The sequence below is a fragment of the Streptomyces sp. NPDC006879 genome, from assembly GCF_042869595.1.
Classification (GTDB): Bacteria; Actinomycetota; Actinomycetes; order Streptomycetales; family Streptomycetaceae; genus Streptomyces.
Window position 1 is genome coordinate 1 of record NZ_JBIAGC010000006.1, and the last position, 57124, is coordinate 57124.

A 57124-nucleotide genomic window follows, 5' to 3' on the forward strand; every position below is an offset into this window, starting at 1 on the left:
CCCGGTCCTGACCTCGATGCCCGGCGTCGGCGTCAGGACCGCAGCCGTCCTGCTGGTCACCGTCGGCGACGGCACCAGCTTCCCCACCGCCGCCCACCTCGCCTCCTACGCCGGCCTCGCCCCCACCACGAAGCAGTCCGGGACCTCGATCCATGGCGAACACACACCCCGAGGCGGCAACCGGCAGCTCAAACGCGCGATGTTCCTGTCCGCCTTCGCCTGCATGAACGCCGACCCGGCCTCCCGCACCTACTACGACAAACAACGAGCCCGCGGCAAGACCCACACCCAAGCCCTCCTCCGCCTCGCCCGCCAACGCATCAGCGTCCTGTTCGCCATGCTCCGCGACGGCACCTTCTACGAACCCCGGACACCGAAAGACGTCGAACTCGCCGCATAACCCCAGCAACCCCGAACCACCCCAAACCCCACACAGGCGCCTTGACGAAAGACATAGAGGCACCCCCCGGGCGGGTGGAAGTCGACGAGGAAACGGGGCCGCTCGCCGCGGCGTACCCGTTCAGCGGCGGAGCGCCGGCCCTCGCCCGGGAAGCCCGTCAGGCTTCCGGGCACCCGCCGAAGCGCTCCCGGTAGGACTCCAGGTCCTCCTCCGTGATCTTCGCGAAGAGCACCGGCGGCACGGTGAACGCGGTGCCAGCCGGGACGGTGTCCAGAGCCTTGGCCTGGTCGGCGGTCACCCAGGTCGCGGTGTCGTTCTCCAGGGTTGGCCACGGATGACCGCCTCAGCCAACGCGATCGAGCCCGAGCCCGTCTCTGGGTGGGCACGGCGCTCAGCAAGCACGTCAACAACGAGTACGCCACAAAGGTCATGCGCTCCGCGATCAGGGGCTTCGAGGAGCTGGGCGAGCCCAAGGACTGGTCCGTCGCCCACCAGAAGCTCGCCCTCGCGCATCGCGGTGCCGGGGAGCTCGGCCAGGCGCTCCACTACATCGACATCGCCCGCTCAACCGGATCCGTCGACTCCCCCATGCAGCGCGTCCGGTTGGACACCGCGTACGCGCACATCCTTCTGTCCGACCCGGCCACCCGCGATGATGGATTGACCGTCCCCGGCGACGCGGCGCGCATGGCCTCCCACCACAGCCTGAGCCACCAGCTCCGCAGCATCGAGGGAATCCGGCGGTCGTACGACGACCTGCGGACCCTCGTGTCGAGGTGAAGGCAGCGATGATCGAGGGAGTCCCCGTGACGGACCGCGCAGAGCGCACCATCACCGACGAGCGGTGGAACGACGCCGTGCTGATCTGGCGCTATCACCAGATGGGCCACGAGGTGCGCCGCTGTTCGGCGGCCAGCGGCCTTGGCAGTCACGATCTCGGTGCCGCTACTACCTCCGCCGACCTCTACAGCGCCGGTCTCTTCCCCTTCATCGTCTTCAGCGGCGGGAACAGCCCGACCACCGCTGCCCGCTTCCCTCGCGGCGAAGCGGTCCACTACCGCGAGCACGCTCTCGACCTGGGCGTCCCCGACGAGGCGATCCTGCTGGAGACCAAGGCCGGGAACACCGGCCAGAACATCACGCTGTCCCGAGACGTACTGCGCGGGGCCGGCGTGGATGTCGAGTCGCTGCTCCTGATCTCCAAGCCGTACATGGAGCGCCGCTCGTACGCCACATGCCGCAAGCTCTAGCCCGAGGTCGAGGTCGTCTGCGCCTCCGAGCCGGTGGAGTTCGACGACTACATCAAGTCCTTCGGCGACGAGAAGCTCGTCGCCGACATGCTCGTGGGGGACCTGCAACGGGTGATCGAGTACCCGGCGCTCGGCTTCGCCGTCGAGCAGCACGTACCGGGGGATGTCCATGACGCGTACGAGCGCCTCCTGGGCACTGGCTTCGACAGCAAGCTCATCAGTTCCTGACGCCAGCGCCGTCCCTTCGGGGGCGGTGTGCGCGATCCACCAGCCGAACTTCTTCCCTCGGCTGTCCACGCTGGCGAAGCTGTTCGCCGTGGACGTGTGGGTGGTCCTGGACGAAGTGCAGTTCGCCCGCCGGGACTACCAGCACCGGGCCAGGCTGGCAGACCTTGGCGACAGGCGGTGGCTGTCTCTGGCCACTCATCTGCCGCAGGGCCGCAGGGCCGCAGGGCCGCAGCACGCTGATCCGCGATGCGCGCCTCGCGGATTCCGCACGTTGCCTTCGTCGGACCCAGGGCCTGACACGTCAGTTGTACGGGCAAAGCCCCTACTGGCCTGCGGTGAAGCAGGCCGTGCAGCGAGTGCTGGAGACGATCAGCACGACCAAGTCGACGGCCGTGGTTGCTGAGGCATCTACCGCACGCCGAGTTCCGTGGCGGGGAACATCACCGTGTGGAACGGCACGTTGTCCTTCGCCATGAGCTGGGTGTAGCGAACGGTGTCGTCGGCCTCGTACCACCACGACTTCCAGTCGCGAACCTCGCCGTCACCGGCGCCGCCCGCCCACTCCTTCGTCGCACCGATGTACTCGATCGGGGCATCGAACCAGACGTAGAAGGCGGCCGTCACCGGCGGGTGGGCGGGCGGATCCGGGACGGGCGAGGCTATCGCCGGGTCGAAGCCGGCACCATCGGGCACTTCACCCACCACCCTTCAGCGACCCGTGATCCCCACTCCGGCCAGCACGCGGCGTTGCAGCGGTGTCGGGCGGGCGGGCCAGAAGATGTAGCAGACACCCCCCGTACCGCCTCTGACCTTGCCGTTTGCGTCATAACGCTTGGTGCGGAGCCAGATGTTCTCCCACTCTCGGCGCCGGTAGACCCTGCGCACATCGGAGTTCGTGTGGGCTGCCGGGTCGTTGGCGATCACGTCTCCGCTGGGAGTGAACCCGACCACGGTCATGAGGTGGCCGGCCGTGCCGTAGCCCGCGCCGGTGAGCTCCTCGGCCATGAAGGACTGCGAGGTGATCGCCGGAATCCCGGCGTGGACGAGCCTCTCCAGCTCGGTCAGCGAGACGAGACGGGTGACGACCGCGGCAAGCCCCCGGTAGGTGGCCGCGTAGGCGGTGTTGAACGGCCAGTTGCCGCAGCCTTCGTACTGGTAGTCGTAGGTGTGGCGAGCGGCGTGGCAGACCTGGGGGTCCTCGAAGGCCGGATCGACCCAGGCCAGGTCGGCCGCCTTGGGACGACGCCCCCAGTACTCGACCACCATCTGGCTGGAGGTGGGGCTGCACCAGGCTTCACCGCCGTTGTCGTACTCGGGGTACTGCCCGATATGTGTGTGCTGGGAGTAGCGCGGGACGTGCAGCTCCCGGGTCGGCCCGATGGGGCTCGCCGGCACCTCGAAGCGGTCGGGCAGGTCGGAGGTGACGGCGCCCACCAGCCAGACGGTGGGCGTTCGGGAGCTGCCGGGAGTGCGGTAGAGGGTCAGACGCAGCCGGTAGGAGACGAGCCTGAGCCCGGTCGTGGCCTCGTCAATGGCGAGCGTGTCGGTCCAGACGCTGGTCTTGCCGTCGCGCTGGCCGTCCACGGAGGTACGTCGGATGTCGGTGTCGCCGGACGCCCAGCGCCCCATCACGTACCAGGGGCTGCGAGTGCCGTCGGAGTAGGTCGCGCGGAGTTCGACCTGGATCCAGCTGCCGGTCGGGGTGCGCGCGTTCCAGGAGACGATCGCCTCGGTAGCCGGTACGGCCGGTCGGTGCTCGGGCGAAGTCCAGGTGGCGTACTCCCAGGTCGTGGTGCGTCCGGTGCGCGGATCGGTGTAGTGGGTGCGCCCAAGCGGGCGGGAGATGCGTACCGCGGGCCGCGCGCTGATGGGGGTCTCGGTGCCCCGGTGGGTTCCGGTGCGCCAGTGCTCACGGGAGGTCCACAGACGGTGCTCCACCGGCCTACGGCCGGGCCGGCGGGCAGCCCGCGCCGGGCCCTGGGATGCCGAGGCCGGCCCCGCGATTGTGGTGCTTGCTGCGGCCACGGCAAGCGCCGCGGCCAGCACGGTCCTACGGGGTGTGGGTGCGGTCATGGGCGGGATCCCCCCGGTCGGTCCGGTCTGGAGGGCCGGCAGGGTGGTCCCTGGCCGGCCGTGCGCCAACTATCCCCGCTCCTGTTCCGCTTCGACCAGCCCGCGCTCCGTGTCGGCGCGGGTCGTAGGCTGGGCGGGTGGAACATCCGCATGTGGGGACGCCCGCGCCGACGCCCGACGGCAGAGGGCTGGGGGGGGTGGCCGCCGAACTGGGTGGGCTGGCGCCTTCCTGCGGGCCGGTACGGCTGATCGGGGTGGACGGGCATGCCGGGTCCGGCAAGTCCACCTTCGCCGGGTCGGTGGCCGCGGCGCTGGGTGGGGCTCCGGTCGTCCACCTGGACGATGTGGCCTGTCACGGGGAGCTGTTCGAGTGGACGGAGCGCTTGCGGGTCGAGGTGCTGGAACCGCTGGCCGCCGGGCGGGCCGCCCACTACGCGGCGTACGACTGGGTGGCCCGGCGGTTCGGGCCGGCGCGGGTCCTCAAACCGGCTCCGGTGGTACTCGTCGAGGGGGTGGGCGCCGGTAGGCGCGCGTTGCGCTCCTACCTGGCCCGCCTGTTCTGGATGGATGTGCCGCAGCAGGAGTCCTGGGAGCGGGGGCGTCGCCGGGACGGCCGGGAACTGGCCGACTTCTGGGACGGGTGGGAGCGCGCGGAGCGCGCGCACTTCGCGGATGACCCTTCGCGCCCCTTTGCGGACATCCTGGTACGTCAGTGCGCTTCGGGGTATCGGTGGACTTCTGGGGCTGATGAGGCGCACCAAACCCATCCTTCGGTAACCGAGAGTCACGAGCGGAAGAGCGGCGGCGGCAACCTCGTCGAGGGGCCCACCTAGGGCCCCGAAGGCGCCTTGACCGGCACCCGCAGAGGTCTTACGTTCTCAATGCGCGGTTTTTCTTGACCGCCGCGGATGCGGAGCCCCCGATTGTTCCCCCGTGATCGGGGGCTCCGTCACGCTCCCGCCACCTCGCCGGCCCCTCACAGCGGGCGGGCATCAGGTTCTCAGCTACTCTCAGTGACCTTGGCTGGAAGCGTTCGGGAGCCCGGGCTGACGCCGCGCCCTTCGGCGGGCCCGTTCCCGCAGGTACGATGCGAGCTGGGTCTTCGGCGCAACTCCCGCCAACTCTGGGGTGGTTGGGTCATCCGGCGGTAGGGCAGGACGCTCTGGCCGCACACCACGGGGGCAGGCTTGTGGGGGACGTGATGGACTTCGGTTCGCAGGGCGGGCATGCCCCGGCCGAACTGGCCTGGCTACGCGGCATGGATGCCTACACCATGGGCGCATATCCGCAAGCCGAGGAGGAGTTCAAGGCCGCCGTACAGCTCGACACGGGGATGGCCGACGCCTGGCTCGGCCTCCATGCGCTGCGCATCGACACCACCAACGCGCTGCTGCACATGCACCAGAACCGGCACCGCTTCGGCGAGCAGCGCGCCCGTCATCGGCGCGGCCTCAATTCCTGGTACTGGCTGGGATGGTGGGTTCAACCCGTTCTGGAGAACCCGCGCGATCTTCTACTCGCATACGCCTCGCACCTCCTCGACGGCCGTCACGTGCCGGAGCTCGACCGGGCGTTGGCCGGGCTCCCGCCGGTGGACACCGATCCTCAGGTCCGCTTCCTGCACGCCTGCCGGGCGTACCTGGCGAAGGACTGGGAGGCGCTGGTCCAGCACACCGAGGCCCTGGTGGACGATCCGCTGCTGGGCATAGAGTCGGGTCTGTTCGCCGGGATGGCACGGGTGCGCCTGGAGATGTACGGGCAGGCCGAGCCGATCCTCGCCACCGCTCTGATGCGCTGTCGCAGCGAACAGCCGCAGCGCAAGGAGCTGCGCTACTGGCTGGCCCGGGCGCGCGAAGGTACCGGTCGCAGCGCCTCGGCGCTCCCGTTGTACCGCGCGGTGCACCGGGTGGACCCGGCCTTCATGGACACCGCGGCCCGGCTCGCCGCGATCGCGGAGGGCGACGGTTTCGAGGACTCGGGCGACTACGCCTCTGTGACCTTGGGTGGGCTCGGTCTCGACACCGTCGACGGGCAGGTCGAAGTGGACCAGGTGCCGGCCGAGCCGCTGACCGGTCCGGACCTACTGGAGGGGCGGGAGGTGTGGATGGGAACCGGCGCACCCAGCGACCCGGGCATCCCCCTAGCCGACCCGCCCGACCTCTCCACGGAGTCCCACGCACGGCGCAAGAAGCCTTCGGCAGGGCGGAGTTCACCGCTGCCGTCCGGGCCCGCCGATGCCGCGCTCCTGGCCGAAGCGCTGGAAGAGCTGGAGCGGATGGTCGGTCTGGAGCCGGTCAAACGACAGGTGAAGGCTCTGTCCGCGCAGCTGCACATGGCACGACTGCGAGCGGAACTGGGATTGCCCGTACAACCGCCCAAGCGACACTTCGTCTTCTCCGGGCCGTCCGGAACCGGAAAGACAACCGTCGCCCGGATCCTGGGACGTGTCTTCTACGCCCTGGGCCTGCTCGGTGGCGACCACCTCGTTGAGGCGCAACGCTCGGATCTCGTGGGCGAGTTCCTCGGACAGACCGCGGTCAAGGCGAATGAGCTCATCGACTCCGCGATCGGCGGGGTGCTCTTCGTCGACGAGGCGTACAGCCTGTCCAACTCCGGCTACAGCAAGGGAGACGCGTACGGGGACGAAGCCCTCCAGGTCCTCCTCAAACGTGCCGAGGACAACCGGGACCGGCTGGTGGTGATCCTGGCCGGCTACCCGGAGGGCATGGACCGGCTGCTTGCCACCAACCCGGGGCTGTCCTCCCGCTTCACCACCCGGGTGGATTTCCCCAGCTACCGACCGCTGGAACTGACCGCCATCGGCCGGGTGCTGGCCGGGGCGAACGGCGACGGCTGGGACGAGGAGGCGCTGGAGGAGTTGCGCAGCATCAGTGGGCACGTGGTCGACCAGGGCTGGATCGACGAGCTCGGCAACGGCCGCTTCCTGCGGACCCTGTACGAGAAGAGCTGCGCCTACCGCGACCTGCGCCTGGCCGGCTATCCCGGGACCCCGACCCGGGAGGACCTCGCCACCTTGCGGCTGCCCGACCTGATGCAGGCCTACGGCGAGGTGCTCTCCGGACGGGGCCCCCACGACCAGCGACGCACGGACCCGGGTCCGTGACCACCCGGCGGTGGGTCTCGCCGACCCCGTCTTCGGGGCGGAGCCGGACGGACCCGTACTCCTCAGTGCGCCAGCGCACCGTCAGCGGGCTCCGGGCGCGGCTCGGTGAGCCGCACACCCGTGGCACCTGGCGTCACGCGCCGATGGGCGGGATCACGCACCTCGCCCACCAGCACCTCCAACACGTCCTCCAAGGCGACCAGCCCGAGCACCCGACCGGAGGCGTCCGCGACCTGAGCCAGATGGGTCGCGGCCCGGCGCATCACGGTCAGCGCGTCATCCAGCGGCAGGTCGGCGGAGAGGACCGTCATCCGACGCCACACGTGCTGGGGCACGGCACGGTCCCGTTCCTCCAGGTCCAGCACGTCCTTGACGTGCAGGTAACCCATGAACGCGCCGCTGTCGGCCCGCACCGGGAAGCGTGAGTACCCGGTGCGCACCGTGAGTTCCTCGATCCGGCGGGGGGTGACCGACGTTCCCACGGTGACCAGCGAAGCCCGGTCCAACAGCACGTCGGTGATCGGACGGCTACCGAGCTCCAGGGCGTCCTCCAGCCGTTGCTGCTCGACCGGCTCCAGCAGCCCCGCCTGACGGGAATCCTGGACCAGACGGCCCAGTTGGGCGCTGGTGTACACGGCCTCGACCTCGTCCTTGGGCTCGACCTTGAACAGGCGCAGCACCAGTCCGGCGCAGGCACCGAGTGCCGAAGTGATCGGACCGCACAACCGCGCGAAGCCGACCAACGCCGGGCTGAGCCACAGTGCGGTGCGCTCGGGAGCCGCCATGGCGAGGTTCTTCGGCAGCATCTCCCCGATCACCAGGTGCAGGAAGACCACCGCGGCCAGGGCCAGGACGTACCCGAGGGGGTGGACCAGGCCCTCCGGCAGGTGCACGGCGTGGAAGATCGGCTCCAGCAGCCTGGCCACGGTCGGCTCGGCCACCGCTCCGAGGGTCAGGGAGCAGACCGTGATCCCGAACTGGGCCGCCGCCATCATCCGGGGCAGGTTCTCCAAGCCGTGCAGGACCTGACGGGCCCGGGCCGATTTGCCGGCCAACGGCTCGATCTGGCTGCGCCGAACCGACACCAGAGCGAACTCGGCGCCGACGAAGAAGCCGTTCGCCAGGACCAGTAGCAGGGCGAAGAGGAGTTGCAGGGCGTTCATCGCACGGCCTCCAGCGCCTCGACGTGCAGGCGCTCAGCAGGCGCGGAGCCGAGCTGGACCGGATGGGCCACCGTGCGCACCAACCGGACGCGAGCGGCCCGGTAGCGGTCCACACTGCGGACGGTCAGACCCCACCCCGGCAGCTCCGCCCGGTCGCCGGGAACGGGGATGCGGCCGAGCAGGTCGGCGACCAGACCAGCGACCGTCTCGTAGGGGCCCTCGGGTACCTCAAGGCCTATCCGGCGCAGGCTGAGCACTCGACAGCTCCCGTCAGCCTCCCAGGAGGGACGACCGTCCTCGGCGCTGACGGCGTGCAGTTCGGGCGCCGCGTCCTCGACGGTGTCGTGCTCGTCGCGCACCTCACCGACGAGTTCCTCGATGATGTCCTCCAGGGTGACCACGCCCGCGGTACCGCCGTACTCGTCGACGACCACCGCCATCGGCTGTTCCTTACGCAACTGTTCGAGCAGCGGCTGGACCGGCAGGGTCCCCGGGACCAGGAGGGGGGTGACGCAGATGCGAGCGGCTGTGGTGTACAGCCGCTCGTGTTCGGGGACGGCGAGCGCGTCCTTCAGGTGGACGACGCCGATGACCTCGTCGATGCGCTCGCGGTAGACCGGGAAGCGGGAGAGGCCGGTGGCGCGGGTCAGGTTCAAGACGTCGGCGGCCGTCGCGGAGGAGTGCAGGGCACTCAGCTTCACCCGCGGGGTCATGACGTGCTGGGCGGTCAGGCCGCCCAGGGACAGGGTCCGCACGAAGAGGTCGGCGGTGTCCTGCTCCAGGGCTCCGGCCTGGGCCGAATAGCGCACCAGGGAGACCAGTTCGCCGGGCGTGCGGGCGGATGCCAGCTCCTCCGCGGGCTCCACTCCAAAGGCGCGCACCAACCGGTTGGCGACCGTGTTGAGGCCGGAGATCACCGGGCGCAGCAGTCGGGAGAAGGCGTACTGCGGTCCGGCGACGAAACGAGCCACTTGGAGGGGGCGGGAGACCGCCCAGTTCTTGGGCACGAGCTCTCCCACGACCATCTGCACGGCCGAAGCGAGCAGCATGCCGAGGGCGACGGCCACGCCGGGGACCATGCCGGCGGGGATGCCGGCGGCGGTCAGCGGGGCGGCCAGCAGCGTGGCGAGGGCCGGCTCGGCCAGCATCCCGACCACCAGCGAGGTGATGGTGATGCCGAGCTGAGTGCCGGACAGTTGGAAGGACAGCTCGCGCAAGGCCGTGACGACCGTGCGAGCCCTCTTGTCTCCTTCGGCCGCGGCGCGCTCGGCGTCCGGCCGGTCGACGGTGACGAGGCCGAACTCAGCGGCCACGAAGAACCCGTTGGCGAGGATGAGCGCGAAGGCCGCGCCGAGCAGGAGTAGCGGGATGGTCATGCCGCCGCCTCACGGGAGGCGACGGCGCAGGTACTGCCGGGGGTACTGCCGGATGATCCGTCCATTGCTGGAAGGAGTCACTCCTCAAGTCGTCGGTGCCCGCAGGCCACAGGGTCCCGGGGCCGGGGGCGGGACGCGCCTGCGCCCCGCCACCAGGTTAGTCATTGAGATGCACGCCGCAATGGGACTCAGGCCCCCGGTGCGCTCGTTCCCCTGGATTCCGTCAGCGCGCGCAGGGCCCGGGCGTCGGCGACGGCCTGCTCCCGGGCCAGGCCCGGCTGGATTCCAAGGACCGGGAGGCTGGTGCCGTCACTGAGGTCGAGGAAGACCCAGGGGTCACCCGGGCGGAGGTTGACCCGCAGGATCTGGGCCCAGGCGAGCCGTCGGGTGGTGGTGAGGTTGGTGACCGTGATGCCGTCCTCGTCGGCGACCACGCGGGGCCGGCTGAGCAGGACCGGGACGCCGGCCATCAAGGCCGCGGTGAAGACGAACGCGATCCGCTCTCCGAGGCTCAGTTGGTCCAGCACCAACGCGAGGGCGGTGACCGTCACGAACAACGCCGAGGCCAGGGTCAGCAGGATGGCCCTGGTCCGGGTGGGCCGGAAAGTGACGGGTAGGGCGGGCGGATGCACGAGGTGCGGGGCCCTATCGTCCGTGCTCATCACAGCCGGCAGGCGTGGATGGAGGTCGTCAGGATGGCGCGGGCGCCGAGCTCGTACAGATCGTCCATGATCCTCTGGGCCTCCTTGGCCGGCACCATGGCACGGACCGCGACCCAACCCTCGTTGTGGAGCGGCGAGACCGTCGGGGACTCCAGACCGGGGGTCAGGGCCACGGCGCGCTCCAGGTGCTCGGCGCGGCAGTCGTAGTCCATCATCACGTAGGTACGGGCCACCAGGACGCCCTGGAGGCGGCGCAGGAACTGCTGTACCTGCGGCGCCTCGGGGTCAGCTCCGTGCCGGCGGATGACCACGGCCTCCGACTTCAAGATCGGCTCGCCGATGACCTCCAGGCCTGCGTTGCGCAGGCTGGTGCCCGTTTCGACGACATCGGCGATGATCTCGGCCACGCCGAGTTGGATGGCCGTTTCCACCGCTCCGTCGAGGTGCACCACGGAGGCGTCGATGCCCTGGTCGGCAAGGTGCTTGGCGACGATGCCCTCGTAGGAGGTGGCGATCGTCATGCCGGTGAAGTCCTCCGGTCCGCTCGCGGTGCCGGGCTTGGTGGCGTACCGGAAGGTCGAGCGGGCGAAGCCCAGCGGCAGGATCTCCTCGGCGTTGGCGCCGGAATCCAGCAGCAGGTCCCGTCCGGTGATGCCGATGTCCAACCGCCCGGAGCTCACGTAGATCGCGATGTCCCGGGGGCGGAGGTAGAAGAACTCGACCTCGTTCTCCGGGTCGACCAGGACGAGCTCCTTGGACTCCTTGCGCTGCTGGTAGCCGGCCTCATGGAGCATCGCCGACGCAGGTCCGGACAGTGAACCCTTGTTGGGGACGGCGATGCGCAGCATGGGGTCGATTCCTTTGTTCGTGTGCGAGAGGTGCTGTGCGGAGCGGGAACGGGGCCGGTTCAGAGGTGGGCGTAGACATCGTCCAGGGAAATGCCCCGGGCCACCATCATCACCTGAACGTGGTACAGCAGCTGGGAGATCTCCTCGGCCGCTGCCTCCTTGCCCTCGTGCTCGGCGGCCATCCAGACCTCGGCGGCCTCCTCGACGACCTTCTTGCCGATGGCATGGACACCCTTGCCGACCAGCTCGGCGGTACGCGAGGTGCTGGGGTCGCCGGTGGCGGCCTTGTGCTGGAGCTCGGTGAAGAGCTCTTCGAAGGTTTTGTTCGCCATGATGGTCCTTAGAGTACGGGGTCCCCCACCGCCGCTAGCGCCAGGGTTCGCTGACCGTCCGCAGGGTCATGGCGGTGGCGACGGCGGCGGTGACCGCTTCGTGCCCCTTGTCCTCGCTCGACCCCTCGATGCCGGCGCGGTCCAGCGCCTGCTCATCGTTGTCGCAGGTCAAGACACCGAAGCCGACGGGAACTCCGGTGTCGACGGATACCTGCACCAGGCCTTGGGTGACGCCCTGGCACACGTAGTCGAAATGAGGGGTGCCACCACGGATGACCACGCCGAGGGCGACGATGGCATCGTATCCACGCCCGGCGAGTACCTTCGCCACCACGGGGAGCTCGAAGCTGCCGGGCACCCGGAGCAGGGTCGGCTCGTCGATGCCCAGCTCGTGCAGGGCGCGCAGGGCGCCGTCGACGAGTCCGTCCATGACCTTTTCGTGCCACTGGGCGGCGATGACCGCGACCCGCAGGTCGCCGCAGTTCTTCACGCTCAGTTCGGGTGCGCCCTTGCCGCTCACAACTCTCCTCGATGGTGCGTGCCGGCCCATGCCGGTACTTGTCGGTTGACGGTGGCCGGTCGCCGGAGGCGGTCGGCCAGGTGGTCGGGACTTGCTACCGGCTCACTGGTTTCCACAGGCGGAGGCCGCGGGAACTTCCAGCCAGGGCAGGTCGTGCCCCATCCGATCGCGTTTGGTCCGTAGGTAGCGCAGGTTGTGCTCGCCGGCGGCGACCGGCATCGCTTCCCGGCCGGTGACCTCGATGCCGTGGCGGACGAGGGCGGCGGACTTGTCGGGGTTGTTGGTGAGGAGCCGGACGCTGGCCACGCCGAGGTCGGCGAGGATCTGGGCACCGGCCCCGTAGTCCCTGGCATCGGCCGGGAGGCCGAGCTCCAGGTTGGCGTCCAGGGTGTCCCGGCCACGCTCTTGCAGCTCGTACGCGCGCAGCTTGGAGACGAGGCCGATACCACGACCCTCGTGGCCGCGCAGGTAGACGACGACTCCCCGGCCGGCTTCCTTGATCCGCTCCATGGAGGCTTGCAGCTGGGGACCGCAGTCGCAACGCAGGGACTGGAAGATGTCACCGGTCAGGCACTCGGAGTGCATCCGGACCAGGACGTCGGCACCCGCGCCGATCTCGCCGTGGACGAGGGCCACGTGCTCGACCCCGTCGACGGTGGAGCGGTAACCGTAGGCGGTGAAGTCACCGACGGCGGTGGGCAGGGCGACCTCGGCTTCCCGCCGCACGGTGGGCTCGGCCGAGCGACGGTAGGCGACCAGGTCCTCGATGGAGATGATCGTCAGGCCGTGCTTGCGGGCGAAGGGGATCAGCTCGGGCAGGCGCAGCATCACTCCGTCCTCGCCGGCGATCTCCACGATCGCGCCCGCCGGGCGCAGGCCGGCGAGGCGGGCCAGGTCCACGGCGGCCTCGGTGTGCCCGTTGCGGACCAGGACGCCACCGGGGCGGGCGCGCAGCGGGAAGACGTGGCCCGGGCGAACGAAGTCCCCGGCGGTGGAGCGACCGTCGGCCAGCAGCCGCAAGGTGGTGGCCCGGTCGGCGGCCGAGATGCCGGTGCTGACGCCGTGCTCGGCCGTTGCGTCCACCGAGACGGTGAAGGCCGTGCGCATGGACTCGGTGTTGTGCTCGACCATCTGCGGCAGTTCGAGCCGGTCGAGTTCCGGTCCCTCCATCGGTGCGCAGATCAGCCCCCGGCATTCGCTCATCATGAAGGCGACGATCTCGGGCGTTGCCTTCTGCGCGGCGATGACGAGGTCTCCCTCGTTCTCCCGGTTCTCGTCGTCGACGACCACGACGGGCCGGCCGGCGGCGATCTCCCGGATCGCCTGCTCGACGGGGTCGAGAACGTAGCTCTCGCCCCCGTCGGTCACGTCCGGTACGGACTTCAGCTCGGGCTTGGGGTTCATGCCTTCGCTCCTTCCAGGACCTCGGGGTGTGCCTGCGGGCGGATGTGGTTGGTGCGGGAGCGCTGCCACCAGTCGTAGGCGCCCCAGACGACCAGGCCGAAGTACACGATGTACACCAGGGCCGAGAACGCCAGTCCGCCGTTGAACGCCAGTGGCACTCCGACGAGGTCGACCAGCAACCAGGCGAACCAGAACTCAACCAGTCCGCGAGCCTGGGCGATCATCGCGACGAGCGTCCCGACGAAGATGTATGCGTCTGCCCAGGGGCTCCAGGACAGCGAGGGGTAGAGGGTGAAGAGGCCACCGACGGCGAGGGTCCCGAGGACCGCGCCACCGAAGAGGAGGCCGCGCTCGGTCCAGGAGGCGGTGCGCACCGCGAGGGTGCCGTCCTGGGCCCGCTGCCGGCCGCGCTGCCACTGGCGCCAACCCCAGCACGCCACCGCGATCACCAGCAGTTGTTTGCCGACCCCGCCGCTGAGGTGGGCCGAGGCATAGGCCGCGACCAGGATCAGGCCGGACAGCAACTGTGCGGGCCAGGTCCATATGGAACGGCGCCAACCAAGGGCCAGGGCCACCAGCCCCAGGGTGTTGCCGATCAGATCGGACCAGATGACCGTCTGGTGGAAGACCTCGAAGGCCGGCGAACCGAGCCAGTCCAGTGCGCTCATCGGGCGTCCCCGCTCTGAGCGGTGGGAACGACGCCGGCGCCCAGGAGGCGTTCCACGTACTTGGCGAGGACGTCCACTTCCAAGTTGACCGGGTCGCCGATCTCTTTGAGACCGAGGGTGGTCAGCGCCAGGGTCGTGGGGATGAGGCTCACGGTGAGGTGTGTCTCGGCGGCCTCGACCACGGTGAGGCTCACTCCGTCGATGGTGATCGACCCCTTCTCGACCACGTAGCGGGAGAGGTCGGCGGGCAAGGCCACCTCGACGAGCTCCCAGTGCTCGGAGGGGGTGCGAGAGAGGATCTCTCCGGTGCCGTCCACGTGCCCCTGCACCAGGTGGCCACCGAGCCGGCCGCCGAGGGCCATGGGGCGCTCCAGGTTGACGCGGGAACCGACACGGAGGGCGCCGAGGCTGGAGCGCCGCAGCGTTTCGGCCATGACGTCGGCGGTGAACTCGCCGTCCGCGCTCTCCACGACGGTCAGGCACACGCCGTTGACGGCGATGGAGTCACCGTGCTTGGCCCCTTCGGTCACGAGGGGGCCTCGCAGGCGGAAGCGGGAGGCGTCCGCAAGCTGCTCGACTGCGGTGACCTCGCCCAGTTCTTCGACGATTCCGGTGAACACTCAGTGCTCCTTGGGGGCTTCGGTGGGAACGGCGGCCGGGACCGCGGTGATGCGCAGGTCGGTGCCGAAGGGGACGACCTCGGTGACGTCCAGGCGCAATGCCTGCGCGAGCGTGGTGATTTCGGCGTCTGCGAGAGCGGCCGGGCCCGCGCCGAGCAGGACCGGGGCGAGGTAGCCGACGATACGGTCCACCACCCCATCGGCGAGGAAGGCTCCGGCCAGCGTGGGGCCGCCTTCCAGAAGGACGGAACGCACCCCGCGCGCGTACAGCCGCTCCAGCAGCTCGCGGACGTCGATGCGCCCCGCGTGCAGCGGCAGGCGCAGCAGTTCCACGCCGGGCAGGTGGCGGGTGTCGGCTGCGTCGCCGACCACGAGTACGGTGGGCGCCGCGCCGTCCAGGACCCGGGCGGTGGCAAGGACCTCGGCGCGGGCGTCGACGGCCACCCGCAGCGGTTGGACGACGTCCTCGATGCCGCGCACCGCGAGGTGCGGGTCGTCGGTGCGCAGGGTCCCGGAGCCCACCACGACCGCATCGGACTCGGCCCGCAGCCGGTGCACGTCGGCGCGGGAGGCGGCGGAGCTGATCCAGCGGCTGGTGCCGTCGGCGGCAGCGCTGCGCCCGTCGAGGCTGGCGGCGTACTTCCAGGTCACGAAGGGGCGCCCGCGCCGTACGGCGGTGAGCCAGGCGGTGTTGCCCGCCTCGGCCTCGGCGGCGAGGAACCCGCCCTCGACCTCGACGCCGGCCGCGCGCAGGGTGGCACCACCACCGGTGGCCCGGGGGTCGGGGTCGGCCACGGCGTAGACGACACGGCTGATTCCGGCGTCGACCAGGGCTCGGGCGCAGGGCCCGGTGCGTCCGGTGTGGTTGCAGGGTTCGAGGGTGACGTAGGCCGTGGCGCCGCGGGCCCGTTCGCCGGCCGCGCGCAGCGCGTGGACCTCGGCGTGGGGGCCTCCGGCGCGTTGGTGGTAGCCCTCGCCGAGGACGGTCCCGTCAGGGGCGGCGATGACACAGCCAACCACCGGGTTGGGGCTGGTCGCACCCAGACCGCGGGCCGCGAGCGCGATGGCGCGTCGCATGGAGCGTGCGTCGACTGTGGTGTCGGCCACCGGATCCTCCTGCCACATGGGGGCACGGACTCCGGGGCCTGTCGGTGACGACAGAGGAGCGGAACCAGCTGTACAGGTGGTCGCCGAAGCCCGGTGGTTCGGTGGATCCGTCACGCGAGGTGGCGTACGGACGACGAACCGCCGAAGGCGGCGTACCTATCACTGGCCCGCCGCGCACTGCCTCCCATCCGGACTTTCACCGTCGGTCCAGGAATTTCACCTGGTCAACCGACCGCTGGCTGCGGACGGGTCGCGGACTATAACCGCCGGTTCGGAATTACACCGACCCCGGAGTGCGCTGCTTCTGGTACAGAGCCAGTGTGCCACGACTGATCGCCGCTCATGCGAGCGGGCGACTGTGGCCTGACTCACAGGCGGACCCCCTTCCCTTCTGCCCCCTTCCCGACGGTAACCGGCCCCCCATCACGGAGGGGTTCAATGGTCCAGACCTATTGACGCTCTGGTCTAGTCCTCTTAATGTCTGCGTCACCCCATGGAGCCGAAAGCCCGCCAGATGTGCGCACATCTCGGGCCATCACGCGTCATCCCTCTGTCAGTTGTGCTACCGCCAACCTCCCAGGAGGCACGATCGTGCTGTCCCCCACGCGCACGAGGGCGATGCTCACGGCTGCCGGCGCCGCCATCGCCGGAATGCTGATCGCATCGCTCTCGGGCGGCGTCTCGCACGCCGCAGACAACGAGTCCTGTCGCCCAGACGGCTTGTACAAGACCCCCGGTGTCGACGTTCCCTACTGCTCCGTCTACGACGCCGACGGCCGCGAGGACATGGGCGGCGACCACCAGCGCCGCGTCATCGGATACTTCACAGGCTGGCGCACCGGCAAGGACGGCACGCCTGCCTACCTCGCCAGCGACATCCCGTGGAAGAAGGTCACGCACCTCAACTACGCCTTCGCACACGTCGGCTCCGACAACAAGATCTCGGTCGGCAGCGACGGCCCGAACAACGCGGCGACCGGCATGACCTGGCCCGGGGTGGCCGGCGCCGAAATGGACCCGACGCTGCCCTACCAAGGCCACTTCAACCTGCTGACCAAGTACAAGAAGCAGTACCCGCAGGTGAAGACGCTGGTGTCGGTCGGCGGCTGGGCCGAGACCGGCGGCTACTTCGCCGACAACGGGGACCGAGTGGACTCGGGCGGCTTCTACTCGATGGCCACCAACGCCGACGGCTCGGTGAACCAGGCGGGCATCAACACCTTTGCGGACTCCGCGGTCTCCTTCATCAAGAAGTACGGGTTCAACGGAGTCGACATCGACTACGAGTACCCGACCACCATGAAGGACGCCGGCAACCCGCTGGACTGGAGCCTCGCCAACGCCCGGCGCGCCGGCCTGGTCAAGGGCTACGCGGCCCTGATGAAGACGCTCCGCGAGAAGCTCGACCGTGCCGGCGCCGCCGACGGCAAGCACTACCTGCTGACCGTCGCCGCGCCCTCCTCCGGCTACCTGCTGCGCGGCATGGAGACGTTCCAGATGCAGAAGTACCTGGACTACGTCAACATCATGTCCTACGACCTGCACGGTGCCTGGAACGAGCACGTCGGCCCGAACGCCTCGCTCTTCGATGACGGCAAGGACAGCGAACTGGCCGCCGCGGGCGTGTACTCCACCTCCCAGTACGGCGGCATCGGCTACCTGAACACCGACTGGGCCTACCACTACTTCCGCGGCTCGATGCCGGCCGGCCGCATCAACATCGGCCTGCCCTACTACACCCGCGGCTTCAAGAACGTCACCGGAGGCACGGACGGCCTGTGGGGCAAGGCCTCGGCGACCTCCTGCCCGGCCGGAGCCGGCCTGACCAAGTGCGGGGACGGGGCCGTCGGCATCGACAACCTCTGGCACGACAAGGACACCAACGGCAAGGAGTCCCCGGCCGGCTCCAACCCGATGTGGCACGCCAAGAACCTGGAGAAGGGCGTGGTCGGCGACTACGTCACCCAGTACGGCTTCCCGGCGAACACGACGCTGACCGGCACCTACGCCCGCAAGTACGATGCGACGTTGGTCGCCCCGTGGCTGTGGAACGCGCAGAAGAAGGTCTTCCTTTCCACCGAGGACGAGCAGTCCGTCAAGGCCAAGGCCGACTATGTGGTGGACAAGGGCATCGGCGGCACCATGGTGTGGGAGCTGGCCGGCGACTACGGCTGGAACGCGGCCAAGGGCCAGTACGAGATGGGTGACACGCTCACCACGGCGATGTACGAGAAGTTCAAGAACGCAACGCCCTACGGGGCCGAGCGGGCCACCATCGAGATGCCGACCGAGGCCATCAACGTGGACGTGGACTTCGGCCAGTTCCCGCTCGGTGACTCCAACTACCCGATCAGCCCCAAACTAAAGATCACCAACAACACCGGTACCGCGCTGCCCGGCGGCACCGAGTTCCAGTTCGACTACTCTTCCTCCGCACCGAGCAACGCCAAGGACCAGTCCGGCTGGAACACCACGGTCCTGCGCAGCGACCACACAGGCACCAACGTGGGCGGCCTCAAGGGCGACTACAACCGCGTCTCCCTGAAGTTGCCGGCCTGGCAGAGCCTGGCCCCGGGTGCCTCGGTGGAGCTGGACTTCGTCTACTACCTGCCGACCTCCACCCCGTCCAACTGGACCGTCACCTTCGGCGGCAAGACGTACGGAATCGCCGGCGACCTGGCGCGCGGTGTGACGGTCGTCGAACCCGGAACGTCGACGACTCCGCCCACCACTCCCCCGACCACCCCGCCCACCACTCCGCCCACGACTCCGCCCACCACTCCGCCCACGACTCCGCCCACGACTCCCCCGACCACCCCGCCCGGCGGCACCTGCACCAACGCGGCGTACGTGGCGGGCGACATCTACCAGGGCGGCTCCGTCATCTCCCACAACGGCCACAACTGGAAGGCCAAGTGGTGGACCCAGAACGAGGCCCCCGGCAGCACCGGCGAGTGGGGCGTCTGGCAGGACCTCGGCGCCTGCTGACCGCCCGGTCGTGACGACCCGCAGTTGAACCAGGGCCCGGCGGCCACCAACCGCCGGGCCCTCTGGCACGCTCGGACAGTGACCGGTTCAGCGATCGATGAGTTCGAGGCCCACCGCCCCCGCATGTTCGGCATCGCCTACCGCATGCTCGGCTCCGCCCAGGAGGCGCAGGACACCGTGCAGGACGCCTACCTGCGATGGCACGCCACCGACCGGGAGTCCGTGGAACATCCCTCGGCCTGGCTGGCGAAAGCCACCACCCATCTGTGCCTGAACCGCCTCACCTCCGCCCGTGCCCAGCGCGAGGAGTACCTCGGCCCATGGCTCCCCGAACCGGTGCTCACCGCTGACGGAGCACTCGGCCCCCTGGAGAGCGCAGAACAGCGCGAACAGGTCTCCCTGGCGCTGCTCCTCCTCCTGGAACGACTGAGCCCGGTGGAACGCGCGGTCTACGTGCTGCGGGAGGCCTTCTCCTACAGCCATCGGGAAATCGCCGGCCTGCTCGACCTCACCGAGGCGAACTGCCGCCAGCGCTACCGGCGGGCTGCCCAGCGGATCACGGCCGCGGGCCCCCGGTTCCAAGCGGACCCGGACCAGCTGCGCGACCTGGTGGATCGCTTCACGAAGGCGGCGCAGGGGGGCGACCTGGCCGGACTGGAGCAACTGCTGGCGGACGAGGTGGTCTACACCGCGGACGGCGGACGGGGCGTCAACGCCGCCAGGCGCCCGGTCCACGGCCGCGACAAGGTCGCCCGGCTGCTGGCGGGACTCGCACAGCGCTACACCGCCGGGCTGGACTTCTGCCCCGCCGAAGTGAACGGGGCGCCGGCCCTGCTCATCGGACGCCCGGCAGCCGCCGTACTGGTATTCGAAAGCAGCGGCGGGCAGGTCAGCAGCCTGCGCGTGGTGGTCAACCCGGAGAAGCTACGGTTCCTGTCGTCCCAGGCGGCCTGAGTGTCACATTCCCGACCGCTGCCCAATCCCAGCGGGTGAAGGCCGGTCGCACGACCGGACAGCAGCGAGAGTCAGGAGCATCCTCATGGGCACCATCCTGGTCACCGGAGGCACCGGAACGCTGGGCAGCCTGGTCTGCGCGCGGTTGCGCTCCGCCGGGCACGAAGTGCGGGTACTGAGCCGCCACGCCCAGCCGTACGCGGTGGACCTCCGCGACGGCAGCGGACTGGACACGGCGGTGGCCTCGGTGGACACGATCGTCCACTGTGCCAGCAGTCCCTCAGGAGGCGACGAGAAGGCCGCCGCACACCTCATCGACGCCGCCAGAGCCCACGGCGTCAGGCACCTGGTGTACATCTCCATCGTGGGCGTGGACCGCATCCCGTTGGGCTACTACCGCACGAAGCACCACGTCGAGCAGCTGGTCGAAGGCTCCGGTCTGGGCTGGACGGTACTGCGCACCACCCAGTTCCACGAACTGGTGCACCAACTGGTCTCAACGGCAGCGAAGTTGCCGGTGATGATGCTGCCGGCGGGCCTACGGATCCAGCCAGTGGAAGTGGCGGAGGTCGCCGACCGGCTCGCGGGGCTCGCCGCCGCCGCTCCCGCCGGCAGGGTGCCCGACATGGGCGGACCGCAGGTGCGGACGCTGCCCGAGCTGGCCCGCGCCTACCTGAGGGCCACCGGCCGCCGCCGCCCGGTGCTCCAGGTCCCGATCCCCGGCAAGACCATGGCCGCGTTCCGAAACGGCGACAATCTCACCCCCACCCACGCCGAGGGCAGCGGCACCTGGGAGGACTTCCTGCACCGCAGGTACCCGAGCGGCCAACGGCGGCGGTCCGGCGCCGGCAGCTGAGTCGCGTACCGCCACGCCCCGGCCCACCGGCGCGCGCCCTCAACTCGGTTCAAAAGCCGCCACCACTGCCCGGGCGGGCGTTCCGTCCGGCCAGGTCCACCCGGCCACGAGGTGTGCGGGCGCCGCCGGTACGGCCACCGCCGGCTGTAGGACCCGGTTGACCCGCACGTGAAGCCCGTCCGACGGTCCGGCGCCGGACACGGTGACGGTCGGGTCGGCGGTGTGGCTCTCGCTCTGGTGCTGGGCTGTCGTGCTGCCCAGCAAGAGCGCACCCAACTGCTCCATCACCACAGGGTCTTGCACCCCGTCGTAGATCCAGCGGGTACCGAGCACCCCGTGCTCGGCCGTACCGATCAACGCCTCGGCCGGGGCGTTCGGCAACGCCGCGCCGCGGTAGGCCAGCGGCACCAGGTAGGCCACCGGCTCCGGCCACGCGGTGTCCGCCACGACCATCAGCTCGATGCCCACCTCTCCCAACGGATCGTCTAGGCGGAAACCACCGGCCCTGGCCAGCTCCGGCTCCGCAGGTCCGCTCTGGTACCAGTTCTGCTTCGGTATCCACTCGGCGAGCAGTTCCAGCTTGGTGGGCGTCAGGGTGGTGCGGTGGATCACGGCCACGAATGCTCCCTCAGATGTGGTTCACCGGTCACCGCCCGTCCTTCGACGGGCGGTGTCAGAAATCTACCCGCGGCACCGCAAGCGTGCTTCTGCGCGCCCTACTTGGCGGTTGAGAGACAAAGCGCTGGGACCCCCGGCGCATGGTGGGGCGGGAGGTGCTCCCGGCCGCTCGGAATCGCCTCGCCCGCACGGAGGACCACCTGGGGCCAGGTGCGCGCCGGCGTGACGCACTGCCGATAGTTGTGTCGGACGCCGCTGAACCCCAACGGCGAACCGGCCCCCCGCTCCGCAGGAGCCCCGTTTTCCCCCGGGCCAATGGGCCGGGGTATCCATGAAGGAGTCACCATGACCGTTGGCGAGAGCCGCACCGCCGCGCACGGTCTCCGACGCGCGCACAGGGCCGTGGCCGCCGTGTTCGGTGTGCACGGGGCGGTTACCGGCAGCTTCGCCGCCCGCATCCCCTGGCTCCAGGAGCACAGCTCGCTCAGCCCCGGCCAACTGGGCCTCGCCCTCGCCTTCCCGGCCGTCGGGGCCGCCATGGCGATGCCCCTGGCCGGTCGGGTCAACCACCGCTTGGGCGCCCGTAGGGCCCTGCGGCTGTTGCTGGCCCTGTGGACCGCCTCACTGGTCCTGCCGGGACTGGCATCGGGTCTCGTGGGCCTGTGCACCGCCCTGTTCGTGTACGGGGCGGTGTCCGGGCTGTCCGACGTGGCTATGAACGCCCTGGGAGTGGAGACCGAGAACCGGCTGGGCCGCTCGATCATGTCCGGCCTGCACGGCCGGTGGAGCGTGGGTGCCCTCGCCGGCTCCGCAGCCGGTGCGCTGGCAGCACACGTCGAGATGGACGCCCCGATCCATCATGCGCTCGCGGCGACGCTGCTCACCGCCGCGGGGCTGATCGCCTGCCGCGGGCTGCTCGATCTGCGCAGTGCGCCGGACGCCGAGCCCCCGCCGCGTTTCGCCGCGCCACCACGGGCGGCACTGCTGATCGGCCTGGTCGGCTTCTGCGCCGTGTTCGCGGAGGGGGCGGGACTGGACTGGTCGGCGGTCTACCTGGGGAGCGTGCTGCACGCCTCCCCCGGCCTCGCCGCCGCCTCCACCACGGCGTTCGCGCTGACCATGGCGGTGGCCAGGCTCCTCGGCGACCGGGTGGTGGACCGGTTCGGGCCGGTCCCGACGGTGCGGGCGGGCGGGGTACTGGCCGCCCTCGGCGGAGTCCTGGTCGTGTGGGGCGGGCAGCCCGCTACGGCCCTGACCGGGTTCGCGCTGATCGGCCTGGGCGTGGCCGTGGTGGTCCCCCTGGTCTTCGCCGCCGCGGCCCGCAGCGGACCCGCGCCGGCCCAGGCCCTCGCCGGCGTCGCCACCATCACGTACGCCTCGGGGCTGATCGCGCCCTCCGCGATCGGGGCCGTCGCCGACGCCAGCTCCTTGGTGGTCTCCTTCACGCTGGTGACCGGCCTGACCCTCGGACTGGTCGCCGGTGCTGCGATGCTTCGTCGGCCGGAGCCGAAGTCGGGCCCCAGCGAAGCTGGCGTGCTGCGCCCTTAGCAGGTTCGGCCTGCGGGCGGCTGCGGACGAGGGCGTCGCCGGTTTCGGCGGGGGCGCGCGCGTCTGACGCGCTTCGCCCGAACCGGCGAAGCCCCGGCGTAAAACCACCTCGGGCACCCGCCCGGCTGGAAACCTGCACCCGTGACCGAAGCGCCGCAACCGCGGGCTTGTCGCCCGGGGGCCGAGGTCCGGCCCGATCGACCCCTACCGGGCGGCAAAAGACCACTGCAGGCCAGGGAAGCGATTCCCCCCTCGGCTCGGGCCGAGGGTCCTCTCGCTAGGAATCTGATGGCGTACACAACAACGGTGCTGGACGGCCCTCCCGACCGGGCGTTGGACGAGGTGGTCGCACGGATGCGATCGCTTGAACGGCGGCTGCCTCCACGAGACGGGGTCGCGGTGTTCAACCGGGTCTACCTCAGCGTCACCCGGGAGTTACGGCAGCGGATGCGGGACGGTCTGTTCCCGTCCACGCATTCGGCCGCGGAGCTGAGCGTCCGCTTCGCCGGACGCTACCTCGACGCGGTGGACGCGGCCACGGAGGGGCGCCGGGTCCCCGCCTGTTGGCGCCCGCTGTTCCAGTACCGCCGCCATCCGGGGGTGCGCCCCCTTCAACACGCGCTCGCCGGGATCAATGCGCACATCGGAGTCGACCTGGCACTCGCGGTGGTGTCCGCCTGCTCTGCTCTGGAGTGCGAACCAGCAGCCCTGGAAAGGGACTACGACCGGGTGGGCGAGGCCCTCGTCGTGCTGGAGGAGCGGATCCGGGAGGAGGTGATGCCGGGCCCGGACCTGTTGGAGATCGCCGACCCGCTGACCCATCTGATCGGGTCCTGGAGCCTGGAACGCGCCCGCGACGGTGCCTGGGCGGCGGCGCGCCTGTTGTGGAACCTGCGTGAGGCACCCGAGCTGGCAGAGGAGTTCACCGAAACCCTCGATGCGGGGGTCGGCCTGGTCGGGCGCTGTCTGCTGACACCGACGGGCTGAGCACCGGCACCCCGCAGGACATGGAAACGAGCCGCCCCCGCACCGGGTACCGTCCCCCTCGCGTCCGGTTGTGCCGTTCGCGAGGGGGACCTGACCGCGCGGGTGCGGCCCGTGGTTGGTGGGGCCAGCGCGGGATCAGTCCTCGGGCAGCTCTACCGGGGCGATCTCCTCGTACAGGTCGCCGGGGCCGGGGTTGGTGGTGTCGGACTTGCCACCGAAGTGGTGCATGACCCCCCACACCGCGTTGAGGGCGGTCTGCACCGCGCCCTCCGCCCAGCCGGCGGTCCAGGAGATGTCATCGCCGGCCAGGAAGATGCCCCGCTTGTCCTCGGGGAGGCGGTCCTGCATGAAGTGGGTGAACAGCCTCCGCTGGTAGCGGTAGTGGCCCGGCAGGTTCGCCTTGAAGGCGCCCATGAAGTAGGGCTCGTTCTCCCAGGAGACGGTGACCGGATTACCGATGACGTGGCTGCGGATGTCCACCTTGGGGTAGATCTCGCCGAGGGACTTCAGCATGACCTCCATCCGCTCGTTCGCGGACAGTGGCAGCCACTTGAGGCTGTCGTCGCACCAGGTGTAGGAGAGACAGATCACGGCCGGCTTGTCCGGGCCGTTGTCCAGCAGGTAGGTGCCGCGGGTCATCCGGTCGGTGAGCGTCATCGACATCACGTCACGGCCGGTCTCCTCGTCCTTGTCCAGCCAGAACGGCCGGTCGACCGGGACGAAGAGCTTGGAGGACTCCATGTAGTGGGTGCGCTCGATCGCCGTCCAGTGGTCGATCGGGAAGAGCGAGTCATCGCAGGCGATCTTGGACAGCAGCATCCAGGACTGGGCGGTGAAGATCGCCGCACGGTAGGTGCGGATGTCACCGGAGGAGTCGGTCACCGTGATGCGGTTTCCCGCGGTGCGGTGCAACCGGGTCACGGCCGGGCGCGGGGCACCGTCCTCGTGGAGGGTCGCGAGAGAGGTGCCCTGGGCCCAGTGGACGATCTTCTCGGGCTCGCGCTCCCACAGGCGCAGCGGCAGCTGCTGGGATCCGCCGACGATGCCGCGGTGGTGGTCGTCGGCCTCGGTGTAGACGACGCGCAGGATCTCCAGGATGGAGTTGGGGAAGTCGGTGTCCCAACCGCCGGTACCGAAACCGACCTGCCCGAAGATCTCACGGTGGCGGAAGGACTTGAAGGACTGCGACTCGCAGAGGAAGCCGTAGAAGGTCTGGTTGTCCAGCTTCTCGACGAGCTTGGCCCAGATCTCCCGGATCCGCGGAACGTCGCGCTCCCGCATGGCCGTGTTCATGTCCGAGAAGTCGGCGCCCTCTTCCAGGCAGGCGTTCCACGCGGCGGCCACGTCGCGGTAGACCTGCGGCAGGTCGGCGATGGTCTCGGCGTAGTGGGTCTCACCCTTGAGGTCGACCACGGTGGAGGGGGTGGCTTCGGCCAGCGGGTTCGGGAAGGGCTCCGTGACCAGGCCCACCAGGTCGATGTAGTGCTGGAGCGCCGTGGAGGACGGCGGGAAACGCATGGCGCCCATTTCGGCGGTCAGGTCGCCCTCGGTGCCCTCGAAGCCGACGGTGCGCAGTCGCCCGCCGATCTGGTCCGCCTCGTAGACGACCGGCTTCAGCCCCATCTTCATCAGCTCGTACGCGGAGATGATGCCGGACAGACCGCCGCCGATGACCGCGACCTCGGCTCCGTGCTCGGTGGCCGGGATCTGACCCAGGCCGGCCGGGTGAGCGAGGAAGTCGTCATACGCATAGGGGAAGTCCGGCCCGAACATGGTGATCGGCGGCTGGCCGTCGGCGTGCGGGACGGCGGTGGGGACCGTGGACGTCATGGGTCGGACTCCTTGCGCGGTAAGGCTCAAAACAGGGGGCGGGAGGCGGGGCTCCCGGCGGACGGGCCGGGCGGGTCGGATCAGATGAGCGAGGCGTACAAGCCCGGCCTCCGGTCCCGCAGGTACGGGTTGTGCTCACGGGAAGCAGCGAGCAGCACCGGGTCGACCTCGCCGTAGACCAACTCCTCGCCGCGACCGGCGCGGGCGCGGGTGGCACCGTCCGGACTGGCCAGGCAGCTCAGCCCGACGAACTCGAACTCCGCTTCGGGACCGGTGCGGTTGACATACGCGATGTACATCTGGTTCTCGAAGGCGCGGACCGGCACCATCTGTTCGGCGACGAACTGGAAGGGGTGCATCTGCGCGGTGGGCACCAGCAGCAGGTCCGTTCCGGCGAGCGCGTGCGAGCGCACGTTCTCCGGGAACTCCACGTCGTAGCAGATCAGGATGCCGATGCGGAGGCCGTCGAGTTCGGCCTGGACGACCGTGGCCTCGCCGGGGGTGAACTGTTCCTGCTCGTAGCAGCCGAAGAGATGGGTCTTGCGGTAGTTCGCCAGCGCCCGCCCCTCGCGGTCCACCAACTGCGCGGAGTTGTGGACGGCTCCGGTCACCGGGTCCCGCTCCGGGTAGCCGTACAGGACGGCGAGTCCGTGGCGACGGGCGAGGTCCGCGACGGTTTGTGCGGAAGGTCCGTCGGCAGGCTCGGCGAGCGTCGCCACCTGCTCACCGAGGGCGTAGCCGGTGAGGAACAGCTCGGAGGTCACCAGCAGCCCAGCACCCGCTTGCGCGGCGCGCGCGGCGGCCTCGTCCAGCGCCTTCAGGTTGTCGGCGACCTGGCCGAGCCGTCCGGAGCTCTGGAGGAGGGCGGTGCGCAGCGGCATGGCGGGACCTCGGCAGTCGCGTGGTGGGGTGAGAGGTGACCTTTAGACGGTACGTTTCGTGGTTCTCCACGGACAAGGCGCCACCGTTGCGCGGCGACGCTCGATTCGTTGCGTGTTGGTCGAGCCCCGCGGCGATTCATTGCGTGGCATTGGTGATCTTCCCTCGCATTCCGTCGCCCACCTGCACGAACGGCCCCCGCAGGGGCCGTTCGCAGGGACGTGCTGGGGCGGGCTTGGGGCGCCCTGGCCTCCATCGCGTACCCGCCGGGAAACCGGACCGGTCCGCGCCGAAGACGCGGCGAGGTGCCGTGGCCGTCGTCGTGCGCCCGCCGGGGACCTAAGGGCTCGGCCTTAGGTGGGCGCGCCGGAGGAGAAACGGCGCAGCAGCGGGGAGAGCACCAGGACGGACTTGGTCCGCTCGACGAAGGGTTCCCCGGCGATCCGCTCCAGGACCCGCTCGAAGTGGCGCATGTCGGAGGCGAAGACCTGCACGACGGCGTCCGCGTCACCCGTGACGGTGGACGCGGACACCACCTCGGGGTACCGCTCCAGCCCCCGCCGGATGTCGTCCGGCGAGGTGTTGTGGCGGCAGTAGATCTCGACGAACCCCTCGGTCTCCCAGCCCATGGCCGCCGGATCCACCCGGACGGTGAAGCCTGTGATGGCGCCTTCGGACCGCAGCCGGTCCACCCGCCGTTTCACGGCGGGTGCGGACAGGCCCACCTCGGAGCCGATGTCCGCGTAGGAGCGGCGGGCGTCCTCGGCGAGGGCGTGCACGATGCGTTCGTCGAGATCGTTCAGTCGCACTGCGGGTGGATCACTTCTCTGCTGAGGCCACCTCTGCCGTGGCCAGACGGGAGCGGCGGATGCCGTAAAGGAAGTAGAACACGAGGCCCGCGATCATCCAGCCGCCGAAGACCATCCAGGTGGCGAGCGGCAGGCCCCACATGTTGTAGAGGCAGGCGACGAACCCGAGGATCGGCGTGACGGGGAAGAGCATCACCTTGAAGGTGCGGTTCATCTCCGGGCGCCGATAGCGCAGGATGACCACGGCGACGTTCACCAGAGCGAAGGCAAAGAGAGTGCCGATGCTGGTGGCGTTGGCCAGTTCACCCAGCGGGATGAACGCGGCCAGCGTGCCGCAGAACAATGAGACGATGATCACGTTGGCGCGGGGGGCGCCGGTGCGAGGATTCACCTTGGCGAACACCTTGGGCACCAGTCCGTCCCGGGACATCGCGAAGAGGATGCGGGTCTGGCCGTAGAGGACGGCGAAGACCACGGAGGCGATGGCCACCACGGCTCCGGCGGCCAGGACCACACCCCAGAAGCTGTGGCCGGTGACGTCCTTCATGATCTGTGCGAGCGCCGCCTCGGTCCCCTCGAAGTCCTGCCAGGGCATGGCGCCGACGGCGACCAGGGCCACCAGGCAGTAGAGGACGGTGACGATGCCCAGGGAGAGCATGATCGCCCGCGGTAGGTCCCGCTTGGGGTTCTTGGCTTCCTCACCAGCGGTGGAGGCGGCGTCGAAGCCGATGTAGGAGAAGAACAGCGTGGCCGCGGCGGCGTTGATGCCGGTCATGCCCAGGGGGGCCAGGGGGGCGTAGTTGCCCGCCTTGATGCCCATGACGCCGATGCCGATGAAGAGCAGCAGGGTCACGATCTTCACAACGACCATGATCGTGTTGACCCGGGCGCTCTCCTTGGCCCCGCGTACCAGGAAGAGCATCGCCAGCAGGACGACGACCAGCGCCGGCAGGTTCACGAACCCGCCCTCGCCCAGGGGGGCGGAGATCCCTTCGGGGATGGTCAGGCCGATCGTGCCGTCCAGCAGTTCGTTGAGGTACTCGCCCCAGCCGACCGCCACCGCGGCCACGGAGACACCGTACTCAAGGACCAGACACCAGCCGCAGACCCAGGCGATGAGCTCACCCATGGTGGCGTAGGCATAGGAGTAGGAGGACCCGGACACCGGGATGGAACCGGCCAGCTCCGCGTACGAGAGGGCGGAGAACAGTGCGGTCAGACCTGCGATGACGAAGGAGATCGCCACCGCCGGGCCGGCCAGCGGGGTGGCCTCGCCCAACACGACGAAGATTCCGGTGCCCAGGGTGGCGCCGATGCTGATCATCGTCAGCTGCCACATCGTGAGCGAGCGCCGCAGTGTGCCGCCCTCGCCCTGGCCTCCCTCCGCGACCAACTGCTCCACCGGCTTGCGGCGCAGCAACGGACTGCCCGATCGGCGGGCTCCGCCGTCCGGCTGGGGGGCGACGGGCGGCGCTTGGCCTTGGTCCAACACCGGGGACTCCTTCTCACTGCGGGGATTCGACAGGCAGCGACCGGGCGGTCCGTGAGCAGGCGAGGGCCAGGCATGGCCGAGGCAGGGGGGACCGCCGAGCAGGCGGTCGCGCCACTCCACGTACGAGGAGTGAGCCTATGAGCTGTCTCCCGCGCCCGTAATGCACCAACCTTGCGCATACGCGCGTGATCATTGCGCGCAACCGGAACAGATGGGTGTTTGTTGCGCATCAATGATCGATCGGTGCACAGCGGCCCCACCGGGCCTTGGCCACGGCCACCCAGGGACCAGCGGCACCACACCGGTGAACGGCGCGGTGTGGACCCGTACGTCACCGGGCAGCAGCCTGGAGCCGGGCCTGGACGGGGCGGCGGGGCGGACTGCGGAGGCGAGCGGTGAGCGCACGGGGCGAGGAACACGACCGGAACGAGAGCGACCACCACGGGCAGGGATGGCAGGACCCGGCGCCCTACCTGCGCGGGGTGGCCTGGCTGGACCAGGGCCGACCGGTGCGCGCCGATCCCGCCGACCTTGCCCGACTGCCCTGGGACACCGGGGAACGGGCCGCCCTGCCCATCGGAGTGCGCCTGGAGTTCGCCACCGAGACCGCCCACGCGGTGGAGATCCGCTATCGGGCAGCCCCGCCCGGGCCCACCGACGGGCTACGCGGCCTCGCCCACGTCTTCACCCTGTGGAACAGCGCCGGAGTGCTCAACGAGGTGTGCGTCGACCCCGCGGGCCAGGCCAGTGTCCGAATCGACCTGCCACCGGGCCGGGGACCCTACATCGTGCACCCACCGCAGGCCCGGTCGCCGCAGCTGCTGGGCGTGCGCGCGGTGGGTGGCGCGCTGGCCCCGGCACCCCGCGGACCTCGCTGGGTGGTCCACGGGGACTCCATCACGGAGGGCTGGTGGTCCACCCGCCCCGCCCACGGGTGGACCGCCGTGGCCGGGCGGGCGCTCGGCTGGGACACCGTCAACCTCGGCTACGCGGGCGGCGCCCGCGGCGAACTCGCCCTCGCGGAACAGCTGGCGAGACTCCCCGCCGACGTCCTCACTCTCGCCTGGGGAACCAACTGCTGGTCCCAGAGCCCCAGTTCCGCCGGCCTGATGTACGAGACGACCCGGGCCTTCCTCGAAATAGTGCGACAGGGCCACCCCGACACCCCCCTCCTGGTGCTCTCCCCGCTGCTGCGTCCGGAAGCCGAAGACACTCCCAACCGCCTGGGGGCCGGCCTTGGGGCCCTGCGCGATGCGATGGAACGCGCCGTCAACGACCGGGCTGCCACCGGCGACCGCGCACTCGCCCTGCTCCCCGGCCGTGACCTGCTGGAACCCGATCACCTCGCTGACGGCCTACACCCCAACGACGCCGGCCACGCCGTGCTCGGCAAGTCGGTCACCGATGCGCTGCGCACGCTCACCGCGCCCTCGCCGCGCCCCGGGCCCACCGGGCGCCCTCGTGCCGCCTGATGAGCAGGACCCGAAAGCGGTACGCGGCACACGCCCCCGCTTCAGCAACCGTCGGAGCGTACGCCCGCCCGGTACTTGGGCAGCCGCACCGTGACCTTCATCCCGGCTCCGACCGCCGTCTCCACGACCAGTCCGAAATCGTCCCCGTACACCTGACGCAGCCGCTCATCGACATTGGGCAGCCCGACGCCCGAGGTCGCGGTCGGCGCCTGACCGGCCAGGATGCGGCGCAACAACGCGGGGTCCATCCCGACCCCGTTGTCGTCGATGGTGACGACCGCCTCCGCGCCCGCGTCCCGGGCCGCGATGGTGATCCGGCAACCGTGGCGGGAGTCCTCCAGCCCGTGCTTGACGGCGTTCTCCACCAGGGGCTGAAGGCACAGGAACGGCAGTGCCACCGGCAGCACCTCGGGGGCCACCTGCAAGGTCACCGTGAGTCGGTCGCCGAAGCGCGCCCCGGCCAGCGCCAGGTACTGCTCGATGGAGCGCAGTTCCTCGGCCAAGGTGGTGAAGTCCCCGTGCTTGCGGAACGAGTAGCGGGTGAAGTCAGCGAATTCCAGCAGCAGTTCACGGGCCCGCTCGGGGTCGGTACGCACGAAGGACGCGATCGCCGCCAGCGAGTTGAAGATGAAGTGAGGCGAGATCTGAGCCCGCAGCGCCCGGATCTCCGCCTCCATCAGCCGGGTCCTGGAACGGTCCAGCTCGGAGAGCTCCAACTGCACCGACACCCACCGTGCCACTTCCGTGGCCGCCCTCGCCAGCACCGCCGATTCCCGCGATCCATAGGCGACGAGCGCGCCCAGTACCCCTTCCTCCCCCGTCAGTGGGGCGATGACCACCCAGCGCAGGGTGCAGCTCGGGTCCAGGCAGCGAGCCGCCAGGTTCTCGCTGCGCCCGGTCTCCAACAGGGCCGCCACCTTCGCCATCACCTCCCCCGCGTGGTGGGCCGCACCGGGGCCGTCCCAGGCGAGCACCGTTTCCCGGTCGGTCAGACACAGCGCCTCGGTGCCCAGGAGGGACCGCAGCCGTCCGGCCGCCTTGCCGGCTGCCTCCCCGGTGAGTCCACCCCGCAGCGAAGGCGCGGCGAGCGAAGCCGTGTGCAGCGTGTGGAAAGTGGCCCTCTCCACCGGGGTTCCCAGGTCGGCACCGGCCCCCTCGTCTGGGCAGTGATGGCGGCGGCCCAGCACGAATCCGAGCCCCAGGAGGAGGGCGCCGACAGTGAGTGCCGCGACCAGCGCCCCCGTCACCGCTCCGCCCCTCGGTCCGAGGCGAAGCCCTCCGGCAGGTGCAGCCTGGCCAGCGTGGCAGCCGTGCCCGCCGGTATGCGGGAACGGGTGGCGAGGGAGACCAGCACCATGGTGCTGAAGCCGAGGGGCACCGACCACACCGCGGGCCAGGCCAGCAGCGTGTGTGTCCACCCCGTCGGAGCGAGACCCGCCCGGGTGGCCATCACGGCTCCCAGCGCTGCGCCGCCCCCGCCCAGCAGTCCGGCGACGGCGCCGGGCGCGGTGAGTCCGCGCCACCAGATGCCAAGCACCAGCAGGGGGCAGAAGGAGGAGGCGGAGACGGCGAAGGCGAGCCCCACCGCGTCCGCGACGGGCACTTCGGTGGCCACCACGCTTCCAGCCAACGGCACGAGCATGGCGAACGCCACGGCCGCCCGGAAGGCGCCCACCCCCAACGCGCCCGCGCCGAGGGGCAGCCTGCGCCCGCCCGGCGCGCGTAGGACGTCCTGGTGCAGCACCCCCGCCACCGCCATCGTCACCCCGGAGGCGGTGGACAGGAAGGCCGCGAAGGCCCCACCGGCCAGCAGTGCGCCGAGGAGGTCACCGAGGGCCCCGCCGAGTATCCGATCGGGTAACACCAGCACCGCGGCGTCGGCCTCCTTGGTGAGGGAGAGTTCCGGGACGTAGATCCGGCCGAGCGCACCGTACACGGGCGGAAGCAGGTAGAAGCCACCGACCAGGGCGAGGACCACCAAGGTGGTACGGCGCGCGGCCCGGCCGTTCGGGCTGGTGTAGAAGCGCACCGCCACATGGGGCAGGCCCATGGTGCCGAGGAACGTGGCCAGGATCAGCCCGTAGGTTTCGTAGAGACGGTGGCCCTCACGGGTGGCCGGCAACTGCTCGGACAGGCTGGAGCCGCTCTCGGTGGGGCCGGGCCCGGTGGCGGGCACCGCTGCTCCGGCGGGGAAGCTGAGGGTGGTCCCGCTCCGGACCAGGTGGGACCCGGGTGCGAGCCGGACCGGCTCTCCCTGGTGTTCCGTCGCGTCCACGCGTCCGAGAACGCCCACCGTCAGGGGTTGTTCGAGCGTGATGCTGACGGAGTCGGCCATGCGTACGGTGGTGTGCTGGCGGAAGGCGGCGGGTGCGTCGAACCCGGCTCTGGGGGCGCCGTCGGCACACCAGGCCGCGATCAGGAAGAAGGCGGGCACCAGGAGGGCAGTGAGTTTGAGCCAGTACTGGAACGCCTGGACGAAAGTGATGCTGCGCATGCCGCCGGCGGCCACCGTCGCGGTCACCACCAGTGCCACCACCAGCCCACCCACCCAGCGTGGCGCCCCTGTCAGGACCTCCAAGGTGAGTCCTGCGCCCTGGAGTTGGGGCAGCAGGTAGAGCCATCCCACGCCGACGACGAAGATCCCGGCGAGACGGCGCACCAGAGATGATTCCAGCCGGTCTTCGGCGAAGTCTGGAAGGGTGTAGGCACCCGAGCGCCGCAACGGGGCGGCCACCAGTACCAGCAGGACCAGGTACCCCGCGGTGTAGCCGACCGGGTACCAGAGCATTTCGGGTCCCTGGACGAGCACCAGGCCCGCGATGCCGAGGAAGGAGGCCGCGGAGAGGTACTCGCCGCTGATGGCAGCCGCGTTCAACCGTGGCCTGACGGTGCGTGAGGCCACGTAGAAGTCGGAGGTGGTGCGGGATATCCGCAGCCCGAGCGCGCCCACCAGGACGGTGGCCACGACGACCGCGGTGACCGCGGTCAGCGCGTACGTCTGGTTCACCGGCGCGTCCTCGGGCGTGAACTGAAGGGTGACGGGAGTCTACGCACTGGCGGGCCGCCGTTGCGGAGACGGGGGGCGGAGCTCCGGCCGCCCCGCGGTGCGGCCACGACCAGGACCTCAGCCGGTGGCCCGCCTCATCAGCAGGTCCCGGAGTTCACGGGCGTGGCGCCGGCTGACGGTGAGATCGGCCCCGCCGACCCGGACGGTAGTGGCTCCGGAATCCATTCGCAGCTCTTCGATCCGGTTCAGTGCGACCAGGTGGCGGCGGTGGATGCGCAGGAAGCCCCGTGCGGACCAGCGCTCCTCCAGTGTGGACAGCGCGATGCGGACCAAGTGGCTGCCTTCCTCGGTGTGCAGGCGCGCGTAGTCACCCTGGGCCTCGGCATGGAGGATGTCGCCGATCGGGAGGAAGCGGGTCACCCCACCGAGTTCGACGGCGATCTGCTCCGCCCCTGCGTCCTGACCCGGGCCCCCCGGGGGTCCCGACGTCGAGGTCGACCGGGTCGACACGGCAGCCGCCGGCTGGGCGGAGCTGCGGGCGAGTTCCACCAGGTGGCCGGCCCGCCGTACGGCTTCCGCCAGCCGCTGGGGGCGGACCGGCTTGAGGACGTAGTCGACGGCCTTGAGGTCGAAGGCCTGGACCGCGAAGCCTTCGTGGGCGGTGACAAAGACGATCAGCGGCGGTCGGGCGAAACCGGCAAGCAGCCTGGCGATGTCGAGACCGGTCAGACCGGCCATGTGGATGTCGAGGAAGACCACGTCGATGGCCTCCTCCTCGTCCGGCCCGGCATCCAGGGCCCGGGTGATGCGACGGAGCGCGTCGGTGGCGTCCGTGGCACCCTGCGCACTGCGCACCCGCGGATCGGCGCGCAACAGGTAGAGGAGTTCCTCCAGTAGGGGCCTCTCGTCGTCAACCGCCAGTACGCGCAACATGGTTCGGAGTGTAGGGGCCGCTCTAGGACGGCAGACGGGCTTGCCGTGATCCGCGGCCGTTCCGGCCGGGCTGCGGACGAGTTGACCACCAGCCCGGCCGGATTCGTCGAGCCGGCGAGGGCGCCGACCCCGCGGTGACCGGGCCGACGCACCCCCACCTCGGCACCGGTCAGTCGGTGCAACCGGGAACCGGCTCGATACTGCCCGAACAGTTGGTGGGCTGGTTTCCCTTGATGACGGTCTTGCCCGTGACAACGACGGGCACCAGGCTCATCACGCCGCCGGGCTTCAGGTCCGAGAAGTTCTCCGTGATGCGGGTGTCGGCGAGGGTGATCGAGCCGTCCTCGACCTGCAACCCACCGGCGGTGGCGCCGGAGCCGACAGCTCGGTTCCTGGTGATCGTGGTTCGCCGGATGACCACTTCGCCGGCCTCGTTGACGTAGATTCCGCCACCGCGGGCGTTGGTGGCCACGTTCGCCTCGATGTACGTGTCCTCGATCAGCGCGTTCCCTTCCACGTAGAGGCCTCCGCCGTAACTGTCGGCGTTGTTGTCGCGGATCTTGGCGTCCTTCATCGTGAGCGTTCCCGAACCCTTGTTGATGAGGGCACCACCGTCGTCTGCGGCAAGGTTTCGCAGGAAAGCGGTGCGCAGGACGCGAAGGTCGGTGTCGAGGTTGTAGATGGCTCCGCCGGACTCGCCCTCGGAACGGTTGTCGCTGAAGAGGCTGTCCTTGATGACGGCCTGCGCCCCTTGGTGCAGGGCGCCACCGGTGTTGGTGGCGGTGTTGTGCGTCAGCTTCGACTTCGTGACGGCCAGTTCCGCACCCGGCGCGTTGAAGACGGCACCACCGTCGTAGGCGACGTTCTGGGAGAGGGTGCTGTTCTCGATGACGGCGACGCCGTGGTTGTAGAGGGCGCCACCACTTTGCGTCGTCGTGTCCGCGACCGTGTTGCCGGTCAGGTTGACCCGGTCGAGCCCCACTCGTCCGCCCTGCTGCACGAAGATGCCACCACCGCCGTCCAGCCCGGGTTCATCCGCGCACTCGCCTCCCGACACGGTGAGCTGGCGGAGCTCCAGTTTTCCACCGTCGGCGACCGTGAAGATGCCGAACGCCTCGGCGGTGTCCCTTCGCAGAAGCGTGGCGTGAGCGCCGTGAATGGTGATCGGCGCGGTGACGGTGGGCAGCCCACTGCCTCCCTGCGCAGCCTCGTCCAGCACGTAGGTGCACTTCTTGGACAGAGCGAGGTGGCCGCCCCCGGTTTCGTTGAGCTCGGTGATCGCGTCGATGAGGGCGTCGGTCTCGCACGGGATCCGGGTGGCGCTCTGTTCGTTGCCGCCGGACGCGCCCAGGCGATGCGCATGCGATCCGGCCGACGACGACAGGGCCGTCGCCTCCACGCTCGGGGCGGCGGTGAGGACCGCGGCGAGAAGGAGGGACCAACGGGCTCTCGGCGAACGAGTAGGTGACCGCAGGAGCGAAGCCGTGCGAGGCGTGGGCTCCGTATCAGTGGGCAGAGGAGGCACGATCAAGTTCCTTTCCCAGTATGTTCCGGTTTGGGAAGTTATCGCGAGCTCGTCGCCGTCACACTCAGGCGAGCGCCTTCGGCCGGGGCGTGTCGACTCCGGACCGGGGCTCGACTTCCGGGTCTCTGGTGTGCGGTGACACCCCCTCACCCGCTTGCGCCGCCATACGAGCTGGCCGCCACCTTGGGCATACGCAGGCCCGCGCGGTCCTGGGGGGACCGCGCGGGCCTGCGTGCCGAGCTGCGAGCGGGCCGCTAACCGGCGACGCCGACGAGCTTGCCGGCCGGAGAGACGGCGTACCAGGTGCCGCCCAGCCCTTGGCCGTTGGTGTCGCCAGGCTTCTTGTCGCCGGAGAAGGTGTACACGGGCCAGCAGTTGATGGACTGCTGCTTGAGTCCGTCCGGACGGTCCAGAACCTGGTAGTTCTTCTCCGTGATGCCGCGGGTGTCGTTCTGCGGGACCGGGGGCACCACCGGCCACTTCTTGACGCAGTCGCCCGCACACTTGGAGACCATCGGCCACTGCGTGTCCGGCTTGAAGCGGTACACGGTCATGCCCGCGCCATCGATCACGATCTCACCGAGCTCAGGATCCTTGCGCACGGAGAGACCGGGCAGATCAGCGGGGACCGCTGCGGACTCCACCGGCTGCTGCTCCGCCTCGGCCGCCCCCCGGTCGGCCGCCTTCTTGCCGTCCGGAGCCGCGGCGAACCACACGCCACCCACCCCCTGCCCCTTCTGGTCGCCCGGCTGGGTGTCTTTGGCGTAGCGGTACATCGGCCAGCCGGCCACCGTGAGCTGCTTACTGCCGTCCGCGCGCTGCACCTCGCCCAACAGGGCGGAATCGACGCCCTCCGGAGCCTGCGCGCCACCCGCCGGCACCGGCGGCCACGTCGTCGCACAGTCGCCCTCGCAGGAGGACTTCGGCGGCTCGGCGCTGCCCTTGTCGAAGCGGTAGAGGGTGAGGCCAGCGACGTCGGTGAGGACGCGGCCGAGCTCACCATCGGTCCGGATCCCCAGCCGGCCCTCGGCGCCCGCGGCCGGTTGGGCGTCGGCTGCGGCTCCCACCGTGTCACTTGCGGCCGCGTCTCCCTTGACCTCTCCGCAGCCGGTGGCCGCCAGTGCGATGACCGCGACGGCCGCCGCGACGGAGGCTCCCCGAAACGTGCCCATGATCTCTCCCCGGTGTTCGTTTCCCCGTGTTTCCTGCCGCTCGGGCGCCAGGCATGGGAAGACACGGGGGTGCGCACAGGGATGTTCGACCCCGATTCTGTGAGGTGGGTCACATGCCCGGATGTCACGTCGCGCGGCGGCCGGGTAGTATCCAGCGGTAAGGCAGGTTCGCTGCCTGGCACTGAGCCCCCGTCGGGTCGTACCGACTCCCCCACCTTTGGAGGAGTACACGTAAGCGGGGGTCCTTCGTTGTGCCTACGTGGTAGTGACCTGCACCGCATCGCGTGAAAATGTGTGGTTTATGCGTTTCCTTGAGCCCGGCACCGGTCGCCACGTAGACACCCCCTCGGTCCCCTACGACCTGACGTACGACGATGTGTTCATGGTGCCGAGCCGCTCAGCGGTCGGCTCCCGGCAGGGCGTCGACCTGTCCGCCCCGGACGGCACGGGTACCACGATCCCGCTGGTCGTCGCCAACATGACGGCAATCGCAGGCCGCCGGATGGCGGAGACGGTCGCCCGCCGCGGCGGGCTCGTGGTGATCCCCCAGGACATCCCGATCGAGGTCATCACCGAGGTGATCTCCTGGGTCAAGGGTCGCCACCACGTCCTCGACACACCGATCACGCTGTCGCCCTCCCAGACCGTCGCCGACGCCCTGTCGCTGCTGCCCAAGCGCGCCCACGGCGCAGGGGTGGTCGTCGACGCCGACCAGCGTCCCATCGGCGTGGTCACCGAGCACGACCTGAACGGCGTGGACCGTTTCACCCAGCTGTCCGAGGTGATGTCGCGCGAACTTCTGCTCATCAAGGCCGACATCGACCCGCGGGATGCCTTCACCCAGCTCGACGCCGGCCACCGCAAGCTCGCCCCCGCCGTCGACGAGGAGGGCCGACTCGTCGGCATCCTGACGCGCAAGGGCGCCCTGCGCGCGACCCTGTACACCCCCGCCGTGGACGCCAACGGCCGGCTGCGGATCGCGGCGGCCGTCGGCATCAACGGCGACGTGGCGGGCAAGGCCAAGCAGCTCCTCGACGCCGGCGTGGACACCCTCGTCATCGACACGGCCCACGGCCACCAGGAATCGATGATCAACGCCATCAAGTTGGTGCGCGCCCTCGACCCGCAGGTCCCCATCGTCGCCGGCAACATCGTCGCCGCCGAGGGCGTCAAGGACCTCATCGACGCCGGAGCGGACATCATCAAGGTGGGTGTCGGCCCCGGCGCCATGTGCACCACCCGCATGATGACCGGCGTGGGCCGCCCGCAGTTCTCCGCGGTGCTCGAATGCGCCGCGGAGGCGAAGAAGTACGGCAAGCACGTCTGGGCAGACGGCGGGGTCCGGCACCCGCGCGACGTGGCGATGGCCCTGGCCGCCGGAGCGTCCAACGTGATGGTCGGCTCCTGGTTCGCTGGGACGTACGAGTCGCCGGGCGACCTCCAGCAGTCCGCCGACGGCCGCCTCTACAAGGAGTCCTTCGGCATGGCCTCCGCCCGTGCCGTGCGCAACCGCACCTCGGAGGAGTCCGCGTACGACCGTGCCCGCAAGGCCCTGTTCGAAGAGGGCATCTCCACCTCGCGGATGTTCCTCGACCCGGCCCGCCCGGGCGTCGAGGACCTCATCGACTCGATCATCGCGGGCGTCCGGTCCTCCTGCACCTACGCGGGGGCCGGCTCCCTGGCGGAGTTCCAGGAGAAGGCCGTCGTCGGCGTTCAGTCCGCCTCGGGCTACGCCGAGGGCAAGCCGCTGCACGCCAGCTGGAGCTGAAACGGAGGCCGGGAGGGGCGCCGCTCCCTCCCGGCCACCGGCTCCCGGCGCTACGAACCGCTGTCGGCGACCACCACGACCAGCGGCGTGCGGGTTCCGCGCCAGAAGTCCACAGCTGCGTCCAGCACCTCCTGCACCACGTCCCACTCGGCCGGCCGCGCTTTCGCATAGGGAAGCCAGGAACACACGGCCAGCACCCGGCCGCCGTCTGCGGGCAGCCAGGACGGGTCCCTGAGGCAGTCGGCCAGCGCGTCCCAGTTGTGGCCGAACCAGTCCGGCAGGTGCAACGCCACCGAACTCCGCCGCATGAACGCCGTCTTGTCGGCGACCCCTGCCAGGTCGAGCACGGCCGTCGTCCAACCCGCGGCCCTCGCCGCGGCCAGCGCGGGACCCAGCACCAGGCCGTCCGGCCAGTGCAGGACCGCGGGCGGCCGGTGCCCCTGAAGGACGGCCGTCAACGGCCCGGCCCCGAGGCCCTTGTCGTCTTCGGTCAACGCAGCACCGCCCTGAAGCTCTCGTAGTGGTCGTCGGTGTAGTAGACCTCCCCCGCCCGCCCGGTCACCAGCCGCCGTGCGCCCCGGCTGCCCTCCGCCGGGGTGGGCACGGTGTACTCGCGGTAGTGGCCGCGCGGTTGCTTCGGCAACAGCCGCTCGAAGTTCCCGAAGACGGTGCCGTCCTGCCGGTACGGGTAGGGGCCGCCGGCCTCGATCAGCTCCAGGGTGTGCCGGGCCTGCGCCGGTAGTGCACCGACCCGTACGGTCGCCATCCCCCTGGCCCAACCGGGGGTCTGCTGGGCGACAGCCGTCCGGGTGGCACCCGGGGTCTCGGCGGTCGTGCCACGACCGCCGGTGCAGGCCGACAGGGCCAGGAGCACGCTGAGGAACACGGCCCCCAGCGTGCGCAGGGGAATGCGGCCCGGCCGCTGCGAACGCATGCCGCCGATGCTTCCAAAGAACGCCGACCGACGCTAACCGAGCGCACGACGGGCTCATCGGGGTAGGGATGGCCGGTGTGGAGACGTCATCGCAGCAGTGGCCCGATCGAGCCGACGAGCAGGAGGCGGCCTGGACGGCGGAGGCGCAACGAGCGCGCTCACAGGCCGGCCGGCTGGCCGCGGAGGGTGTGCACGCCCTGGCCCTGACCGTCGTCGACAACGCCGGCATCACCAGGGTCAAGGCAGTCCCGGTGTCCCGGTTGCCCCAGGTCCTCGCCCGCGGAGCGGGCCTGTCACCCGTCTTCGACGTGTACCTGGTGGACGATTCGACGACGGAGAGCCCCTACGTCGGAGGCCCGGACGGCGACCTGCGCCTCTTCCCCGACCTGGACCGACTCACCGTACTGGCCGGCCAGCCCGGCTGGGCCTGGGCGCCCGCGGACCGGTACGACCAGCAGGGTGCACCCGCGCCCTGCTGTCAGCGGCTGTTCGCCCGCCGGATGGTGGACCGGGCCGCCACCCGGGACGGGCTGGAACTACTCATGGGCCTCGAGACCGAGTGGACGGTGGTGACCGGGGCCGACGAGCCCGGCACCGCGCCCCGGTACGCCGGCCCCGGCCCCGCCTACGGGATGGCCCGGGTCAGTGAACTCTCCGACTACCTGGTGCAGGTGCTGACGGCCCTACGGGATCAGGGTGTGGAGGTGCTCCAGATCCACCCGGAGTACTCACCCGGCCAGTTCGAGGTGTCCGTCGCCCCTTCCGACCCGGTGGGCGCGGCCGATCTCGCCGTGCTGGTGCGCGAGACGATCCGGGCCGTATCGGTGCGCCACGGGCTGACCGCACTCTTTGGACCTGTGGTGCACGCCGGCGACGTGGGCAACGGCGCACACCTGCACCTGAGCCTGTGGCGTGCCGGGGTCAACCTGTGCCGCGGCGGGCCGGGGCCGGCGGGGATGACCGAGGAGTGCGAGGCATTCCTGGCGGGCGTGCTGCGCGAGCTGCCCGCCCTGCTCGCCCTGGGCGCCCCCACCCCGGCGAGCTATCTGCGGCTGGAGCCCTCGCGCTGGGCGGGCGTGTTCACCTGTTGGGGGGTGGAGAACAGGGAGGCGGCCGTACGCTTCGTACCCGGCCCCGCAGACGACCCGGTGGCGGCGAACGCCGAGGTCAAACCGTTCGACGCGGCAGCCAACCCGTACCTGGTGACGGGCTCGGTGATCGCGGCGGGCCTGGCGGGGATGGCCGACGGCCTGAAGCTGCCCCTGCCGGTGGCCGGCGATCCGGTGCGGGCGGCCGACGCCGGCAGCCTGCGGCTGCCCGCCTCCCTGGCGCAGTCCCTGGAAGCCTTCCGCAACTCCGCGGTCCTGCGCGAAGCCCTGGGCGATCCACTGTTCGAAGCGGTGGCGGCGGTGCGGGCCGGCGAGGTCGAGCTGTTCGCGGGCGCCGACCCGCAGGAGATCGCCGATGCCACTCGGGGCAGGTACTGAGATGGCCCTCGAAGCACATGGAGCCGGCTGGGAGCTGCCGCCGCTGCTCGACCAGCACTGCCACGGGGTGGCGCGCCGGCCGCTGAGCCGCTCCGGATTCGAGCACTTCCTCACCGAGGCGGACGCCCCGCCGGCGCCCGGGACCAGCTACTTCGACACCCAGCTCGGCTTCGCCGTGCGCCGCTGGTGCGCGCCGGTGCTCGACCTGGAGCCGCACTGCCCGCCGGCTCGCTATCTCGAACGGCGCACCGAACTGGGACCGCGGGAGGTGACCCGCCGGATGCTCGCGAGTTGCGGGATCACCGAGTTCCTGGTGGACACGGGGCTGGCCGGAGACCTGACTTCGCCCTCGGAACTGGCCTATCTGGCCACCGCACCATCGGCGGGTGGCGGCCAGGCGGCACGAGCCCGGGAGATCGTGCGGCTGGAGTCGCTCGCCGAAGGGGCGGCGGACGCAACGGACTCCCCCGAGGAGTTCCTGACCCGACTCCAGGACGAGATCGACCTGGCCGCCCGGACCGCGGCCGGCTTCAAGTCGGTCGCCGCCTACCGTCACGGTCTGGACCTGCCGCCTGAGCCACCGACTCCGGCGGAGTTGGGTTGCGCGGCGTTCCGCTGGCTGGACCGGCGACCGCCCGGCGGCCGGCTCAGGGACCCGTTCCTGCTGCGTCATCTGTGGTGGTCGGCGGTACGTACTGGCCTCCCGCTCCAGCTGCACACCGGTTTCGGAGACCCGGACCTCCGGCTGCACCGCAGCGATCCGTTGCTGCTGACGGACTTCGTGCGGGCGGTCGCCCCGACGGGCTGTCCGCTGGTACTGCTGCACGGCTATCCGTACCACCGCGGCGCCGCATACTTGGCCGCGGTCTACCCGCACGTGTACGCAGACCTCGGACTCACCCTCAGCCATGCGGCAGCGCGCGCCGGAGCGGTCCTGGGCGAGCTGTTGGAGCTCGTGCCGTTCGGCAAACTGCTCTTCTCCACCGACGCGTACGGGCTGCCGGAGCTCTATCTGGTGGGGGCGCGCGCCTTCGGGCAGGCCCTGGCGGAGCTCCTGGGCGACTGGGTCACCGGTAACGCCTGGTCCCCGGCGGACGCGGACCGGGTGGCCGCACTGATCTGCGCGGAGAACGCACGGCGCATCTACGGTTGAGGGGCCCTGCCGGTCAGCGTCCGCTGACCTCGTGGCTGTCGGGGTCGGCGCGCTCCAGGGCGGGCCGGGGGCCCGGCTCGGACTCGGTGAGCAGGTAGTCGGCCGCAGAGGTGTCCGTGACCAGGCTGGTTACCAGACCGGACCTGAGGACGGCGCCGATCGCCGAGGCCTTGCGCAGTCCGCCGGCGATGGCCACGACCTCGGGGATGCGGCGCAGCCGCTCGGCCTCGACGGTGATGCAGCGCTCGCCGAGGTCGCGGCCTACCCGCCGCCCCTGCTTGTCGAACAGATGCGCGGACATCTCGGCGGCAACACCGAGCGAGGCGTAGTGCGCGCGTTCCTCGTCGGTCAGCATGTCGTGCACGGTGGAAATGCCCGGCTCCCAGGAACCGATCGACACCGCGGCCACGGTGACCTTGTCGAAGTACTCGAATGCCCGGGCGATGCCGGTCTGGCTGCGCAGCGCGGCTGCCGTGGCCGGGTCGGGAAGCAGCATCGGCGCGTAGATCGGGTGGGCGTCCCCGCCCGAGACCTGGGCCGCCCGCCGGACCGCCTCCACCGAGCCGCGCTCGGCGGTGCCCGCGTCGTACACACCGGTCAGCTGGACGACGGTGCACGGCGGCAGCCGGTGCAGCGCCGCCGCCATGTGGATGGTGGAGCGCCCCCAGGCGAGGCCGAGCACATCGCCCTCGGTGACGAGCTCACCGAGCAGGTCGGCAGCGACAGCACCCAGGTTCTCCGGATCGGCGCCCTCCCCCTCCAGGTCGACCTCCTCCGCAGGGGACTCCACGACGACGGCGTGCCGCAGCCCGTACCGGGAACGCAGCGCGTCGGACCGCTCGGCGTCCAGCTCGGCCGGAACTCGGATCTCGATCCGTACCAGATCGCATTCCAGGGCGGTTTCCAGGACCCGGGCCACCTTGAAACGGCTCACGCCGAACTCCTCGGCGATCTGGATCTTGGATTTGCCCTCCAGGTAGAAGCGGCGGGCCATGGCCGCCGCCTGCACCAGCTCCGCGGGTCCCATCCGCAGGGCTGACCGTCCCGCCGACATAGCAGACACCGCGCTCTCCTCACTGCTGTTCACATTCTCGACTCGCCGTTCATCCTGTCAGATCCGGCGGGCCGTGATCGGTCCGGACGGACGCTGTTCACCGAGCCGTCCCCTGGAAACCTTCCCGGTCGCCGTCTCCATCACGGCCGGTACGGGCCCGGCACGCCGGATCAATGGGCGCAGGCCCACGGCGCGGCGGAGATCGCCGCGTCCGCCTGCTCTCGCAGCGTCCGCACGGCAGCCGCCGGATCCACCGCGCCGTAGACCGCGGAACCGGCCACGAACACGTCAGCGCCGGCCTCCGCGCAACGCTCGATGGTGCTGGCGGAGACTCCGCCGTCGACCTGAAGCCACAGCTCAAGACCGTGCTTGGAGATCAGCTCACGGGTGCGGCGGATCTTGGGGAGCATGACGTCGAGAAAGGGCTGACCGCCGAACCCGGGCTCGACCGTCATGATCAACAACATGTCCAGCTCGGGGAGGATGTCCTCGAACTGCTCAACGGGCGTCGCCGGCTTGAGGGCCATCGCCGCCCGGGCCCCCTTCGCCCGGATCTCCCTCGCCAGCCGCACCGGGGCACCGGCCGCCTCGGCGTGGAAGGTCACCGAACCCGCCCCCGCCTCGATGTACTGCGGCGCCCAGCGGTCCGGGTCCTCGATCATGAGGTGCAGGTCCAGCGGGATGTCCGTGGCCCTGCTGAGCGACTCGACGACCGGCACGCCGAGGGTCAGGTTGGGCACGAAATGGTTGTCCATGACATCGACATGCAGCCAGTCGGCTCCGGCGACGGCCTTGGCCTCCTCCGCGAGTCGGGAGAAGTCCGCGGACAGGATGCTGGGGTTGATCTGAACGGCCATGCCCCAAGCCTGCCATGCCCGGGGCCCCGCGCTCGCCCCGCACCCTGCCCCGGTGTGCGCCCCGGGTCCCGCGTCGCCCCCGAACCGCCCGAAGCGCGGCTTTCAGTCGCTTTGCCCACCAGGGACCTGCCCGCACATCGCCGGATCCGTCGTCGTGCCCGCAGCGCCCTGCTCAGGCGGTGCGCCGCAGCAGGGCGAGGTACATCGCGTCGGTGCCGTGCAGGTGCGGCCAGAGCTGTACGTCGGGGCCCTCCCCGAGCGCCGGGACGCCCTGCATCAGCGGACGGGCATCCACCCACTCGGCCAGCACCGGTCGCTCGCTCCCCCGCCCCCGAAGCACGTCCTCGACGACGACACGGGTCTCCGCCAGGTGCGGGGAACAGGTGGCGTAGCCCACCACTCCGCCGACCCGCACCGCCGAGAGCGCCTCGCGTAGCAGGGCCCGCTGCAATGGGGCGAAACCGTCCAAATCTTCCGGACGCCGGCGCCAGCGAGCCTCGGGCCGCCGCCGCAGCGCCCCCAGCCCGGTGCAGGGGACGTCCACGAGAACCCGGTCGAAGGAGCCCGGCATCCACGGCGGACGGGTACCGTCCGCCGCGATCACCTGGTACGGGCCCGGGTTGCCTTCCAGGGCCCGCTCGACCAGGCGCGCCCGGTGCGGTTGCTTCTCAGAAGCAAGCAGGAAGGCCCCGCGCTGCGCGGCGAGCGCCGCCAACAAGGCCGCCTTGCCGCCGGGGCCTGCGCAACCGTCCAGCCAGCGCTCGTCGCGTCCCTCCAGGGGGGCGTCGGCCAGGGCCAGCGCGACCAGTTGGCTGCCCTCGTCCTGAACACCCGCGCGGCCCTCCCGGACGGCCTCGATGGCCCCGGGCTCGCCGCCTTCTGCGAGCCGGACCGCGTAGGGGGACCAACGGCCCGGCAGGGTGCGGTCCTCCCCGACAGCCCGACGCAGTTCCTCGGCGCCGACCTTGCCCGGCCGCGCGACCAAAGTGACCTCGGGGCGCTCGTTGTCGGCCTCCAGCAGGTCCTCGATGCCGGCCCGCGGGCCGCCCAGGGAGTCCCACAGGGCGGAGACGACCCAGCGGGGGTGGGAGTGGACGACGGCGAGGTGCTCCTCCGCGTCCTGCTCGTAGGGCGGGGCGATCTTCGCCAACCAACCCTCCAGGTCATCGGCCGCGATCTTCCGAAGCACGGCGTTGACGAACTTGGCCCGGCCATCACCCAGCACCACCCGGGCCAGTTCCACGCTGGCGGAAACCGCGGCGTGACTGGGGATGCGGGTGGCCAGCAGTTGGTGGGCGCCGAGGGCGAGGACGTCGAGCACGGGTGGATCCACCTCGCGCAGCGGCCGGTCGATGCAAGCGGAGATGATCGCGTCGTAGGTGCCCTGCCGGCGCAGGGTTCCATAGACCAACTCGGTCGCCAGGGCCGCATCCCGCGCCTCGAAGGTCCCGCCCTTGGCTCCCGCGGCCTCACGGGCCTTGCGGAGCAACGGCGGGAGCACCAAGTTGGCGTACGCGTCTCGCTCGTCGACGGCCCGCAACGCCTCGAACGCGAGGATGCGGACCGGGTCCTTCTTCGGGCGCCGGTAGGCCTTGGCCTGCCTGGCGCCCTGCTGCGCGGTGGGACGGCGACGAGGCTGGTCGTTCACGTGGAAGGTGCTCCGCTGGGGTGAAGGGGTGCGAACGGTGGTGCGGGGCCGGCCCGAAGGGCTCGGCGGATGGCCGTCACGGGGCGGCCCCGTGAGGTCGGGGCGTCGGGCCCGGTTTCAGGATAGGCCGGCTCAGGTGGCGGCGGTGAACCGCTCACCGGAGGCGATGCGGACCCCGCGGGCCCAGTCGGCCGCCCTCATCGGCTTCTTGCCCTGGGGCTGCACCCAGAGCAGTTCCGCCGCGTGCGAACCGGTGCCCACATGGACGCTGTTCTTCGCCGCGGCCAACTCGCCCGGGTGGAGGTCGGAGCGCTCCGGCACCAGCGCCAGCGCGATCACTTTGAGGCGCTCGCCACGGAAGACCGTCCAGGCGCCCGGCGCGGGCGTGCAACCGCGCACCACGCGGTCGGCACGCAGCGCGGGCGCGCTCCAGTCGATCTCCGCGTCGGCAACGGTGATCTTCGGTGCGAGGGACACCCCGTCCACGGACTGCGGCTCGGCCCGCAGCGTGCCGTCCTCGATGCCGTCCATGGTCGCGGTGAGCAGACCGGCGCCGGCGAAGGCCAGACGGGTCAGCAGGTCACCGCTGGTGTCCGTGGACCGAACCTGCTCGGTCAGCACTCCGTAGACCGGGCCGGAGTCCAGCCCCTCCTCGATGAGGAACGTGGAGGCGCCGGTCATCTCGTCGCCGGCGAGGATCGCGTGCTGCACGGGGGCCGCGCCCCGCCAGGCGGGCAACAGCGAGAAGTGCAGGTTCACCCAACCACGGGTGGGGATGTCCAGGGCGGTCTTGGGCAGGATGGCGCCGTACGCCACGACCGGGCAGCAGTCGGGTCCGATCTCACGCAGCCGGGCGAGGAAGTCCTCCTCGCGGGGTCGGCGCGGCTTGAGTACCTCGATGCCGGCTTCCTCGGCGCGCTGCGCGACGGGGCTGGCGACCAGGCGCCGCCCGCGGCCGGCCGGCGCATCGGGGCGGGTGACGACGGCGGCGACCTCGTGGCGACCGGATGCGATCAGGGCGTCCAGGGCGGGAACGGCCACCTCGGGGGTGCCCGCGAAGACGAGCTTCACTGGAGTCTTACCTCGCAATCTCGGCGTTCCGGCGCCGTATCCGACAAGCAGCACACCAGTCTAAGGGCTGCCCCGCGATCCCCCGATGGGCGCCAGACGCCGGGCGTCGCGCCCACCGGCGTCCCCGGGCCACTGAACACCGTTGGTCCTCAAGGCGCCCCTCTCCTTGCGGTGCACGGCCTCTGACGCCCCGTGGCAAACCGAGGCGGACGACGGCCTCCGGGTGGGTGGCGCCAGGTCGAAGCCCTGCCGGGGCGTACACGTCCTGGTGCGCCTCCTGCATATTCCGACACGCCCCCATAGCGTGACCACTTCACCTGCTGGCGCGTTGGTCAAGTGAGATTGACCAAAACGGGCTGCATGGCGTGGGTCGTTCCTTTCGGAACGACCCACTGCGGTCCGGTTCCGTTATCGCCGGTTCGAGAGGCTTACTCATGGCCGACCACGCCACCCACGACGCCCAAGCGCGGGCCAGCCTGCACCTCCTGGTGCGGGACATCGAGCGGGTTCGCCGGCAGGTGGATGCTTTGCGCACCCTCACCGCCCAACTCGGCAACGTCTACCGTCCGCGCCGCTCCGGGCCCTCCACGGGCTTCGTCGTCTACGGCCGGGCCCCCGCGCCCACCGTGCGTCTGGCCCAGGAACTGCGGGACAGCGTCGAGACCCTGGTCACCGCCGCGGTCGACTTCGACCGCTCGCTCGGCTTCTCCTGGGACGCGGTGGGTTCGGCACTGGGGGTCACCAAGCAAGCGGTACACCGCCGCTACGGCGCGCGGCGGACGCAGCCGGGGACGGGAGAGGCCGCGGAGACACCGGCCGAGGCCGTGTCCCGACCGGTGGGCATCCACTCGGTCCCGGCTGCCCGTTCGATGCCGCCGCAGCCCTCCTCCGGCTCACAGGGGACGCGCGAGGAGACGCCGGTGCCTGCCCGTACCGGGTCCTTCCCCGGACCGCGCAACGGATGAGCCCAGCCGCCCGTCCCCTCCAGCCACCGCCCCGCCGGTCCGTCCCGGCGGGGCGGTTCCGCGTCTGCCGGGAAGGGTCGCTCCTACGGGCCACAGCGGTGGCAGTCGCCCCCGGAACGCTTCAGGCTGACGGCTATGGCATCCAGCGATACGACCTACCGCTACGAGGACTTGAGCGCCCTCTACATCAACTGCACGCTCAAGCGGTCGCCCGAAGTCAGCAATACCGAGGGCCTCATCGACAGGAGTCGCGCCGTGATGGCGGCGGCCGGAGTGAAAACCCAGCTGATCCGCGCCGTGGACCACGACATCGCAACCGGCGTGTGGCCGGACATGACCGAACACGGCTGGGCTTCCGACGAGTGGCCGCAGTTGTACGCGCAGGTGATGGCCGCCGACATCCTGGTGCTGTGCGGGCCGATCTGGCTGGGTGACAACAGTTCGGTGATGAAGCAGGTCGTGGAGCGGTTGTACGCCTGCTCCAGCACCCTCAACGCGCAGGGCCAGTACGCCTATTACGGGCGGGTCGGCGGCTGCCTGATCACCGGCAACGAGGACGGGGTCAAACACTGCGCCATGAACCTGCTCTACAGCCTCCAACACCTGGGCTACTCCGTACCACCGCAGGCCGACGCCGGCTGGATCGGTGAGGCGGGGCCGGGCCCTTCCTACCTGGACGAGGGGTCGGGCGGCCCGGAGAACGACTTCACCAATCGGAACACCACCTTCATGACGTGGAACCTGATGCACCTGGCGGCTCTGCTGAAGCGGTCCGGTGGCATCCCCGCGCACGGCAACCAGCGTTCCGGATGGGACGCGGGGTGCCGCTTCGACTTCCCCAACCCCGAGCACCGTTGACGGCTCCCGCCCGGCAGCTCACCCGATGTCCAAAGGGTCCACGCGTACCCGCACCGGGGAAGCCGACCCCCGGGCCGTGCGAGCCGCCTGGGCGGCCTTGAGGGCGGCGGCCAGGGCCGCCCCCGACCCCGGGCGGACTCGGATCAGCGCCCGGTCCCCAGGGGGCGACGCGCCTGGCCTGGGCCGGGCGGGCACCGGTAGCGGAACCGGCCCCAGCACCTCGGCGTCCGCGGGCAGGCGCACCGCGGCCAGGAACTCGGCCACCGCCTCCGGCTCACCGATGACCGAAGCCATCCGGGAGACCGGGGGGAACCCGAGCTCCGCGCGCTCGGCCAGCTCCCGCTGCGCGTGGCCGGACGGGTCCCAGCGCACCAGGGCCTGGACCGGCCGTAGCAAGGCGTCCGCCAGGATCACCGCGGTGCCTCCCTCGCCCTGGCTCCGGACCAGTGCGGCAGCGCCGATCCAGCGCCGCAGGGCTTCCTCCGCCGCCCTGAGGTCGGGGCGCCCCAGCATCGCCCAGCCGTCGAGCAGCAGCGCGGCGGCGTAGCCGGGGCCCTCGGCCACGGGTTCGGCTCCGGGGGTGCTCACCACCAGCGCCGGGCGGTCCGGTACGGCGTCCAGCACGTGGTCCCGCCCGGAGGTGCGAACCGGAACCGCCGGAAACGCCCTGCCCAGCTCCTCCGCGGTGCGCCGCGCCCCGACGATCTGGGCGCGCAGCCTCGCCCCCCCGCACTCCCGGCAGTGCCAGCCCTCTTCGGCACGACCGCACCAGCCGCACCGCAGTTCCAGCTCGTCTGGGGCCTCCAACGGTCCCGCGCACGCCCCGCAGCGCGCCGGTGTGCGGCACCGCTCACAGGCCAGCCGCGGCACGTAGCCGCGCCTGGGCACCTGGACGAGTACCGGCCCGTGCTTAAGCCCTTCGCGTACGGTCTGCCAGGCCAGGGTGGGCAGGCGTGCAGCCCGTGCGGCCCCGTCCCGGGCCAGCTCGCTCTCGCCGACCGTCCGGACCAGGGGCGCCGCGGCCCGCGTCTGGTCCCGGTCGGCCAGGAGTGGACGGGCCCACCCCGACTCGACGAGCTGGGCGGCCTCGACGGTACAGCCGTGCGCGCCGAGCAGGAACCCGGCCTGTTCGTGGGTGGCTCGCAGTTCGAGGACCTCCCGCACGTGCGGGAAGGGCGCATGCACGTCGCAGTGGCTGCTGTCGCCGTCATCCCACAGCGCCACCAGGCCGAGGTCCGCGACCGGGGCGAACATCGCCGCGCGAGTGCCGACCACCGCCTTGACCGCACCGCGGTGTACCGCCAGCCACTGGGCGTACCTCTTCTCCGGGCCCGATTCGGCGGTGAGCAGGGCGTGCCGGCCGGCCCCCAGGAGTGCGCTGAGGGCCTGGTCCACCCGGGCGGCGGCACGCCCGTCCGGCAGCACCGCGAGGGCTCCGCGCCCGGAGGCCAAGGTGGCGGCCATGGCCCTGGCCAGTTCATCGGGCCAGGTCGGGCCCGCGAGCGCGGTCCAAACCGCGCGTGGAGCCCCCCCGGATGCCAGGGCGTGCAGGTAGGCGGCTCCGTGTGGGTAGCGCGACCAGCCGGCCGGGTCGGGTGCGGCGGGCGGCGGAAGCGGGTCGGGTGAGGGGCGTGCCTCGGCTCGTCCGTTGCGCGGTGGGAGGGCGAGTTGGAGGACGTCGGCGAGGCTGCCGGCATAGCGGTCGGCGACGGCCCGACACAGGGCGAGCAGTTGGGGGGTGAGGACCTGCTCGGGCGATACGACCTGGGCGAGCGCCGCCAGTGGACCGCTGTAGTCGGTGTCGGGGCGCCGCTCCACGACGTACCCGTCGATGAGCCCGCCGCCCTCGCGCCGCCCCGCACGCACCTGGTGGGTGCCTGCGCCGAAGCGGACCCGGACCCGGACTCCGGGCTGGGCGCTCGCGTCGAGCTCCTCGGGGACCGCGTAGTCCCACAGCTGATCGAGGTGGAGCACCCCCTTGTTGACGAGGATGCGGGCGACCGGCAGCTCGGCGGCCAGCGGAGCACCGCGGTGGGTTCGCGGCTTGGCTCGTGGTGCAGCCTTGGCCTTGACCTCACGGACGGTCTCCCTGATGAGCGCAAGCTGTTCCGGCGGGTCTGGCTGGGCCTGTGGCGCCCTGCCTGCGCTCTGCTCGTTCTGGCTGCTCACAGGTTCATCCTTACCAAACCGCACTGACAGACGCGCCAGCACGAGGGGCGCCCCGGGCCCGGTGGCCGGGGGCGCCCCTCGTGGTGCGGGTGTGCGTGTTACAGACCCGCGGCGGTACGCAGAGCGTCGACGCGGTCGGTGCGCTCCCAGGTGAAGTCCGGCAGCTCGCGGCCGAAGTGGCCGTAGGCGGCGGTCTGGGCGTAGATCGGGCGCAGCAGGTCCAGGTCGCGGATGATCGCGGCCGGGCGGAGGTCGAAGACCTCGGAGATCGCGGCCTCGATCTTCTCGACCTCGACCTTCGCGGTCCCGAAGGTCTCGACGAACAGGCCGACCGGCTCGGCCTTGCCGATGGCGTACGCCACCTGCACCTCACAGCGTGAGGCGAGGCCGGAGGCGACCACGTTCTTCGCCACCCAGCGCATCGCGTAGGCGGCCGAGCGGTCGACCTTGGAGGGGTCCTTGCCCGAGAAGGCGCCGCCGCCGTGACGGGCCATCCCACCGTAGGTGTCGATGATGATCTTGCGGCCGGTCAGGCCGGCGTCACCCATCGGACCACCGATCTCGAAGCGGCCGGTCGGGTTCACCAACAGCCGGTAGCCCTCGGTGTCCAGCTTGATGCCGTCCTCGATGAGTTCCTTGAGCACGTGCTCGACGACGAACTCGCGGATGTCGGGGGCGAGCAGCGAGTCGAGGTCGATGTCCGAGGCGTGCTGCGAGGAGACGACCACGGTGTCGAGGCGGACGGCCTTGTCTCCGTCGTACTCGATGGTGACCTGCGTCTTGCCGTCGGGGCGCAGGTAGGGGATCGTCCCGTTCTTGCGGACCTCCGAGAGGCGGCGGGAGAGCCGGTGCGCCAGGTGGATGGGAAGCGGCATCAGCTCGGGAGTCTCGTCGCAGGCATACCCGAACATCAGGCCCTGGTCACCGGCACCCTGCTTGTCGAGCTCGTCACCCGCCTGGTCTGCGGCGGCTTGCTCGACCCGCTTCTCGTAGGCCGTGTCGACGCCCTGGGCGATGTCCGGGGACTGCGCGCCGATGGACACCGACACTCCACAGGAGGCGCCGTCGAAGCCCTTCTTCGAGGAGTCGTAGCCGATTTCGAGGATCTTGTCGCGGACGAGGGAGGCGATCGGCGCGTAGGCCTTCGTCGTCACCTCGCCCGCGATGTGTACGAGACCGGTGGTGATGAGCGTCTCGACCGCAACGCGCGAGGTCGGGTCCTCGCGGAGCAGCGCATCGAGGATCGTGTCGCTGATCTGGTCAGCGATCTTGTCGGGGTGACCCTCGGTCACAGACTCCGAGGTGAACAGGCGGCGGGACACATCGCTCCCTGGGGTTGCAGCGGCTGCTGGCTGATCATGGGCGAAACCTCCAGGAGCTGCGCCCGGCGGTTTCCGGACCAGTCTATCGATCCGTACCGTCCGCAAGACCACGTGTCTCGCCCAATGGGAGCTCTGTGACCTGCGACACTCCATCTTGCCGTACGTGGATCAGGGCGAACAAGACGACCGATCACCTTGTTCTCCCGCTCGCGGCGCGCCCGGAGGGAGACCCCCGCGCTCCGGGACTTCCGGATTCCTGCCGCCCGCCCGGTCCCGGAGCGTTCGCCTCAGGCCAGCCGGGGCACGACGAGATCCCACACGACGTCCGCGAGGGCTTCCTTGGGTCCGTGCGGCACCGGAGTCTCCTGGCCGTCAGAGGCGAGGATCACGGCTTCGTTCTCCGCCGACCCGAAGGTCTTGTGCTCACCCACCTCGTTGACCACCAGCAGGTCGCAGCCCTTGCGCAGGAGCTTCTTCCGGCCGTTCTCGCGGACCTGGTCGGTCTCGGCGGCGAACCCGACGACGACCTGCCCGGCCTTGGCCCGCTCGGTGGAGATCTCGGCGAGGACATCGGGGTTGCGGACCAGCTCGACCGTGGGAGCCGCCGCCCCCTCCTCCTTCTTGATCTTCCCCTGGGCATACGCGGCGGGGCGGAAGTCCGCCACCGCCGCGGCCATGACCACGGCGTCCGCGTCGGCAGCCGCCTTCAGCACCGCCTCGCGCAACTGCACGGCGGTCCCCACCCGAACGACGTCGGCGCCCGCTGGGTCGGCGAGTGCGGTGTTCGCCGCGATCAGGGTGACCCGGGCGCCTCGGGCCACGGCCGTACGGGCCAGCGCGTAGCCCTGCTTGCCGGAGGAACGGTTGCCGAGGAACCGGACCGGGTCCAGTGGTTCGCGGGTGCCACCGGCGCTGATCACCACGTGCCGGCCGACGAGGTCGGGTGCGGCGACGCCTCGGGCGAGCACCCGGCGGCAGACCTCGAAGATCTCCTCGGGGTCGGGCAGACGCCCCTTGCCGGTGTCGACTCCGGTCAGTCGACCGACGGCCGGCTCGATCACCACGGCTCCGCGTCGGCGCAGGGTGGCCACGTTCTCCTGCGTCGCGGGGTGTTCCCACATCTCGGTGTGCATGGCGGGGGCGAAGACCACCGGGCAGCGGGCAGTGAGCAGGGTGTTGGTGAGCAGGTCGTCGGCGAGCCCGTGGGCAGCCTTGGCCAGCAGGTCCGCGGTGGCGGGGGCCACCACGACGAGGTCGGCGCCCTGGCCGATGCGCACGTGCGGGACCTCGTGCACCGTCTCCCACACCTCGGTGACCGCGGCCTGCCCGGAGAGAGCCGACCAGGTGGCCTCGCCCACGAAGTGCAGCGCGGAGGCGGTGGGCACCACGCGCACGAAGTGACCCGACTCGGTCAGCCGCCGCAGCAGCTCACAGGCCTTGTAGGCGGCGATGCCGCCGCTGACCCCGAGTACGACCTTGGGCTTTTCCACGTGTGTCTCCGCTCCCCGTGCTCCTGCGAATGCGACGTCGAACGCCACGGTATGGCACGCCTCAGGCCCGGCAGCAAGGCCGCCGGGCCTGAGGTGAGAATGACGTACGACCGGCCGAGCCGGTCGGGGCCCTACTGGGCCGGGGCCTCGATGGCCTCGGAGGTCAGCAGGCCCGCGTTGATCTCGCGCAGGGCGATCGAGAGGGGCTTCTCGTGGACGTGCGTGTCGACGAGGGGACCGACGTACTCCAGCAGGCCCTCGCCGAGCTGGGAGTAGTACGCGTTGATCTGCCGCGCACGCTTGGCCGCGTAGATGACGAGGCTGTACTTGGAGTCAGTGGCCTCAAGCAGCTCGTCGATCGGCGGGTTGATGATGCCCTCGGGCGCGGTGATAGAAGAGGACACTCTCTGGCCTTCCGAGAAACTTCAGGAAACAGGAAAAGATCAAGCAACTGCCATCAAGGCTAGCAGCTCACGCGCCACGTCCTCGACGGAGGTGTTGACCAGGGTGGTGTCGAACTCCGACTCGGCCGCGAGTTCGATCTTGGCAGCGGCCAGGCGACGCTCGATGACCTCGGGCGACTCGGTTCCGCGGCCGGTGAGCCGACGGACCAGTTCGTCCCAGCTCGGCGGCGCCAGGAAGACGAGCCGGGCCTCGGGCATGGACTCCCGGACCAACCGGGCGCCTTGGAGGTCGATCTCCAGAAGGACGGGCTCGCCGGCGTCCAACCGCTCGTGCACCGCCGCGCGCGGGGTGCCGTAGCGGTTGCCTGCGAACTCGGCCCACTCCAACAGCTCACCATTGGCGATGAGCTTGTCGAACTCGTCGTCCGTGACGAAGAAGTACTGGACTCCGTGCCGCTCACCGGGCCGTGGCTTGCGGGTGGTGGCCGACACCGAGAGCCAGACCTCGGGGTGGACTTTGCGCATATGCGCGACGACCGTGCTCTTACCCACCCCGGAGGGGCCGGAGAGCACGGTCAGCCGCGGACGTACCTCTGCTGCCATGCAGCGATTATCCAGGTTCTCAGGAGTGCCTGAGAACGCCGGGCGGCGCCTCAGGCGCCGCCGCCGCCGAACTCGCGTTCCAGGGAGGCGATCTGGTTCGAGCCGAGCCCGCGAACGCGCCGGCTCTCGGAGATGCCGAGTCGCTCCATGATCTGCTTGGCGCGGACCTTGCCCACGCCCGGCAGGGACTCCAGGAGGGCGGAGACCTTCATCTTGCCGATGACATCGTTCTCCTGGCCCTGCTTGATGACCTCTTGGAGGGAGGCGCCGGAGTGCTTGAGTCGATTCTTCACCTCGGCCCGCTCCCGGCGAGCCGCGGCGGCCTTTTCGAGCGCGGCTGCGCGCTGTTCAGGGGTAAGGGGCGGAAGAGCCACGCCTACGTCACCTCGGATGTCGAACTGTCGGATACGGACCGGTGCGGAACCTACTGCCCCCGCACCAAGGTGAGCAACGAACAACGCGGGTGCGACGCCGGTGCACATTCACTCTGCTCGGAGACTAGCGGCCAGGGCCGCAAGAGTCAGCGAGAACAGACGAAAAGTCCTGGTCAGCCTCGACTGAACCGTACATCACGGACATAACACCCTGATTTTTGGTGGAGAAATTGCCAGCCGAGGACCACCGAACGCCCGGACCGCCCCTGTCCGGCCTCCACCGGCCGACCGGGCACCACCCCATCGAGGGACTCCCGGTCGACGCAAAGTGAAGGGACCGTCACACGGTGCGGACCGCCGCCCTGACCTCCGTGGCGAACCGACGGGCCGTCGAGCGCAGCGCGGCGGCGTCCGGACCCGCGCTCAGCACCCCCCGGCTGACGTTCGGCACCACGTTGTGCACCGCCGCGCCGAAGACCGACGGCAGATCGGCGGCCGTGGCGCCCTGGGCTCCGATTCCGGGTGCCAACAGCGGGCCGTTGATGTCGAGGTCGAAGGAGGACAGGTCTCCCAAGGTCGCACCGACCACGGCGCCGAAGGACCCCATCGGCTGCTGTCCGGCGTTCTCCTGCGCCAGGTGCGCCAGCATCGTGGCACCGATCGTGCGGCCGTCCGCGCGCACCGCGCGCTGGACCTCCGCGCCCTCCGGGTTCGAGGTCAAGGCGAGCACGAACAGACCGGCACCGCTTTGCCGGGCCAGTTCCACCGCGGGGCGCAACGAGCCGTAGCCGAGGTACGGCGAGACCGTCAGCGCATCGCAGAACAGTGGCGAGTCCGGGTGCAGGAAGGCCTGGGCGTACGCCGCCATCGTGGAGCCGATGTCGCCCCGCTTGGCGTCCATCAGCACCAGGCTCCCGGCCGCACGCGCGTCAGCCACGGCCCGTTCGAGCACCGCGATGCCCCGCGAACCGAAGCGCTCGAAGAACGCCGCCTGGGGTTTGAAGACGGCCACGTCCTGCGCCAGGGCCTCGACCACCGTGCGCGAGAACCGCTCCAGTCCGGCGACGTCGTCGTTCAGGCCCCAGGAGGAGAGCAGGGCTGCGTGCGGATCGATGCCGACACAGAGCGGGCCACGGCTGTCCATGGCGGCCCGCAGACGGGCACCGAAGGGCTCCAGGGGGCTCATGCGGCAACCTTCCGGGTGTCGGCGCCGACCGCTTCGGTCAGCGTGGCGTAGGGGCTGGCGGCCAGCCGGCGTGCCAGACCCCGGTGGATGGCACGGGCGTAGCCGGGGCCCTCGTAGATGAAGGCGCTGTAGCCCTGGATCAAGGTGGCGCCGGCCAGGATGCGCTGCCAGGCGTCCTCGGCGTTCTCGATGCCCCCGACGCCGACCAGGACCAGCCGGTCGCCCACGCGGGCGTACAGCCGTCGCAGGACCTGGAGGGAGCGTTCCTTGACGGGCGCCCCGGACAGGCCACCGGCCTCCTGTACGAGTGACGGGTCGGACTTCAGGCCGAGGCCCTCACGGGCGATGGTGGTGTTGGTGGCGATGATGCCGTCGAGGCGGAGCTCAAGAGCCAGGTCTGCGACCGCGTCGACGTCCTCGTCGGCCAGGTCGGGGGCGATCTTGACCAGGAGCGGGACCCGGCGGTCCGGGACGGTCCGGTCGGCGGCCTCGCGCACCGCGGTCAGCAGCGGGCGCAGCGATTCGGTGGCCTGGAGGTTGCGCAACCCCGGGGTGTTCGGCGAGGACACGTTGACCACCAGGTAGTCGGCGTGCCGGGCAAGACGTTCGGTGGAGGTGACGTAGTCGGCGACCGCTTCCTCCTCGGGGACCACCTTGGTCTTGCCGATGTTGACGCCGACGACGGTGCGGAAGACCTCCCGGCGCGCAGAGAGGCGGGCCGCCACGACCGCGGAACCCTCGTTGTTGAAGCCCATGCGGTTGATCAGCGCACGGTCCGCCACCAGCCTGAACAACCGCTTCTTCGGGTTGCCCGGCTGGGGCTGGGCGGTGACCGTACCGATCTCGACGTGGTCGAAGCCGAGCATCGACATGCCGTCGATGGCGACTGCGTTCTTGTCGAAACCGGCGGCCAACCCGAAGGGGCCGTGCATCCGC

General features: G+C 70.6%; 50 protein-coding genes, 4 pseudogenes and 1 riboswitch (1 of these 55 cut by a window edge). Of the genes and pseudogenes, 17 read left to right on the plus strand and 37 right to left on the minus strand.

Going from position 1 to position 57124, the window contains the following annotated elements; genetic code table 11:
• The coding region (locus ACFYMC_RS06665; protein WP_388519837.1) for a transposase at positions 1–400 on the plus strand (400 nt) is incomplete at its 5' end.
• 157 nt (positions 401–557) lie between these two features.
• Here the strand turns inward: ACFYMC_RS06665 and ACFYMC_RS06670 are convergent.
• Positions 558–722 (minus strand): annotated as a pseudogene (locus ACFYMC_RS06670) (hypothetical protein); the annotation flags it as partial.
• Positions 723–724: 2 nt separating this feature from the next.
• Here ACFYMC_RS06670 and ACFYMC_RS06675 point away from each other — a divergent pair.
• The 3 genes and pseudogenes from ACFYMC_RS06675 to ACFYMC_RS06685 form a co-directional block, all read left to right on the plus strand.
• A pseudogene (locus ACFYMC_RS06675) lies at positions 725–1180 on the plus strand (hypothetical protein); the annotation flags it as partial.
• A gap of 8 nt (positions 1181–1188) precedes the next feature.
• Positions 1189–1878: pseudogene (locus ACFYMC_RS06680) on the plus strand (YdcF family protein).
• Positions 1820–2281, plus strand: a complete 462-nt coding sequence (locus ACFYMC_RS06685) for a WbqC family protein (protein WP_388519840.1) — start codon at positions 1820–1822, stop codon at positions 2279–2281. Before ACFYMC_RS06680 ends, ACFYMC_RS06685 begins: the two are co-directional and overlap by 59 nt.
• An 8-nt stretch (positions 2282–2289) precedes the next feature.
• Here ACFYMC_RS06685 and ACFYMC_RS06690 read toward each other — a convergent pair.
• Both ACFYMC_RS06690 and ACFYMC_RS06695 read right to left on the minus strand, forming a co-directional pair.
• Positions 2290–2490 (minus strand): annotated as a pseudogene (locus ACFYMC_RS06690) (class I tRNA ligase family protein); the annotation flags it as partial.
• 96 nt (positions 2491–2586) lie between these two features.
• Positions 2587–3951 (minus strand): peptidase C39 family protein, encoded by a 1365-nt coding sequence (locus ACFYMC_RS06695; protein ID WP_388519843.1) that lies wholly within the window; start codon positions 3949–3951, stop codon positions 2587–2589.
• A gap of 188 nt (positions 3952–4139) precedes the next feature.
• Between ACFYMC_RS06695 and ACFYMC_RS06700 the strand changes: the two genes are divergently transcribed.
• Both ACFYMC_RS06700 and ACFYMC_RS06705 read left to right on the plus strand, forming a co-directional pair.
• Positions 4140–4784, plus strand: a complete 645-nt coding sequence (locus ACFYMC_RS06700; RefSeq protein ID WP_388520361.1) for a uridine kinase — start codon at positions 4140–4142, stop codon at positions 4782–4784.
• A 368-nt stretch (positions 4785–5152) separates the two neighbouring features.
• Positions 5153–7075 (plus strand): AAA family ATPase, encoded by a 1923-nt coding sequence (locus tag ACFYMC_RS06705; protein ID WP_388519845.1) that lies wholly within the window; start codon positions 5153–5155, stop codon positions 7073–7075.
• 62 nt (positions 7076–7137) lie between these two features.
• Here the strand turns inward: ACFYMC_RS06705 and ACFYMC_RS06710 are convergent, their stop codons facing one another.
• The 10 genes from ACFYMC_RS06710 to ribD form a co-directional block, all read right to left on the minus strand.
• On the minus strand, positions 7138–8238 hold the full coding sequence (locus tag ACFYMC_RS06710; protein WP_388519847.1) for a hemolysin family protein: 1101 nt from the start codon (positions 8236–8238) through the stop codon (positions 7138–7140).
• The gene (locus tag ACFYMC_RS06715) at positions 8235–9614 is read right to left on the minus strand and encodes a hemolysin family protein (RefSeq protein ID WP_388519849.1); all 1380 of its coding nucleotides are present in this window, start codon (positions 9612–9614) and stop codon (positions 8235–8237) included. Before ACFYMC_RS06715 ends, ACFYMC_RS06710 begins: the two co-directional genes overlap by 4 nt.
• A 188-nt stretch (positions 9615–9802) precedes the next feature.
• Complete coding sequence (locus ACFYMC_RS06720; RefSeq protein ID WP_388519851.1) at positions 9803–10276, minus strand: PH domain-containing protein; 474 nt, start codon at positions 10274–10276, stop codon at positions 9803–9805.
• Positions 10276–11124: an ATP phosphoribosyltransferase gene (gene hisG / locus ACFYMC_RS06725; protein WP_388519854.1), complete on the minus strand. Its 849-nt coding sequence runs from the start codon at positions 11122–11124 to the stop codon at positions 10276–10278. Before hisG ends, ACFYMC_RS06720 begins: the two co-directional genes overlap by 1 nt.
• A gap of 59 nt (positions 11125–11183) precedes the next feature.
• Positions 11184–11456: a phosphoribosyl-ATP diphosphatase gene (locus ACFYMC_RS06730; RefSeq protein ID WP_388519856.1), complete on the minus strand. Its 273-nt coding sequence runs from the start codon at positions 11454–11456 to the stop codon at positions 11184–11186.
• Positions 11457–11490: 34 nt separating this feature from the next.
• Positions 11491–11976 (minus strand): 6,7-dimethyl-8-ribityllumazine synthase, encoded by a 486-nt coding sequence (gene ribH, locus ACFYMC_RS06735; RefSeq protein WP_388519858.1) that lies wholly within the window; start codon positions 11974–11976, stop codon positions 11491–11493.
• 102 nt (positions 11977–12078) lie between these two features.
• Entirely contained in the window at positions 12079–13380 is a 1302-nt protein-coding gene (locus tag ACFYMC_RS06740) for a bifunctional 3,4-dihydroxy-2-butanone-4-phosphate synthase/GTP cyclohydrolase II (RefSeq protein ID WP_388519860.1), read from the minus strand.
• Complete coding sequence (locus tag ACFYMC_RS06745; RefSeq protein WP_388519862.1) at positions 13377–14048, minus strand: nicotinamide riboside transporter PnuC; 672 nt, start codon at positions 14046–14048, stop codon at positions 13377–13379. Before ACFYMC_RS06745 ends, ACFYMC_RS06740 begins: the two co-directional genes overlap by 4 nt.
• A complete protein-coding gene (locus tag ACFYMC_RS06750; protein ID WP_388519865.1) occupies positions 14045–14668 on the minus strand; it encodes a riboflavin synthase in 624 nt (207 codons plus the stop codon). Before ACFYMC_RS06750 ends, ACFYMC_RS06745 begins: the two co-directional genes overlap by 4 nt.
• Positions 14669–15793 carry a bifunctional diaminohydroxyphosphoribosylaminopyrimidine deaminase/5-amino-6-(5-phosphoribosylamino)uracil reductase RibD gene (gene ribD, locus ACFYMC_RS06755; RefSeq protein WP_388519868.1) on the minus strand — a complete coding sequence of 375 codons (1125 nt, stop codon included), beginning with the start codon at positions 15791–15793 and terminating at the stop codon, positions 14669–14671.
• A 152-nt stretch (positions 15794–15945) separates the two neighbouring features.
• Positions 15946–16076, minus strand: a riboswitch (FMN riboswitch).
• A 290-nt stretch (positions 16077–16366) separates the two neighbouring features.
• Here ribD and ACFYMC_RS06760 point away from each other — a divergent pair.
• The 3 genes from ACFYMC_RS06760 to ACFYMC_RS06770 all read left to right on the plus strand — a co-directional run bounded on the left by ACFYMC_RS06760 (position 16367) and on the right by ACFYMC_RS06770 (position 20573).
• On the plus strand, positions 16367–18763 hold the full coding sequence (locus ACFYMC_RS06760; RefSeq protein ID WP_388519871.1) for a chitinase C-terminal domain-containing protein: 2397 nt from the start codon (positions 16367–16369) through the stop codon (positions 18761–18763).
• Between the two features lie 78 nt (positions 18764–18841).
• A complete protein-coding gene (locus tag ACFYMC_RS06765) occupies positions 18842–19717 on the plus strand; it encodes an RNA polymerase sigma-70 factor (RefSeq protein WP_388519874.1) in 876 nt (291 codons plus the stop codon).
• A gap of 85 nt (positions 19718–19802) precedes the next feature.
• Complete coding sequence (locus tag ACFYMC_RS06770; protein WP_388519877.1) at positions 19803–20573, plus strand: SDR family oxidoreductase; 771 nt, start codon at positions 19803–19805, stop codon at positions 20571–20573.
• Between the two features lie 39 nt (positions 20574–20612).
• On the opposite strand, the gene ACFYMC_RS06775 is transcribed toward ACFYMC_RS06770, so the two are convergent.
• Entirely contained in the window at positions 20613–21191 is a 579-nt protein-coding gene (locus tag ACFYMC_RS06775) for a 1,4-alpha-glucan branching protein (protein WP_388519880.1), read from the minus strand.
• Positions 21192–21536: 345 nt separating this feature from the next.
• Between ACFYMC_RS06775 and ACFYMC_RS06780 the strand changes: the two genes are divergently transcribed.
• A complete protein-coding gene (locus ACFYMC_RS06780) occupies positions 21537–22739 on the plus strand; it encodes an MFS transporter (protein ID WP_388519883.1) in 1203 nt (400 codons plus the stop codon).
• 288 nt (positions 22740–23027) lie between these two features.
• Entirely contained in the window at positions 23028–23726 is a 699-nt protein-coding gene (locus tag ACFYMC_RS06785) for a DUF5995 family protein (RefSeq protein WP_388519885.1), read from the plus strand.
• Between the two features lie 135 nt (positions 23727–23861).
• Here ACFYMC_RS06785 and ACFYMC_RS06790 read toward each other — a convergent pair whose 3' ends face one another.
• The 4 genes from ACFYMC_RS06790 to ACFYMC_RS06805 all read right to left on the minus strand — a co-directional run bounded on the left by ACFYMC_RS06790 (position 23862) and on the right by ACFYMC_RS06805 (position 28736).
• Positions 23862–25556 carry a flavin monoamine oxidase family protein gene (locus ACFYMC_RS06790; protein WP_388519888.1) on the minus strand — a complete coding sequence of 565 codons (1695 nt, stop codon included), beginning with the start codon at positions 25554–25556 and terminating at the stop codon, positions 23862–23864.
• Between the two features lie 80 nt (positions 25557–25636).
• Positions 25637–26437 carry a carbon-nitrogen hydrolase family protein gene (locus tag ACFYMC_RS06795; protein ID WP_388519890.1) on the minus strand — a complete coding sequence of 267 codons (801 nt, stop codon included), beginning with the start codon at positions 26435–26437 and terminating at the stop codon, positions 25637–25639.
• 351 nt (positions 26438–26788) lie between these two features.
• Positions 26789–27244, minus strand: coding sequence for an Lrp/AsnC family transcriptional regulator (locus tag ACFYMC_RS06800; RefSeq protein ID WP_388519893.1), 456 nt, complete (start codon positions 27242–27244; stop codon positions 26789–26791).
• 10 nt (positions 27245–27254) lie between these two features.
• A complete protein-coding gene (locus tag ACFYMC_RS06805) occupies positions 27255–28736 on the minus strand; it encodes an amino acid permease (protein WP_388519896.1) in 1482 nt (493 codons plus the stop codon).
• A gap of 395 nt (positions 28737–29131) precedes the next feature.
• On the opposite strand from ACFYMC_RS06805, the gene ACFYMC_RS06810 reads away from it, so the two are divergent.
• Complete coding sequence (locus ACFYMC_RS06810; RefSeq protein ID WP_388519899.1) at positions 29132–30208, plus strand: GDSL-type esterase/lipase family protein; 1077 nt, start codon at positions 29132–29134, stop codon at positions 30206–30208.
• Between the two features lie 41 nt (positions 30209–30249).
• Here the strand turns inward: ACFYMC_RS06810 and ACFYMC_RS06815 are convergent, their stop codons facing one another.
• The 5 genes from ACFYMC_RS06815 to ACFYMC_RS06835 form a co-directional block, all read right to left on the minus strand.
• Complete coding sequence (locus ACFYMC_RS06815) at positions 30250–31455, minus strand: sensor histidine kinase (RefSeq protein WP_388519902.1); 1206 nt, start codon at positions 31453–31455, stop codon at positions 30250–30252.
• A complete protein-coding gene (locus tag ACFYMC_RS06820; protein ID WP_388519905.1) occupies positions 31452–33215 on the minus strand; it encodes a cation acetate symporter in 1764 nt (587 codons plus the stop codon). Before ACFYMC_RS06820 ends, ACFYMC_RS06815 begins: the two co-directional genes overlap by 4 nt.
• A gap of 117 nt (positions 33216–33332) precedes the next feature.
• Complete coding sequence (locus ACFYMC_RS06825) at positions 33333–34148, minus strand: LytR/AlgR family response regulator transcription factor (RefSeq protein ID WP_388519908.1); 816 nt, start codon at positions 34146–34148, stop codon at positions 33333–33335.
• Positions 34149–34317: 169 nt separating this feature from the next.
• Positions 34318–35673, minus strand: a complete 1356-nt coding sequence (locus ACFYMC_RS06830) for a right-handed parallel beta-helix repeat-containing protein (RefSeq protein WP_388519911.1) — start codon at positions 35671–35673, stop codon at positions 34318–34320.
• A 254-nt stretch (positions 35674–35927) separates the two neighbouring features.
• Positions 35928–36845: an SCO0930 family lipoprotein gene (locus ACFYMC_RS06835; protein ID WP_388519914.1), complete on the minus strand. Its 918-nt coding sequence runs from the start codon at positions 36843–36845 to the stop codon at positions 35928–35930.
• Between the two features lie 301 nt (positions 36846–37146).
• Here ACFYMC_RS06835 and ACFYMC_RS06840 point away from each other — a divergent pair, with 301 nt between their 5' ends.
• On the plus strand, positions 37147–38613 hold the full coding sequence (locus ACFYMC_RS06840) for a GuaB1 family IMP dehydrogenase-related protein (protein WP_388519916.1): 1467 nt from the start codon (positions 37147–37149) through the stop codon (positions 38611–38613).
• 50 nt (positions 38614–38663) lie between these two features.
• On the opposite strand, the gene ACFYMC_RS06845 is transcribed toward ACFYMC_RS06840, so the two are convergent.
• Together ACFYMC_RS06845 and ACFYMC_RS06850 are read right to left on the minus strand one after the other, a co-directional pair.
• Positions 38664–39107: a barstar family protein gene (locus tag ACFYMC_RS06845; protein ID WP_388519919.1), complete on the minus strand. Its 444-nt coding sequence runs from the start codon at positions 39105–39107 to the stop codon at positions 38664–38666.
• Positions 39104–39547 carry a ribonuclease domain-containing protein gene (locus tag ACFYMC_RS06850; RefSeq protein ID WP_388519921.1) on the minus strand — a complete coding sequence of 148 codons (444 nt, stop codon included), beginning with the start codon at positions 39545–39547 and terminating at the stop codon, positions 39104–39106. The genes ACFYMC_RS06845 and ACFYMC_RS06850 overlap by 4 nt, the downstream gene beginning before the upstream one ends.
• A 173-nt stretch (positions 39548–39720) precedes the next feature.
• Between ACFYMC_RS06850 and ACFYMC_RS06855 the strand changes: the two genes are divergently transcribed.
• Together ACFYMC_RS06855 and ACFYMC_RS06860 are read left to right on the plus strand one after the other, a co-directional pair.
• Positions 39721–41034, plus strand: coding sequence for a glutamine synthetase (locus ACFYMC_RS06855; RefSeq protein ID WP_388520364.1), 1314 nt, complete (start codon positions 39721–39723; stop codon positions 41032–41034).
• 1 nt (position 41035) lies between these two features.
• The gene (locus tag ACFYMC_RS06860; RefSeq protein ID WP_388519924.1) at positions 41036–42187 is read left to right on the plus strand and encodes an amidohydrolase family protein; all 1152 of its coding nucleotides are present in this window, start codon (positions 41036–41038) and stop codon (positions 42185–42187) included.
• Positions 42188–42200: 13 nt separating this feature from the next.
• On the opposite strand, the gene ACFYMC_RS06865 is transcribed toward ACFYMC_RS06860, so the two are convergent.
• The 4 genes from ACFYMC_RS06865 to fmt all read right to left on the minus strand — a co-directional run bounded on the left by ACFYMC_RS06865 (position 42201) and on the right by fmt (position 46817).
• Positions 42201–43274, minus strand: a complete 1074-nt coding sequence (locus tag ACFYMC_RS06865) for a sugar-binding transcriptional regulator (RefSeq protein WP_388519927.1) — start codon at positions 43272–43274, stop codon at positions 42201–42203.
• 137 nt (positions 43275–43411) lie between these two features.
• Complete coding sequence (gene rpe / locus ACFYMC_RS06870; protein ID WP_388519930.1) at positions 43412–44098, minus strand: ribulose-phosphate 3-epimerase; 687 nt, start codon at positions 44096–44098, stop codon at positions 43412–43414.
• Between the two features lie 172 nt (positions 44099–44270).
• A complete protein-coding gene (locus ACFYMC_RS06875) occupies positions 44271–45746 on the minus strand; it encodes an RsmB/NOP family class I SAM-dependent RNA methyltransferase (RefSeq protein WP_388519933.1) in 1476 nt (491 codons plus the stop codon).
• Positions 45747–45878: 132 nt separating this feature from the next.
• Positions 45879–46817, minus strand: coding sequence for a methionyl-tRNA formyltransferase (fmt, locus tag ACFYMC_RS06880; RefSeq protein WP_388519936.1), 939 nt, complete (start codon positions 46815–46817; stop codon positions 45879–45881).
• Between the two features lie 434 nt (positions 46818–47251).
• On the opposite strand from fmt, the gene ACFYMC_RS06885 reads away from it, so the two are divergent.
• Positions 47252–47782, plus strand: coding sequence for a hypothetical protein (locus tag ACFYMC_RS06885; protein ID WP_388519938.1), 531 nt, complete (start codon positions 47252–47254; stop codon positions 47780–47782).
• Between the two features lie 135 nt (positions 47783–47917).
• Positions 47918–48640: a flavodoxin family protein gene (locus ACFYMC_RS06890; protein WP_388519941.1), complete on the plus strand. Its 723-nt coding sequence runs from the start codon at positions 47918–47920 to the stop codon at positions 48638–48640.
• Between the two features lie 18 nt (positions 48641–48658).
• On the opposite strand, the gene ACFYMC_RS06895 is transcribed toward ACFYMC_RS06890, so the two are convergent.
• From ACFYMC_RS06895 to ACFYMC_RS06930, 8 genes are all read right to left on the minus strand, one after another.
• The gene (locus ACFYMC_RS06895; RefSeq protein WP_388519944.1) at positions 48659–50809 is read right to left on the minus strand and encodes a primosomal protein N'; all 2151 of its coding nucleotides are present in this window, start codon (positions 50807–50809) and stop codon (positions 48659–48661) included.
• Between the two features lie 98 nt (positions 50810–50907).
• A complete protein-coding gene (gene metK, locus ACFYMC_RS06900) occupies positions 50908–52131 on the minus strand; it encodes a methionine adenosyltransferase (protein WP_388519947.1) in 1224 nt (407 codons plus the stop codon).
• Positions 52132–52418: 287 nt separating this feature from the next.
• A complete protein-coding gene (coaBC, locus tag ACFYMC_RS06905; protein WP_388519950.1) occupies positions 52419–53621 on the minus strand; it encodes a bifunctional phosphopantothenoylcysteine decarboxylase/phosphopantothenate--cysteine ligase CoaBC in 1203 nt (400 codons plus the stop codon).
• Between the two features lie 131 nt (positions 53622–53752).
• Positions 53753–54025 carry a DNA-directed RNA polymerase subunit omega gene (rpoZ, locus tag ACFYMC_RS06910; RefSeq protein ID WP_004948662.1) on the minus strand — a complete coding sequence of 91 codons (273 nt, stop codon included), beginning with the start codon at positions 54023–54025 and terminating at the stop codon, positions 53753–53755.
• 39 nt (positions 54026–54064) lie between these two features.
• Entirely contained in the window at positions 54065–54628 is a 564-nt protein-coding gene (gene gmk / locus ACFYMC_RS06915; RefSeq protein WP_388519953.1) for a guanylate kinase, read from the minus strand.
• Positions 54629–54678: 50 nt separating this feature from the next.
• The gene (locus ACFYMC_RS06920; protein ID WP_388519956.1) at positions 54679–55002 is read right to left on the minus strand and encodes an integration host factor; all 324 of its coding nucleotides are present in this window, start codon (positions 55000–55002) and stop codon (positions 54679–54681) included.
• Between the two features lie 340 nt (positions 55003–55342).
• Entirely contained in the window at positions 55343–56188 is an 846-nt protein-coding gene (gene pyrF / locus ACFYMC_RS06925) for an orotidine-5'-phosphate decarboxylase (RefSeq protein WP_388519959.1), read from the minus strand.
• Positions 56185–57124 carry the 3' portion of a quinone-dependent dihydroorotate dehydrogenase gene (locus tag ACFYMC_RS06930; protein ID WP_388519962.1) on the minus strand. The gene runs 170 nt beyond the window's last position, so the window shows 940 of its 1110 coding nt (coding positions 171–1110); the start codon falls outside the window, past its right edge; its stop codon occupies positions 56185–56187. Before ACFYMC_RS06930 ends, pyrF begins: the two co-directional genes overlap by 4 nt.

What these genes read in the sequence shown, in the direction of transcription:
- ACFYMC_RS06685 (WP_388519840.1), top strand. Translation starts at nt 1,820, where the DNA reads ATGACGCGTACGAGCGCCTCCTGGGCACTGGCTTCGACAGCAAGCTCA.
- ACFYMC_RS06695 (WP_388519843.1), bottom strand. Translation starts at nt 3,951, where the DNA reads ATGACCGCACCCACACCCCGTAGGACCGTGCTGGCCGCGGCGCTTGCC.
- ACFYMC_RS06705 (WP_388519845.1), top strand. Translation starts at nt 5,153, where the DNA reads ATGGACTTCGGTTCGCAGGGCGGGCATGCCCCGGCCGAACTGGCCTGG.
- ACFYMC_RS06710 (WP_388519847.1), bottom strand. Translation starts at nt 8,238, where the DNA reads ATGAACGCCCTGCAACTCCTCTTCGCCCTGCTACTGGTCCTGGCGAAC.
- ACFYMC_RS06715 (WP_388519849.1), bottom strand. Translation starts at nt 9,614, where the DNA reads ATGACCATCCCGCTACTCCTGCTCGGCGCGGCCTTCGCGCTCATCCTC.
- ACFYMC_RS06720 (WP_388519851.1), bottom strand. Translation starts at nt 10,276, where the DNA reads ATGAGCACGGACGATAGGGCCCCGCACCTCGTGCATCCGCCCGCCCTA.
- hisG (WP_388519854.1), bottom strand. Translation starts at nt 11,124, where the DNA reads ATGCTGCGCATCGCCGTCCCCAACAAGGGTTCACTGTCCGGACCTGCG.
- ACFYMC_RS06730 (WP_388519856.1), bottom strand. Translation starts at nt 11,456, where the DNA reads ATGGCGAACAAAACCTTCGAAGAGCTCTTCACCGAGCTCCAGCACAAG.
- ACFYMC_RS06740 (WP_388519860.1), bottom strand. Translation starts at nt 13,380, where the DNA reads ATGAACCCCAAGCCCGAGCTGAAGTCCGTACCGGACGTGACCGACGGG.
- ACFYMC_RS06745 (WP_388519862.1), bottom strand. Translation starts at nt 14,048, where the DNA reads ATGAGCGCACTGGACTGGCTCGGTTCGCCGGCCTTCGAGGTCTTCCAC.
- ribD (WP_388519868.1), bottom strand. Translation starts at nt 15,793, where the DNA reads ATGTGGCAGGAGGATCCGGTGGCCGACACCACAGTCGACGCACGCTCC.
- ACFYMC_RS06770 (WP_388519877.1), top strand. Translation starts at nt 19,803, where the DNA reads ATGGGCACCATCCTGGTCACCGGAGGCACCGGAACGCTGGGCAGCCTG.
- ACFYMC_RS06780 (WP_388519883.1), top strand. Translation starts at nt 21,537, where the DNA reads ATGACCGTTGGCGAGAGCCGCACCGCCGCGCACGGTCTCCGACGCGCG.
- ACFYMC_RS06785 (WP_388519885.1), top strand. Translation starts at nt 23,028, where the DNA reads ATGGCGTACACAACAACGGTGCTGGACGGCCCTCCCGACCGGGCGTTG.
- ACFYMC_RS06790 (WP_388519888.1), bottom strand. Translation starts at nt 25,556, where the DNA reads ATGACGTCCACGGTCCCCACCGCCGTCCCGCACGCCGACGGCCAGCCG.
- ACFYMC_RS06795 (WP_388519890.1), bottom strand. Translation starts at nt 26,437, where the DNA reads ATGCCGCTGCGCACCGCCCTCCTCCAGAGCTCCGGACGGCTCGGCCAG.
- ACFYMC_RS06825 (WP_388519908.1), bottom strand. Translation starts at nt 34,148, where the DNA reads ATGTTGCGCGTACTGGCGGTTGACGACGAGAGGCCCCTACTGGAGGAA.
- ACFYMC_RS06835 (WP_388519914.1), bottom strand. Translation starts at nt 36,845, where the DNA reads ATGGGCACGTTTCGGGGAGCCTCCGTCGCGGCGGCCGTCGCGGTCATC.
- ACFYMC_RS06840 (WP_388519916.1), top strand. Translation starts at nt 37,147, where the DNA reads ATGCGTTTCCTTGAGCCCGGCACCGGTCGCCACGTAGACACCCCCTCG.
- ACFYMC_RS06850 (WP_388519921.1), bottom strand. Translation starts at nt 39,547, where the DNA reads ATGCGTTCGCAGCGGCCGGGCCGCATTCCCCTGCGCACGCTGGGGGCC.
- ACFYMC_RS06860 (WP_388519924.1), top strand. Translation starts at nt 41,036, where the DNA reads ATGGCCCTCGAAGCACATGGAGCCGGCTGGGAGCTGCCGCCGCTGCTC.
- rpe (WP_388519930.1), bottom strand. Translation starts at nt 44,098, where the DNA reads ATGGCCGTTCAGATCAACCCCAGCATCCTGTCCGCGGACTTCTCCCGA.
- ACFYMC_RS06885 (WP_388519938.1), top strand. Translation starts at nt 47,252, where the DNA reads ATGGCCGACCACGCCACCCACGACGCCCAAGCGCGGGCCAGCCTGCAC.
- ACFYMC_RS06890 (WP_388519941.1), top strand. Translation starts at nt 47,918, where the DNA reads ATGGCATCCAGCGATACGACCTACCGCTACGAGGACTTGAGCGCCCTC.
- gmk (WP_388519953.1), bottom strand. Translation starts at nt 54,628, where the DNA reads ATGGCAGCAGAGGTACGTCCGCGGCTGACCGTGCTCTCCGGCCCCTCC.
- pyrF (WP_388519959.1), bottom strand. Translation starts at nt 56,188, where the DNA reads ATGAGCCCCCTGGAGCCCTTCGGTGCCCGTCTGCGGGCCGCCATGGAC.